The 57,671-nt window shown below is 49.8% G+C and carries 47 protein-coding genes, 1 pseudogene, 1 riboswitch and 1 other annotated feature (1 of these 50 running past the window's edge); of the genes and pseudogenes, 22 read left to right on the top strand and 26 right to left on the bottom strand.

The genetic code is table 11. The features are described 5' to 3' along the window. Positions 1-745: the 5' portion of an ABC transporter permease gene (locus EIZ48_RS00240; RefSeq protein WP_075766564.1), read on the bottom strand. Its footprint begins 155 nt before the window's first position; the window shows 745 of its 900 coding nt (coding positions 1-745); it begins with the start codon at positions 743-745; the stop codon falls past the left edge of the window. A gap of 59 nt (positions 746-804) precedes the next feature. After that, positions 805-1,803, bottom strand: coding sequence for an ABC transporter substrate-binding protein (locus tag EIZ48_RS00235; RefSeq protein WP_160648152.1), 999 nt, complete (start codon positions 1,801-1,803; stop codon positions 805-807). A 381-nt stretch (positions 1,804-2,184) separates the two neighbouring features. On the opposite strand from EIZ48_RS00235, the gene miaE reads away from it, so the two are divergent. Continuing rightward, positions 2,185-2,979 (top strand): tRNA isopentenyl-2-thiomethyl-A-37 hydroxylase MiaE, encoded by a 795-nt coding sequence (gene miaE / locus EIZ48_RS00230; RefSeq protein WP_160648151.1) that lies wholly within the window; start codon positions 2,185-2,187, stop codon positions 2,977-2,979. Positions 2,980-3,100: 121 nt separating this feature from the next. Here the strand turns inward: miaE and topA are convergent, their stop codons facing one another. Then, positions 3,101-5,746: a type I DNA topoisomerase gene (topA, locus tag EIZ48_RS00225; protein WP_160648150.1), complete on the bottom strand. Its 2,646-nt coding sequence runs from the start codon at positions 5,744-5,746 to the stop codon at positions 3,101-3,103. Between the two features lie 601 nt (positions 5,747-6,347). On the opposite strand from topA, the gene EIZ48_RS00220 reads away from it, so the two are divergent. Further along, positions 6,348-6,596, top strand: a complete 249-nt coding sequence (locus EIZ48_RS00220) for a YciN family protein (RefSeq protein WP_075766568.1) — start codon at positions 6,348-6,350, stop codon at positions 6,594-6,596. 66 nt (positions 6,597-6,662) lie between these two features. Here EIZ48_RS00220 and EIZ48_RS00215 read toward each other — a convergent pair whose 3' ends face one another. Continuing rightward, positions 6,663-7,076 carry a DUF805 domain-containing protein gene (locus EIZ48_RS00215; RefSeq protein WP_160648149.1) on the bottom strand — a complete coding sequence of 138 codons (414 nt, stop codon included), beginning with the start codon at positions 7,074-7,076 and terminating at the stop codon, positions 6,663-6,665. 9 nt (positions 7,077-7,085) lie between these two features. Continuing rightward, positions 7,086-8,147, bottom strand: a complete 1,062-nt coding sequence (gene sohB, locus EIZ48_RS00210; RefSeq protein ID WP_160648148.1) for a protease SohB — start codon at positions 8,145-8,147, stop codon at positions 7,086-7,088. A gap of 105 nt (positions 8,148-8,252) precedes the next feature. On the opposite strand from sohB, the gene EIZ48_RS00205 reads away from it, so the two are divergent. Next, complete coding sequence (locus tag EIZ48_RS00205) at positions 8,253-9,011, top strand: YciK family oxidoreductase (RefSeq protein ID WP_160648147.1); 759 nt, start codon at positions 8,253-8,255, stop codon at positions 9,009-9,011. A 187-nt stretch (positions 9,012-9,198) separates the two neighbouring features. Here the strand turns inward: EIZ48_RS00205 and rluB are convergent, their stop codons facing one another. From rluB to rnm, 3 genes are all read right to left on the bottom strand, one after another. Next, complete coding sequence (gene rluB / locus EIZ48_RS00200) at positions 9,199-10,206, bottom strand: 23S rRNA pseudouridine(2605) synthase RluB (protein WP_160648146.1); 1,008 nt, start codon at positions 10,204-10,206, stop codon at positions 9,199-9,201. 263 nt (positions 10,207-10,469) lie between these two features. Continuing rightward, positions 10,470-11,090, bottom strand: coding sequence for an L-threonylcarbamoyladenylate synthase (locus EIZ48_RS00195; RefSeq protein WP_160648145.1), 621 nt, complete (start codon positions 11,088-11,090; stop codon positions 10,470-10,472). Positions 11,091-11,098: 8 nt separating this feature from the next. Then, a complete protein-coding gene (gene rnm, locus EIZ48_RS00190) occupies positions 11,099-11,980 on the bottom strand; it encodes an RNase RNM (RefSeq protein ID WP_160648144.1) in 882 nt (293 codons plus the stop codon). Positions 11,981-12,097: 117 nt separating this feature from the next. After that, positions 12,098-12,192, top strand: a sequence feature (Trp leader region). 87 nt (positions 12,193-12,279) lie between these two features. Between rnm and aroF the strand changes: the two genes are divergently transcribed. The 12 genes from aroF to EIZ48_RS00130 all read left to right on the top strand — a co-directional run bounded on the left by aroF (position 12,280) and on the right by EIZ48_RS00130 (position 23,556). Further along, the gene (aroF, locus tag EIZ48_RS00185; protein WP_160648143.1) at positions 12,280-13,293 is read left to right on the top strand and encodes a 3-deoxy-7-phosphoheptulonate synthase; all 1,014 of its coding nucleotides are present in this window, start codon (positions 12,280-12,282) and stop codon (positions 13,291-13,293) included. After that, positions 13,290-14,870 carry an anthranilate synthase component 1 gene (locus EIZ48_RS00180; protein ID WP_075768433.1) on the top strand — a complete coding sequence of 527 codons (1,581 nt, stop codon included), beginning with the start codon at positions 13,290-13,292 and terminating at the stop codon, positions 14,868-14,870. The genes aroF and EIZ48_RS00180 overlap by 4 nt, the downstream gene beginning before the upstream one ends. Before the next feature lie 11 nt (positions 14,871-14,881). Next, positions 14,882-15,499, top strand: coding sequence for an aminodeoxychorismate/anthranilate synthase component II (locus EIZ48_RS00175; RefSeq protein ID WP_160648142.1), 618 nt, complete (start codon positions 14,882-14,884; stop codon positions 15,497-15,499). A gap of 21 nt (positions 15,500-15,520) precedes the next feature. After that, on the top strand, positions 15,521-16,531 hold the full coding sequence (gene trpD / locus EIZ48_RS00170) for an anthranilate phosphoribosyltransferase (protein ID WP_160648141.1): 1,011 nt from the start codon (positions 15,521-15,523) through the stop codon (positions 16,529-16,531). 2 nt (positions 16,532-16,533) lie between these two features. After that, positions 16,534-17,904, top strand: coding sequence for a bifunctional indole-3-glycerol-phosphate synthase TrpC/phosphoribosylanthranilate isomerase TrpF (trpCF, locus tag EIZ48_RS00165; RefSeq protein WP_160648140.1), 1,371 nt, complete (start codon positions 16,534-16,536; stop codon positions 17,902-17,904). 14 nt (positions 17,905-17,918) lie between these two features. Next, positions 17,919-19,109 (top strand): tryptophan synthase subunit beta, encoded by a 1,191-nt coding sequence (trpB, locus tag EIZ48_RS00160; protein WP_160648139.1) that lies wholly within the window; start codon positions 17,919-17,921, stop codon positions 19,107-19,109. Then, a complete protein-coding gene (gene trpA / locus EIZ48_RS00155; RefSeq protein ID WP_160648138.1) occupies positions 19,109-19,915 on the top strand; it encodes a tryptophan synthase subunit alpha in 807 nt (268 codons plus the stop codon). The genes trpB and trpA overlap by 1 nt, the downstream gene beginning before the upstream one ends. Before the next feature lie 374 nt (positions 19,916-20,289). After that, positions 20,290-21,543 carry a cation:dicarboxylate symporter family transporter gene (locus EIZ48_RS00150; RefSeq protein ID WP_160648137.1) on the top strand — a complete coding sequence of 418 codons (1,254 nt, stop codon included), beginning with the start codon at positions 20,290-20,292 and terminating at the stop codon, positions 21,541-21,543. A gap of 187 nt (positions 21,544-21,730) precedes the next feature. Beyond that, the gene (locus EIZ48_RS00145; protein WP_160648136.1) at positions 21,731-22,270 is read left to right on the top strand and encodes a septation protein A; all 540 of its coding nucleotides are present in this window, start codon (positions 21,731-21,733) and stop codon (positions 22,268-22,270) included. A gap of 15 nt (positions 22,271-22,285) precedes the next feature. Then, positions 22,286-22,684, top strand: a complete 399-nt coding sequence (yciA, locus tag EIZ48_RS00140; RefSeq protein WP_075768425.1) for an acyl-CoA thioester hydrolase YciA — start codon at positions 22,286-22,288, stop codon at positions 22,682-22,684. A gap of 139 nt (positions 22,685-22,823) precedes the next feature. Further along, positions 22,824-23,123, top strand: a complete 300-nt coding sequence (locus tag EIZ48_RS00135; protein ID WP_075768424.1) for a YciI family protein — start codon at positions 22,824-22,826, stop codon at positions 23,121-23,123. Between the two features lie 46 nt (positions 23,124-23,169). Continuing rightward, positions 23,170-23,556 (top strand): GspS/AspS pilotin family protein, encoded by a 387-nt coding sequence (locus tag EIZ48_RS00130; protein ID WP_160648135.1) that lies wholly within the window; start codon positions 23,170-23,172, stop codon positions 23,554-23,556. 83 nt (positions 23,557-23,639) lie between these two features. On the opposite strand, the gene EIZ48_RS00125 is transcribed toward EIZ48_RS00130, so the two are convergent. The 4 genes from EIZ48_RS00125 to EIZ48_RS00110 all read right to left on the bottom strand — a co-directional run bounded on the left by EIZ48_RS00125 (position 23,640) and on the right by EIZ48_RS00110 (position 27,269). Further along, positions 23,640-24,578, bottom strand: coding sequence for a class I SAM-dependent methyltransferase (locus EIZ48_RS00125; RefSeq protein ID WP_160648134.1), 939 nt, complete (start codon positions 24,576-24,578; stop codon positions 23,640-23,642). 126 nt (positions 24,579-24,704) lie between these two features. Beyond that, positions 24,705-24,911, bottom strand: coding sequence for a hypothetical protein (locus tag EIZ48_RS00120; RefSeq protein WP_160648133.1), 207 nt, complete (start codon positions 24,909-24,911; stop codon positions 24,705-24,707). Between the two features lie 194 nt (positions 24,912-25,105). Next, a complete protein-coding gene (locus EIZ48_RS00115) occupies positions 25,106-25,792 on the bottom strand; it encodes a TIGR01621 family pseudouridine synthase (RefSeq protein ID WP_160648132.1) in 687 nt (228 codons plus the stop codon). Positions 25,793-25,934: 142 nt separating this feature from the next. Next, complete coding sequence (locus tag EIZ48_RS00110; protein ID WP_160648131.1) at positions 25,935-27,269, bottom strand: sodium-dependent transporter; 1,335 nt, start codon at positions 27,267-27,269, stop codon at positions 25,935-25,937. Between the two features lie 352 nt (positions 27,270-27,621). Between EIZ48_RS00110 and cls the strand changes: the two genes are divergently transcribed. From cls to EIZ48_RS00085, 5 genes are all read left to right on the top strand, one after another. Beyond that, entirely contained in the window at positions 27,622-29,079 is a 1,458-nt protein-coding gene (gene cls / locus EIZ48_RS00105; protein WP_160648130.1) for a cardiolipin synthase, read from the top strand. A 119-nt stretch (positions 29,080-29,198) separates the two neighbouring features. After that, positions 29,199-30,047: a PhnD/SsuA/transferrin family substrate-binding protein gene (locus EIZ48_RS00100; RefSeq protein ID WP_160648129.1), complete on the top strand. Its 849-nt coding sequence runs from the start codon at positions 29,199-29,201 to the stop codon at positions 30,045-30,047. Next, complete coding sequence (locus tag EIZ48_RS00095) at positions 30,047-31,909, top strand: response regulator (protein WP_160648128.1); 1,863 nt, start codon at positions 30,047-30,049, stop codon at positions 31,907-31,909. Before EIZ48_RS00100 ends, EIZ48_RS00095 begins: the two co-directional genes overlap by 1 nt. Positions 31,910-32,231: 322 nt before the next feature. Beyond that, positions 32,232-32,729 (top strand): putative pterin-binding protein, encoded by a 498-nt coding sequence (locus EIZ48_RS00090; protein ID WP_160648127.1) that lies wholly within the window; start codon positions 32,232-32,234, stop codon positions 32,727-32,729. Between the two features lie 48 nt (positions 32,730-32,777). Beyond that, on the top strand, positions 32,778-33,875 hold the full coding sequence (locus EIZ48_RS00085; protein ID WP_240152820.1) for a GGDEF domain-containing protein: 1,098 nt from the start codon (positions 32,778-32,780) through the stop codon (positions 33,873-33,875). Between the two features lie 76 nt (positions 33,876-33,951). Here EIZ48_RS00085 and yiaY read toward each other — a convergent pair whose 3' ends face one another. The 7 genes from yiaY to cobA form a co-directional block, all read right to left on the bottom strand. Then, the gene (gene yiaY, locus EIZ48_RS00080; RefSeq protein WP_160648125.1) at positions 33,952-35,100 is read right to left on the bottom strand and encodes an L-threonine dehydrogenase; all 1,149 of its coding nucleotides are present in this window, start codon (positions 35,098-35,100) and stop codon (positions 33,952-33,954) included. Between the two features lie 372 nt (positions 35,101-35,472). Further along, positions 35,473-36,981, bottom strand: a complete 1,509-nt coding sequence (locus tag EIZ48_RS00075; protein WP_160648124.1) for a lytic polysaccharide monooxygenase — start codon at positions 36,979-36,981, stop codon at positions 35,473-35,475. A gap of 82 nt (positions 36,982-37,063) precedes the next feature. Next, positions 37,064-37,169: riboswitch (cyclic di-GMP riboswitch) on the bottom strand. A gap of 206 nt (positions 37,170-37,375) precedes the next feature. Continuing rightward, complete coding sequence (locus EIZ48_RS00070) at positions 37,376-39,136, bottom strand: bifunctional protein-serine/threonine kinase/phosphatase (protein WP_240152819.1); 1,761 nt, start codon at positions 39,134-39,136, stop codon at positions 37,376-37,378. 84 nt (positions 39,137-39,220) lie between these two features. Further along, a complete protein-coding gene (locus tag EIZ48_RS00065; protein WP_160648123.1) occupies positions 39,221-40,696 on the bottom strand; it encodes a NarK family nitrate/nitrite MFS transporter in 1,476 nt (491 codons plus the stop codon). Between the two features lie 296 nt (positions 40,697-40,992). Next, positions 40,993-41,364: a nitrite reductase small subunit NirD gene (nirD, locus tag EIZ48_RS00060; protein WP_240152818.1), complete on the bottom strand. Its 372-nt coding sequence runs from the start codon at positions 41,362-41,364 to the stop codon at positions 40,993-40,995. 12 nt (positions 41,365-41,376) lie between these two features. Next, positions 41,377-43,926 carry a nitrite reductase large subunit NirB gene (gene nirB / locus EIZ48_RS00055; RefSeq protein WP_160648122.1) on the bottom strand — a complete coding sequence of 850 codons (2,550 nt, stop codon included), beginning with the start codon at positions 43,924-43,926 and terminating at the stop codon, positions 41,377-41,379. Between the two features lie 44 nt (positions 43,927-43,970). Then, positions 43,971-44,819 carry a uroporphyrinogen-III C-methyltransferase gene (cobA, locus tag EIZ48_RS00050; RefSeq protein WP_192928409.1) on the bottom strand — a complete coding sequence of 283 codons (849 nt, stop codon included), beginning with the start codon at positions 44,817-44,819 and terminating at the stop codon, positions 43,971-43,973. 440 nt (positions 44,820-45,259) lie between these two features. On the opposite strand from cobA, the gene EIZ48_RS00045 reads away from it, so the two are divergent. After that, positions 45,260-47,974 carry a molybdopterin-dependent oxidoreductase gene (locus EIZ48_RS00045; RefSeq protein WP_192928408.1) on the top strand — a complete coding sequence of 905 codons (2,715 nt, stop codon included), beginning with the start codon at positions 45,260-45,262 and terminating at the stop codon, positions 47,972-47,974. Positions 47,975-48,023: 49 nt separating this feature from the next. Here the strand turns inward: EIZ48_RS00045 and EIZ48_RS00040 are convergent, their stop codons facing one another. From EIZ48_RS00040 to EIZ48_RS00020, 5 genes are all read right to left on the bottom strand, one after another. Continuing rightward, entirely contained in the window at positions 48,024-49,310 is a 1,287-nt protein-coding gene (locus EIZ48_RS00040; RefSeq protein ID WP_160648121.1) for a hypothetical protein, read from the bottom strand. Next, complete coding sequence (locus EIZ48_RS00035) at positions 49,310-49,570, bottom strand: DUF2249 domain-containing protein (RefSeq protein WP_160648120.1); 261 nt, start codon at positions 49,568-49,570, stop codon at positions 49,310-49,312. Before EIZ48_RS00035 ends, EIZ48_RS00040 begins: the two co-directional genes overlap by 1 nt. Positions 49,571-49,587: 17 nt before the next feature. Continuing rightward, the gene (locus tag EIZ48_RS00030) at positions 49,588-50,037 is read right to left on the bottom strand and encodes a hemerythrin domain-containing protein (RefSeq protein ID WP_160648119.1); all 450 of its coding nucleotides are present in this window, start codon (positions 50,035-50,037) and stop codon (positions 49,588-49,590) included. A gap of 176 nt (positions 50,038-50,213) precedes the next feature. Next, positions 50,214-52,628, bottom strand: coding sequence for an ATP-binding protein (locus EIZ48_RS00025; protein WP_160648118.1), 2,415 nt, complete (start codon positions 52,626-52,628; stop codon positions 50,214-50,216). Then, on the bottom strand, positions 52,625-53,638 hold the full coding sequence (locus EIZ48_RS00020) for a cytochrome-c peroxidase (RefSeq protein ID WP_160648117.1): 1,014 nt from the start codon (positions 53,636-53,638) through the stop codon (positions 52,625-52,627). The genes EIZ48_RS00025 and EIZ48_RS00020 overlap by 4 nt, the downstream gene beginning before the upstream one ends. A 268-nt stretch (positions 53,639-53,906) precedes the next feature. Here EIZ48_RS00020 and EIZ48_RS00015 point away from each other — a divergent pair, with 268 nt between their 5' ends. Beyond that, the gene (locus EIZ48_RS00015; RefSeq protein ID WP_160648116.1) at positions 53,907-55,277 is read left to right on the top strand and encodes an FAD-binding oxidoreductase; all 1,371 of its coding nucleotides are present in this window, start codon (positions 53,907-53,909) and stop codon (positions 55,275-55,277) included. Positions 55,278-55,439: 162 nt separating this feature from the next. Here EIZ48_RS00015 and EIZ48_RS00010 read toward each other — a convergent pair whose 3' ends face one another. Both EIZ48_RS00010 and EIZ48_RS29880 read right to left on the bottom strand, forming a co-directional pair. Then, on the bottom strand, positions 55,440-57,074 hold the full coding sequence (locus EIZ48_RS00010) for a methyl-accepting chemotaxis protein (RefSeq protein ID WP_160648115.1): 1,635 nt from the start codon (positions 57,072-57,074) through the stop codon (positions 55,440-55,442). Positions 57,075-57,559: 485 nt separating this feature from the next. Further along, a pseudogene (locus tag EIZ48_RS29880) lies at positions 57,560-57,671 on the bottom strand (group II intron maturase-specific domain-containing protein); the annotation flags it as partial.

Raw genomic sequence — 57,671 nt, 5'->3', positions numbered from 1 at the left:
CCAAGCCTTTAACACCAATCATAGAAGCAATTACCACCATCGCCAGTGCCATCATAATGGTCTGGTTGATACCGGCCATAATATTGGGCAGTGCCAGTGGTAGCTGAACACCCAGCAACCTCTGGGTCGGACTGGCACCAAACGCCGTGGCCGCTTCCAGCACCTCTTTATCCACCAGCCTGATACCAAGATTCGTCAATCGAATCACCGGCGGAATGGCATAGATCACCACCGCGATAACACCGGGTATCTTGCCTATCCCGAGCAGCATCACCACCGGGATCAAGTAAACAAATGCCGGCATCGTCTGCATGACATCAAGCATCGGCGTCACGACCGACTGCACCCGGTTGGAGCGTGCCATCGCGATACCTATCGGCACCCCGAGACCAATCGCCACCAGGGTCGAGACCAGAATAATACTCATGGTCCGCATGGTGTTCTCCCACATCCCGAAAACACCAATCAGTACAAAAGCGACGATAACCCCAACCGTTAGCTTCCAGGAGCGACTGGCAACATAAGCCAACGCGGCAAGCACCCCGATGACCAACCACCAGGGCGTAGCCAGCAATAATTTTTCAAAGCCAATAAGAAAAGACAGCAGCGGGTCGAAAAACGCCTCGATACTGTCACCATATTCGCGGGAAAATGCTCGATAGGCACCATCCAGCGTTTTGCGGATCTCCAGCAGCTGATGGCGGTCAAGCTGCGGAAATTCGGTAAACCAAGATTGATCAGACATAACCACTTAGATCCGATAGATTACAACAAGCCCGGCAAATATAGCCGGGCATACACCCACTACAGCTCCGACAAGGCCTGTTTCACTTTCTTCGCGACCTCAGGGCTCACCCACTGGGTCCACGTTGACTCATACTCAGTCAAGAAGTGCTCCATCGTGATCTCACCGTCAGCCTGATAGTCTTCCATCCAGGCCAGCAAGGTGTTCATCTGCTGGTTGCCAAATGAACGCGACGACAGGTAGGCCAATGCCTCAGGTGCCCGCTCGGCAAAACTCTCGGTCACTACCGTATCAACCGGTGACGGCGGATACATGGTCGGCTTAGGATCTAAGCATTCTTCCTTGGTAATACAAGCCCGGTAATGGTCTTCATCAATGCCGCTGCCGAAATCAACCTTCACCATCTTGTATTTACCCAATACGGCCGTCGGTGCCCAATAGTAGCCAAACCACGGTTCCTTGCGCTCGTAAGCTTTGGCAATAGCACCCGACAATCCGGCACCCGAACCCGGATCGATTAGCTCAAACCCGGCTTTATCCAACTCCATAGCGTGGAACAGATTACCAGCCGTGATCTGGCAGTTCCAACCCGCAGGGCATCCCATAAAGGCTGATTTTTCAGGGTCTTCCGGATGTTCAAACAGCTCTCGGTTTGCCTTGATCCCAGCAATAGTCGCCAGGCTCGGATCTTTTTCAACCAAATAAGCCGGCACCCAGAAGCCTTCTTCTCCCCCATCCGACAGGGTTGCACCGGCATAACGCAAGCGTCCTTCCGTGACCCCGCGATCCAGTGCCGCCTTCATGGAATTACTCCACAACTCAGGCGCGATATCCGGTTCCCCTTTCTCAATCATCGAGGTACCTGTCGGCATTGTGTCGCCCGGAACCAACTCGGCATCACAATCGAAACCATGCTGAAGGATAAACTTATCCACGTTGGCAATCAGCGTGGCTGAATTCCAGTTCATATCGGCAATAGTGACTGTTCCACACTCTTCTGCCGAGGCATTAAATGAGGCCGTAGCAATTAAAACTGATGTTGCGAGAAGCTTTCGCATAACAATGTCCTTATTTCGAATTTCGGTCCTTCAGTTATCTGAAAGCATGGTGTTACAACATTTCAGTAACACACATGTTGTTAGTATACTAAGTAATTATGTGGTTATATGTAAAGCAACAACACTAAACAGCAGCAAGTTAGGTTAGTTAATTTCAAACAAAAATAGTTAGTACTGTAATCATTCAAATACATCAAATGCCCCAAATCACTGTGGATCATTTAACATCTAGCCTAAAAGACTGCCTTTAGCTAGCCTCATAGTGCTCTATTCCAACACTATAGGGCTCTATGCCAAGGCTTTGATTTGTTATACTCCCTGTCATAAAGGGGCTGATTTCAGTTCCAACGACAATAAACCAGAGACTCAACAAGAATTCCCATGAACGACACTCAGCGCATGATTGACGAGCTATTATCGCCAATCAGACTATTTCTCCAGTGCGACACGCCCGAGAGCTGGATTGAAGAAGCCAGAAAACCAGAGAACTTGACGGCCCTCCTTGTCGACCATTGCAACTGTGAACTGAAAGCCAGCCAGACTGCCATGTGGCTAATACGCAAATACGCAGTCGATGAAGAGAGCGGAAAGGAGCTACTGGCGTGGGCTAAGCCTTACGAGGACTTTGTCTATGGCAAAGCGCGCTGCACAGGTGCTTTCCACGGCAAGAAAAACGGCCTGTCAGCCCCGCTGGTCCCAAGGCCTGACTTCATTCACGGCCAGGAGCTTATCGACAAGATGGTTCGGCTCATCAAGGAGGAGTTTCATCACTTCGAGCAAGTGCTAGAGATCATGGAGCAACGTGATATTCCCTACAGCAACTTGCGTGCCGGTCGCTATGCCAAGGGGCTAATGAAAGTTGTGCGGACCCACGAGCCTGCAACCCTGATCGATAAACTGATCATCGGCGCCTATATCGAAGCCCGCTCCTGCGAGCGTTTTGCCAAGCTGGCCCCTTATTTAGATGGGGAGCTGAAGAAGTTCTATATCTCGCTGCTCCGCTCTGAAGCGCGCCACTATCAGGACTACCTGACACTGGCCGAGCAGATTGCAGGCGAAGACATTTCTGTCCGAGTGAAAGCTATTGGTGCCAGAGAAGCCGAGCTGATTAGCACTCCGGATAGCAGTTTCCGCTTCCACAGCGGTGTTCCGGCCTTTGCTGAAGCAGGAGCCTGATGCCACTCTCCTTAACAAGGAAGACAGAGGAACCCCATAAACGCACCGCCTCTTTTCAAGAGGAGACTGGAAGGGGTGCAACATACAGATATAAAAAAACCGCCTTTCGGCGGTTTTTTTATTATTTTTCGGCTTTTTCTTTCTTCGGTTTCTTACGCTTGTCGGTAATTTCCCACTTGCCGTCAATAAAGAGACCAGTCCAGCCCGATGGCTTGCCATCAATTTCCGAACGGATGTAGTTCTCTTTCGTCTTGCGGCTAAAGCGCACCACTGTCGGACGACCATCCGGATCCTCGGTCGGTGCCTCGGCCAGATAAGTGAACTTCGGTGACAGACGATCCTTGAATCGGGCAAGCTCTTCCACCAGCGGAGCACGTGTCTCGCGTGATTTAGGGAAAGTGCTGGCTGCCATAAACAGGCCAGACGCACCGTCACGCAATACAAAGTAAGCATCCGGATCCTGGCTGCACGGCAGCTCAGGCAAGTGAACCGGATCTTCCTTCGGCGGCGCTATTTCACCGTTCTTCAGAATCTTACGCGTGTTCTTACACGTTTCGCTGGTACAACCCATGTACTTACCGAAGCGACCGTTTTTCAGCTCCATATCCGAGCCGCACTTGTCACACTCGATAACCGGGCCGTCATAGCCTTTCAGCTTGAACTCGCCTTTCTCGACAATGTAACCGTCACAGCTCGGGTTGTTACCACAGACATGCAGCTTGCGATCCTGGTCAATCAGGTAGGCATCCATCGCCGTATCACACTTCGGACAACGCTTCTTGGCACGCAGGGCAGCGGTTTCGACGTCTTCTTCAAGAACGTTGACGATGCCTTCCTCGTCACCAAGGTTGATTGTCGTCTTGCAGCGCTCTTTCGGCGGCAGAGCATAACCGGAACAACCCAGGAATACCCCGGTCGATGCCGTGCGGATCCCCATTGGACGCTCACACGTCGGACACTTGATATCTGTCAGCACGATATTGTTCGGCTTCATACCGCCTTCATCTTCGTCACGCTCGGCTTTCTCAAGCTCGGAGGTGAAGTCGCTGAAGAAGTGATCCAATACGCCTTTCCAGTTCGCCTCGCCTTCCGCAATCTTATCCAGATTGCCTTCCATGCGAGCCGTGAAGTCATAGTCCATCAGATCAGAGAAACTTTCGTCCAGACGATCTGACACGATCTCACCCATTTTCTCGGCATAGAAACGGCGCTGATCAACGCGGACATAACCACGGTCCTGAATCGTCGAGATGATTGACGCATAGGTAGAAGGACGACCAATGCCACGCTTCTCAAGCTCTTTAACCAATGCAGCTTCTGTAAAGCGCGCTGGCGGCTTGGTGAAGTGTTGCTTCGGTTCTAGCTCTTCCAGTGTCAACATGTCGCCTACGTGGACCATAGGCAGCGTTGTGTCTTCCGTTTTGCCAGACGGACGCTGGACATGGGTCCAACCCGCAAAGCGCATCGTGCGTCCCTTGGCCTTCAACGTGAAATCGCCAGCCTGAACGGTGATTGTGCTCGAGTCATACTTCGCAGGTACCATCTGACAGGCAACAAACTGGCGCCAGATCAGATCGTAAAGCTTAATCGCATCCTGCTCCATGCCTTCAAGGTTTTCTGCTTTTACATCAACACTCGATGGACGGATCGCTTCGTGCGCTTCCTGGGCATTACCCTTGCTGCCATAGACATTCGGCTTGGCCGGCAAATAGTTATCACCGTACTCGCTACTGATAAAGTCACGAGCAGATTCAACGGCTTCCTTCGACAGGTTCGTCGAGTCGGTACGCATATAGGTAATGTAACCCGCCTCATAGAGACGCTGTGCCAAACCCATAGTACGTTTTACGCCATAGCCCAAACGGGTACTTGCAGCCTGCTGCAAGGTCGAAGTGATGTAAGGTGCCGACGGCTTACTGCTAGTCGGGCGGTCTTCGCGATCGACAACTTTGTAGGCGGCCTTTTCCAATAGCGACTTCGCCGCCATGGTATCGGCTTCGTTTTCCGGACGGAATGCCTTGCCTGCCTGTTGGGCAACCATCAGACGCAGTGCATCTTTGCCTACCGTCTGGGTATTAGCATGAATATCCCAAAACTCTTCTGGCGTGAACGCTTTAATTTCGCGTTCGCGCTCAACAATCAGTTTTACCGCAACGGACTGGACACGGCCTGCGGAAAGGCCACGAGCGACCTTCTTCCACAACAGTGGCGACACCATGAAACCGACAACACGGTCAAGGAAACGTCGTGCCTGCTGGGCATTCACACCGTCGATGTTCAGCTCACCCGGCTGTTCAAACGCCTGCTGAATAGCATTTTTAGTGATCTCATTAAAAACCACTCGCTTATAACGTTCATCATCGCCACCGATGATCTCACGAAGGTGCCACGCAATAGCTTCTCCCTCGCGGTCCAAATCGGTTGCCAGATAAACATAGTCAGCGTCTGCAGCCAGTTTCTGTAATTCGTTAACGACTTTTTCTTTGCCCGGTAGCACTTCGTATTGCGCTTCCCAATCGTTGTAAGGGTTAACCCCCATCTTGCCGATCAGCGCCTTACGCTCTTTTTCTTTCTTGATACGGGCCTTCTCTTCAGCGCTCAACCCCTTGGTCGAGGTGGCTGCCGCTTTTTTACCCGTACTACGTGCACCCGTTGGCAAATCACGGACGTGACCCACGCTTGACTTTACAATGAAGTCCTTACCCAAGTACTTATTTATAGTTTTCGCCTTGGCAGGGGACTCCACGATAACGAGAGATTTACCCATAATGACTCTATTACGTCCTCGTGCTCGCAAAACTTTCAATATAAAACAAATAGTTGCACGCTAATATTCACACAGTGGCACGGCAACGCTAATAAACCAAACTGATTAAGTAACTAATCACTAGAGGCATTCTCAATCGCTGGAGAGAGGCACTCAGGATGAGTAGTTACTTAATCTAATTGGTATTTACATATTGGGCTACAATCCTAGAAGGTCAACTGCTTTTTGATCAAAACGGTCTGTTTGCTCGTCCCTTCCCCAGTTGTTAACACCAGGTTAAAGCCGATTTCGGCCCTCAAAACTGACTGTAAACCACGCCTCTTTCTCTTTATTTATAACCATAAAGTGGCTGAGGGCGCTAATCATTACCACCTCCTCCCGTCTTTGACTATTAAAACCCATAAATTTTTGCCGTCGCTCACATAAATTGGTCGAATTTCCGCCCCGACCACACACTCTTTAACCAATTTGGGTGCAATTCCCGGTACCGGGTAAGGGTTTGTTTTATCGCGTTAACTTCAATACACTGTGGGCCATCTATAGCGCCCTGAAATCATCGGCTGCTATAACATGATCACGCTACGATTCAAGAGATAACCGCATGAGCAATAAAAAAACCATTTCTTCCGAAGAGTTACTGATGATTGCTAACCAGCTAATTCAGGACCATGAATCCTACCAGGATGGTATGCGAGCCACTTCCGTTGAAGAGAAAGACGATGTGCTGGTGTTCAAAGGCGAATACTTCTTGGACGACAACGGATTACCGACTGAAAAAACCACAGCGGTTTTCAATATGTTCAAATTCCTAGCCCATAAGCTGTCACCGGAGTTCACGCTAAAAGGCTAGTTACCGCACACTCCAAAACAAACAGCCCCGCACTCGCGGGGCTGTGACGTTAGCTAACAACACCGATCAGATATCAATTGTCATGGTATCTTTGTTGCCATCGCTGTCACCATTAACAGGCGGCTCACCACGGCCTTTCGGGTCAGCACCGAATTGATTCGGTCCTTTGGTTCCGTCTAGGATCCCTAACTCGACAATAACGAATATTGGTCCGATATACGGCAAAAATGTCACGATAACCCACCAGGCGCTTTTGTTTCTGTCATGAAGTCGCTTGACGTTCAGAGCCGCAGAAGCCCAGAATACAAAGCCTATAATGACCAGCGACAAGACCTCCAGCACGGGATTACTCCCGGCACTTCCAGAGGCGCTGTAGAAGAGTACCGGCAGCGATACCAACAATACAGGCAGGCTGTATAGCCAGTAATCCCGACGTCGCATCCGCCCCTGAAACGAAAACAATGCCCATTTCTGATTCATCGACCGACCTTATACGATTGGACGCTGACCGCGGCTGATCCATTTCAGCAGCAGGTTATCAGCAGCCTCGCCCGTCGCACCAGCCAGCTTTTCGGCCAGCTTCTTACGCTGAACATAGCGAACCTGAAGTACTTCACGATCTTTGCAGGCATGGGTAATAAAGTCATCACTGGTGCCAATTTCATCAACCAGACCGAGTTCGTGGGCTTGCTTGCCAAACCAGTGCTCGCCGGTTGCCACCTTCTCAAGATCAAGTTCCGGACGGTGATCTTCAATGAAGTTCTTGAACAGATCGTGAGTTTCTTCGATTTCTGCCTGGAACTTCTCACGCGCTTTATCGGTATTCTCACCGAACATCGTCAAGGTACGCTTGAACTCGCCGGCTGTGATCTGTTCAAACTCAATATCATTTTTCTTCAGCAGCTTGTTGAAGTTCGGCAACTGGGCAATCACCCCGATTGAGCCGACTACCGCAAACGGTGCCGAGATGATCTTATCGGCAACACAGGCCATCATATAGCCGCCGCTGGCCGCAACCTTATCCACCGAGATAGTCAGCTTGATACCCGCCGTTTTCAGGCGATCAAGTTGCGAAGAGGCCAGACCGTAGCCGTGAACCATACCGCCGCCGGTCTCAAGACGCAGCAACACTTCATCACCTTCCATTGCAACAGCCAATACTGCCGTCACTTCTTCACGCAAAGCCGCTACTTCACGGGCATCGATGCTGCCATGAAAATCGAGAACAAATAAACGAGGCTCGCGAACGTGGGAAAGATCACCGGCTTTGGCCGCTTTTTTGATCTCACTCTGACGCTCTTTGTTTTTTTCTTTTTCCGCCTTCTTTTCTGCCTTTTCACGGGCTTTTAGCAACGGCTTGTCAAATAAATGCGACTCTAACTGATGTACGGTATTTTTGTACTGCTCGGTCAGATCGGTCACTTCCAGCTCGCCTTTCTGCGTCCCGTGACGTCCGCTCAACCCTTTCGCTAATACAAGAATACTGACAATCGCAATCACCACCGTGGCGATTTTGGCTAGGAACAGCCCATAATCAAACAAAAAATCCAATGTTGAGTCCTCATTTTTGGCATTTTTACCATTGTAACCAAGTTGTCACCCATACCGCTATCGCAATACAATAGGAAAACTAAAAAACAAATAAGGAAGTTACACGTGGAATATCAAATCGCTGCAGATTCTCTTAAAGATCGTGTCATTCTGGTGACAGGGGCTGGTGAGGGTATCGGCCGTCAGGCTGCCATCAGCTATGCAGCTCACGGTGCAACTGTTATTTTGCTTGGCCGTACCGTTGCCAAGCTCGAAGCCGTTTACGATGAAATTGAAGCGCTTGGCTATGCTCAGCCTGCGATTATTCCTCTGGACCTGCAAGGGGCAACCAAGCAGAACTACGACGACATGGCCGAAACCATCGAAGGCCAGTTCGGCCGCCTTGATGGTGTGCTGCACAATGCCAGTCTGCTCGGTGTGATGAGCCCATTCGATCAACTCGGCGAAGATACCTTCGACGATGTCATGCAGGTCAATGTCAAAGCCCAGTTCCTGATGACCCAATCACTGATGCCACTGGTCAAGAAAGCCGAGGACGGCCGTATCGTCTTCACGTCATCAACGGTAGGCCACCAGGGCCGTGCCTTCTGGGGCGCCTACTCGATCTCCAAGTTTGCCACCGAAGGCATGATGCAGATCCTGGCTGACGAGATGAGCAATACCAATGTCCGCGTCAATGCCATCAACCCGGGGGCGACCCGTACGGCAATGCGCGCCAAGGCCTACCCGGCGGAAGACAGCTCAGAGCTGAAAACACCTGCCGACATTATGCCGTTGTACCTGTACCTGATGGGTCCGGAAAGCAAGAATGTTAACGGCCAGTGCATTGATGCCCAGCCAAAGCGTAAGCCAGGCGCGGCTTAACCCCGGCGCTTAACTCAAAATGGACAATGGATTCAAGGTGGATCCCCAATAGTCCTCACAACAACCCTCCCCAGCCCTCCCTTGGAGGCAGCATTAACGAAAACAATCGCTTAACCGCTCAAGGGAGGGGGTTTTACAAACATAAAAAAAGCAGCCAACTGGCTGCTTTTTTAAATCTAATCACGCCTTATTTGCGCGTGCGCGGCTTGGCCGGCTTGTTCTTCAGCGGGTTACGGCGGTTTGCCGCATTGCCGGAAGGCTTGCGTCGGCCTTGCGAAGTTGCTTCGGCATCTTTGTTGCGCGAGGAAGCACGGCGCTTGTCCTGACGGCCACGACGACCACGTGGCGAATCATCATTGATACGCTCTTCGTGACGACGAACTGCACGGCGGATCTGACGAACCCCTTTCTTGCGCTTCTGGCCTTCTACCGTCAGCATGGTGTTCTCTTCCGGCTTCAGCTCGACCATTTCACGCAGGTAGTTCACTTCCTTCAGTTCAAGCTCCATCCAGCCACCACGGGGAATGTCCTTGGTCAGGAAGATATCACCGTAGCGAACACGCTTCAGACGGCTTACCGTCACACCCTGGGAGTCCCACAGACGACGAACCTCACGGTTACGACCTTCGGTCAGCATAACGTAGAAGGTGTGGTTCATTCCTTCGCCGCCGGCGTACACCACGTCCTCAAAACGTGCCATACCGTCTTCGAGTTCAACACCGTTAACCAGGTTCTTGATCATCTGCTCATTGACGTCACCGAATACACGTACCATGTACTCACGCTCAACGCGGTGGCTCGGGTGCATCAGTCGGTTTGCCAGTTCACCGTCGGTAGTGAAAAGCAACAAACCTGACGTGTTCGCATCCAGACGGCCGACTGACACCCAACGACCCGACTCCAGGCGCGGAAGGCGATCGAAGACAGTACGGCGACCATCAGGATCATGGCGCGTACATAACTCACCTTCAGGTTTGTTATAGGCAAGGACACGACACACTTCTTCAGAAGGTGCAACTAGATTGATCTTATGTCCGTCAATGCGAACAATTGAATCATGACCGTCTTCAAGACGATCGCCTAGCTTTGCGGTCTTGCCATCAATGCTTACCCGGCCATTTTGAATCATTAATTCAAGCTCGCGACGGGAACCTTGGCCTGAACGAGCCAGCACCTTCTGTAATTTTTCACTCATTTGGATAAACCTTTGTCGCCTTCACAGGCGTCGAAATATCATCAAATATACCGGCAGCACGCTTATCAAGCCTCTTCGGCTGTATCCGCACACTGCTTGGTATCACGCCCTAAGCCCTCTTAAAGCGACCGTGGATTATGCCAAAAGCTTGATGCAGATACCACCGAAAAGACGGATTAGATGGCCATCATCAACGACTTCTTTTCTGTCCGGAGATCCGTCCGAAGCAACCAATAAGAAATGTGATGCCTATTGCTCAGCGATTATTCGAACGGAGCGGGATCCCCGGCACCGACACGCGCCACTTCCATCTCGTCATTACTGAAGTCAATTACCGTTGTCGGCTGCTCGCCCAGGTAACCGCCATTGATAATCAAATCGACCGCATGCTCCAGCTTATCGCGGATTTCATCCGGATCAGACTCGGCGACATCGCTATCAGGCAAGATCAGCGAGGTCGACATCATCGGCTCGCCCAGCGCATCCAACAAAGCCAGGGCAATAGCGTTGTCAGGCACCCTGATACCGATGGTTTTACGCTTAGGGTTCATCAGGCGACGCGGTACTTCCTTGGTCCCCTTGAAAATAAACGTATAGGCGCCCGGCGTATTATTGCGCAGCAGGCGAAACGCCGTGTTATCGACACGGGCATACAGCGACAGCTCGGACAGATCACGACACAGCAGCGTGAAGTTGTGCTTGTCATTAAGACGACGGATCTGGCAGATACGCTCCAGCGCCTGCTTGTTTTCCAACTGGCAGCCCAGGGCATAGCCCGAGTCTGTCGGGTAAACAATCACCCCGCCATTGCGAATAATTGCCACGGCCTGGTTAATCAGGCGGTTTTGCGGTGTTTCGGGGTGAACGTAAAAAAATTGGCTCATTGTTCCTCCTAGGATAGTTCCGTTCTCTGCGGAACCTCGTCATCAACCCGCTTCTTTTCAACCTTCCACTCTTGCCAGACCTCAGTCACTCCTTTTGGCAACCAGAGGTTGCGCCCAAGTTCGGTCCATGGAGAGGCATAATGAAAGTCAGAACCTTGCGAAGCGAGCAAGTTATATTCTATCGAGTAGTCAGCAAGCGTCCTGCGCTCCTGCTGAGACTGCTGGGGCTGTGCAACCTCCATCGCATCCCCGTTGGCTTCAACGAACGCCGTCAGCAGACGTTTCAACCACTTTGCCGTCATCTTATAGCGGCCCGGGTGTGCCAATATCGCCTGGCCTCCGGCAGCATGAATGGCCTCGACGGCCTCGGCAATCGAGCACCAGCTGGGCGGCACATAGCCCGGGTTGTTCCGGGTCAGGAATTTTTTGAACACCGCCTGCATATTTTTGGCATAACCTTGTTCTACCAGCCACTGGGCAAAATGCGCCCGCGTCAGCGTCGCACCGCCAGCCAGCGCCTTGGCTCCGGCCAGCGCACCCGGCATACGGTTTTTCTCGAGTCGCTCGGCTATCAGCGCAGCCCGAGTCTCACGCCGCGCCGCCTGTTCGGCGATCAAGGCAGTGATCGCCGGGTGTTCATGGTCTATGTTCAAGCCGACAATGTGAATATCAAAATTTCGCCAAAGTGTCGATATTTCAATACCTTTGATGAGAGTTAGAGGCAGATTTTCTGCATCGATTGCCTGCTGTGCCAATTCAAGGCCCGCCACGGTATCGTGATCTGTGATCGCAAGCACATCAACGCGTCGTTCAACCGCTCTTCTTACCAGCTCTTCAGGCGCTAAACGGCCATCCGATGCTGTGGTATGGCTATGTAAATCAAACAACATAAATTAAATTTCTTGACATTAATTTCATGAACTAGTTTACTAGTACGCAGTTACCCAGTAATAGAATTACAGGATATTTACATGTTACAGCAAATTCATCATCAGCTCTGCGCTTTCTTTTCTTGGTGGTGGCACTTCCCTCAGCGGGTGGTGTGATTTGCTGTGCCTAAAGGCCAAACAGACACAAGCCCGCATACTGCGGGCTTTTTTATATCCCGAACTGATGAATACGACTTTCAGCACGATGTAGCCTCTTCCAACAGCCTGCAGGTGCACGACACAGATTAAGAGATAAACAAATGATTATTGTACTAAAGCCCAACGCGACCGAAGAGCAAGCCAAAGAAATCCTCAGCCGTATCGAGTCTGCTGGCCTAAAGCCACTCTACATGCCGGGTGTCGAGCGTATTGTACTGGGTGCACTAGGCGACGAGCGCGTGTTGCAGCAGCTTCACCTGGATGCTTACCCGTGTGTCGAAAACGTCAAACCGATTCTGACCAAGTACAAAATGGTAAGCCGTGAAGTTCAGGCCCATGACACAGTAGTTCGCTTCGGCAGTGCCGCTGTCGGTGGCGACAAGTTTGCCGTTATCGCCGGTCCGTGTTCTGTCGAGTCCGAAGCGCAACTAATGGCGGTTGCCGAGGTAGTGAAAAAACACGGTGCCGTGGCTCTTCGCGGCGGTGCCTACAAGCCTCGCACCAGCCCGTATGATTTCCAGGGCATGGGAGCAGAAGGACTAAAACTGCTGCATAAAGCCAACCAGCAACTTGGGCTGCCGACGGTGTCTGAGGTCATGGAAGTCGGTCAGGTCGATACAATGTGTGAATATGTCGACTGCCTACAGATTGGTGCCCGCAATATGCAGAACTACGCTTTGTTAAAAGCTGTGGGTGAAAGTAAAAAACCGGTCTTGCTCAAACGCGGACTTTCCGCCACTATCGAAGAGCTGTTACTGGCCGCGGAATACATCTATGACGCAGGAAATCCTAACATTATCCTGTGCGAGCGTGGTATCCGTACCTACGAGACAGCAACAAGGAATACATTGGACCTCAATGCCGTTGCCTATCTCAAGCAGCGTACCCACCTACCTGTCGTGGTTGATCCAAGCCACGGCACCGGTGTACGCGAGTTGGTTATCCCGCTATCACGGGCAGCAGCGGCAGTTGGCGCTGATGGCATCATTGTCGAATCACACCTTAATCCGTGTGAGGCCTTGTCCGACGGCCACCAGGCGCTGACTGGCCCAATGTTTGAACAGTTAATGCAAGAGTTGAAACCGTTTGTAGAAGCGGCAGGGAGAACGCTGTGAATACGACCCCTTTAGGTACCGGCGAGCTGGAACTACTTAGCCTCGACGTACCCTATGTGGCCGACCCGACGGAGTTGTATTACTCCGTCTGTGGCAACCGTCCGCATAACTTACTGCTGGAGTCGGCCGAAATTGACTCCAAGCAGGATTTGAAAAGCCTGATGCTGATTGATGCTGCGGTCCGTATTGTATGCCGCGGCAAGCAGGTCCGGCTGGAAGCATTAACCGACAACGGACTCAATGTCCTGCAGACACTTGAGCAGGCACTGGCTGCCGATATTCAGGGACGACGTGAAAACGACTGCCTGATCCTCGATTTTCCCAGTGCCGAACGCGCGCTCGATGAAGACAGCCGCCTGCGTCAAACCTCTTCGTTTGACGCGCTGCGCATGATCCAGCACGCCTTTGATACCTCTGGCCACCCGCGGGAAGCCTTATTTCTCGGCGGCCTGTTTGCCTATGACGTCGTCGCCGGTTTCGAGCCGCTGCCGGACGTCGCCGAGGACAACAAATGCCCGGACTACCTGTTCTATATTGCCGAGACCCTGTTGGTTATCGACCACCAGCGCCGCCGGGGCAAGCTGCAGGCAACGCTGTTTGGCGGCGATCAATACACTTCCAGCTATTTTGAGCTAAGTCGTCGGTTGCAGCATATCAAAGAGGCCTGTCTGGAGCCGAAACCGCTGCCAGAAGCTGAGTTCCAGGACCAGTGCGAGCCGGTTGCCAGCGTCAGTGACGAGGCATTCTGCCAGACCGTGGTCGATCTCAAACAGCACGTCATTAATGGCGATGTGTTCCAGGTCGTACCGTCCCGGCAGTTCACGCTGCCGTGCCCGTCGCCACTGGTGGCCTACAAAGAGCTGAAAATCGGTAACCCTAGCCCTTATATGTTCTACCTGCAGGACGCTGATTTCACCCTGTTCGGCGCCTCGCCGGAAAGTGCACTGAAATATTGTACCGAGAGCAACCAGGTGGAAATCTATCCGATTGCCGGTACTCGCCACCGCGGTAAGAATCCGGACGGCTCCATTAACCTGGATCTCGACGGCCGCATTGAGCTTGAACTGCGCAGTGACATGAAAGAAAACGCCGAGCACATGATGCTGGTTGATCTGGCCCGTAACGATGTGGCCCGGATCAGCGAACCCGGCAGCCGCTATGTAGCCGACTTGCTCAAAGTCGACCGCTACAGCCATGTGATGCACCTAGTCTCCCGTGTTGTCGGTCAATTGCGTGGCGATCTCGATGCGCTGCATGCCTATCAGGCCTGCATGAACATGGGCACGCTGACCGGCGCACCGAAAATCCGCGCAATGCAGCTAATCCGTGATGTTGAGCAACGTCGCCGCGGCAGCTACGGTGGTGCTGTCGGCTACCTGACCGGGCACGGCGATATGGACACCTGTATTGTGATCCGCTCAGCCTATGTCGAAGATGGCGTAGCCAGTGTCCAGGCCGGTGCCGGTGTCGTCTATGACTCTGTCCCGCAGGCCGAAGCCGATGAAACCCGTGGCAAGGCGCAGGCTGTGATCGCCGCTATCCGCAAGGCACACAGTGCCCCAACCCAGTCAGTATAAGGATCAAAGTCATGACAGCTGCTGAAATTGTACTACTCGATAACTTTGATTCCTTTACCTACAACCTGGTCGATCAGTTTCGCTCGCTGGGTTACCCGGTCACCATCTACCGTAACAGCCTGAGCGCAGACCAGATGGAACAGGCGCTGGCTGAAAAAGCCAACCCGGTGCTGGTGCTTTCTCCCGGCCCTGGTGCGCCAGCCGATGCCGGTTGCATGCCCGAGCTTATCAAGCGGGTTCGCGGCAAGGTGCCAATGATTGGTATCTGCCTTGGCCACCAGGCTATCGTCGAAGCATACGGCGGCAAGGTGGAAGGCGCCGGCGATATCGTCCACGGCAAAGCAGCCATGATGCATCACAGTGGCCATACTGTATTTGGTGACTTGCCAAGTCCGCTCTCCATTGCCCGCTACCATTCTCTGGTTGCCACGGAGGTACCGGACAGCCTGACAACCGTTGCCGATGTCGACGGGCTGGTGATGGCAGTAACCAATGATCAGGATCGTGTGTGTGGCTACCAGTTCCACCCTGAGTCGATTCTAACTACACAAGGGGCTCAGTTGCTTACCAATACGCTGAACTGGGTAATGTCAAAGCCGGACAGCCATCGCGTGGCAACGAATAAATAAAGCTTTAGGGAGAATAAGATTATGGATGCAAGCATTTACACCATTGCCAACAAATTATATGACCAGCAGGCGCTGAGCCAGGAAGAAAGCCATACCCTGTTCGATGCCATCATCAAAGGCGAAGTCGAGCCGATCCTGCTGTCAGCCATACTGACTGCCCTGAAGATCAAAGGTGAAACCCCGGCAGAGATCGCCGGTGCCGCCAGTGCCCTACTGGCCAATGCCAACCCGTTCCCTAGCCCGGACTATGATTTTGCCGATATCGTCGGCACCGGTGGTGACGGCGCCAACACCATCAATATCTCGACCACCGCCGCCTTTGTCGCAGCCGCCTGTGGCGTTAAGGTTGCCAAACACGGCAACCGCGGGGTATCGAGCAAGTCGGGTTCATCCGATCTGCTCGACAAATTCGGCATTAATTTGGCGATGACACCTAACAATGCCCGTGGGGCACTTGACGAGCTCGGTGTCTGCTTTCTGTTCGCACCGGAATATCACGGCGGTGTCCGCCATGCGATGCCAGTTCGCCAGACATTAAAAACCAGGACTATCTTCAATGTGCTTGGTCCGCTCATTAACCCGGCCCGGCCAACTATCGAGCTGATGGGGGTCTATGATCAGGCTCTGGTACGCCCGATAGCCGAAACCATGGCAGCAATGGGCATGAAACGGGCAGCCGTTGTTCACGGCAGCGGGCTAGATGAAGTCGCCATCCACGGCGAAACAACCGTTGCTGAAATCATCAATGGCGAAATCAAGGAATATACCCTGACTCCGGCAGATTTTGGTCTCGATACCTACCCGCTTGAAGCCATCAAGGGCGGTGAGCCGGAAGAGAACCGGGCCATTATCACCAACATTCTGACCGGTAAAGGAACCGCATCCCAGCAAGGTGCCGTTGCCGTCAATGTGGCTATGCTGCTACGCCTGTTCGGCAACGAAGATTTAACAGCCAACACCCAACAAGCCATTGACGTTATGCAGTCTGGCAAAGCATTTGAGCTGGTTGAGAAACTGGCAGCACGAGGTTAACCATGGAAACCGTACTAGCGAAAATTGTGGCCGACAAACGCCTGTGGGTGGAAGCGCGCAAGCAGGAACAGCCACTTGACGACTTTATTGACGGCTTAACCCCGAGTGACCGTAACTTTTACGACGCCCTGTCCGGCGAACAGACGGCCTTTATTCTTGAGTGCAAGAAAGCCTCACCGTCAAAAGGCTTGATCCGTCATGACTTCAACCTGGATCACATTGCCAAGGTCTACAACGGCCATGCCAGTGCCATATCGGTCCTGACGGACGAGAAATACTTCCAGGGAAATTTTGATTTTCTTCCTCTGGTTCGTAACCAGGTCAAGCAGCCGGTTCTGTGCAAAGACTTCATGATCGATACCTATCAGGTGTATCTGGCACGTCACTACAGTGCCGATGCCATTTTGCTGATGCTATCGGTGCTCAATGATGACGAATACCGCGAGCTTGCCGCCGTGGCTGAATCGCTGAACCTGGGTATTCTGACCGAGGTCAGCAATGAGCAAGAGCTGGAGCGGGCTATTGCATTGAACGCTAAGGTCGTCGGGATCAACAACCGTAACCTGCGAGACTTGAGCATTGACCTTAATCGCACCAAGGAGCTGGCACCGCGCCTGCCGCAGGACACCATTGTCATTTCGGAATCAGGGATCTACAACCACCAGCAGGTTCGTGATCTTGCCGCCTATGCCAATGGCTTTCTGATCGGCAGCTCCCTGATGGCCGAGGACAACCTTGAGCTGGCGGTGCGCCGGGTACTCCTGGGTGAAAACAAAGTCTGCGGCCTGACCCGAGCCGATGATGCCAGCGCGGCCTATCAAAGTGGTGCTGTCTACGGCGGTCTGATTTTCGTCTCCACCTCGCCACGTCAGGTCGATATCGAACAGGCCCGCATGATAATGAGCGGTGCACCGCTCAAGTATGTCGGCGTGTTCCGCAATGCTGATCCCGACGCTGTCGCCAAGGCTGCCAATGCCCTGTCTTTGTCAGCCGTCCAGCTCCACGGTGAAGAATCACCGGAATATGTCCAGGGACTGAAAGCCCAGCTCCCGGATGACTGCGAGATCTGGAAGGCTCATGGCATTGCTACGGCAGTCCCGGACTTCGAACGATGGCCGGCCGACAAACACCTGCTAGACAGCAAGGTCGGCCAGCAATCTGGCGGGACAGGCATCGCCTTTGACTGGAACCTGCTAAGCGATACCGACAGGCAAAACATCATGCTGGCAGGTGGCCTGACACCGGAAAATGCCTGTGAGGCAGCCAAGCTGGGCTGCAAGGGATTGGATTTAAACTCTGGTGTTGAAAGCGCCCCGGGTAAAAAAGATCAGACAAAATTGAATGCGGCCTTCGCGGCAATCAGAAAGTATTAAGGATAAATAAGATTATGAGCAAACTAGACGCCTACTTCGGTGAATTTGGTGGACAATATGTTCCCCAGATTTTGGTCCCGGCACTTGACCAGCTGGAGGCAGCTTTCATCGAGGCCCAGCAAGACCCAAGCTTTCAGAAAGAGTTTCTTGACCTGCTGAAAGAATATGCCGGTCGCCCGACCGCCCTGACCCTGTGTCAAAACCTGACCAAAGGCACCAAGACCAAGCTCTACCTAAAGCGTGAAGACTTGCTGCACGGTGGCGCACACAAAACCAACCAGGTACTGGGTCAGGCACTGCTTGCCAAACGAATGGGCAAAGAAGAAATCATCGCCGAGACAGGTGCCGGTCAGCACGGTGTAGCAACAGCATTGGCCTGCGCCTTGCTGGGACTGAAATGCCGTGTGTACATGGGTGCCAAAGACGTTGAGCGCCAGAGCCCGAACGTTTTCCGAATGAAGCTGATGGGCGCAGAAGTGATCCCGGTACACTCCGGCTCAGCCACCCTGAAAGATGCCTGTAACGAAGCAATGCGCGACTGGTCAGCAACCTATGACAAAGCTCACTACCTGTTAGGTACGGCGGCAGGTCCGCACCCATTCCCAACCATTGTCCGCGAGTTCCAGCATATTATCGGCGAGGAAACCAAAGCTCAGATCCTGGCAAAAGAAGGTCGCCTGCCTGATGCCGTTATCGCCTGTGTCGGCGGTGGCTCCAATGCTATCGGGATGTTCGCTGATTTTATCGATGATGAAGAAGTCGGCCTGATTGGTGTCGAGCCAGCGGGCAAAGGTCTTGATACCGACATGCACGGTGCACCACTGAAACACGGCAAGCTGGGTATTTTCTTTGGCATGAAGGCTCCGCTGATGCAGGACGAACATGGTCAGGTTGAAGAGTCCTACTCGGTCTCTGCCGGTTTGGATTTCCCGTCTGTCGGCCCTCAGCATGCCCACCTGAACGCAACTGGCCGCGCTGTCTATGGTTCAGTGACTGACGACGAGGCACTGGAAGCCTTCCAGTCACTGGCCCGCAACGAAGGCATTATCCCGGCACTGGAATCTGCCCATGCACTGGCTTATGCCCTGCAGATGATTGAGAAAGAACCAGAAAAAGAACAGATACTGGTCGTCAACCTGTCCGGACGCGGCGACAAAGACATTTTCACAGTCCACGATATTCTAGAAGAGAAGGGAGCGCTGTAATGGATCGTTATCAAGCACTATTTGACCGCCTGGCGGCAAAACATGAAGGCGCATTTGTTCCTTTTGTAACCATCGGCGATCCCAATCCCGAGCAATCCCTGAAAATCATCGACACGCTGGTCGAGTCCGGCGCCGATGCATTAGAGCTGGGTATTCCGTTCTCTGATCCGCTGGCCGACGGCCCGACTATCCAGGGCGCGACAATCAGGGCACTGGAGTCAGGAACGACGCCGGCACTGTGTTTTGAGCTTCTGGCCAAGATCCGCGCCAAATACCCGGAGCTGCCCATTGGCCTGCTGATGTACGCCAATCTTGTCTTCGGTGCAGGTATCGAGAACTTCTACCGAAAGTGTGCCGATGCCGGGGTTGATTCGGTGCTAATTGCTGATGTACCGGTCAAGGAGTCTGCCGAGTTCCGGGCAGCAGCCGAGAAATACGGCATTCACCCGATCTTCATTGCACCACCGAATGCCGACGAACAAACGCTGAAAACAGTTTCCGAGTATGGTGGTGGCTATACCTACCTATTGTCTCGTGCTGGTGTTACCGGTGCCGAAACCAAGGCGGGCATGCCTATTGGACACCTGCTGGAAAGCCTGAAGGTTCACAAGGCGCCACCGGCACTGCTTGGCTTTGGTATTTCAGAGCCCGCACAGGTAAAAGAAGCCATCGAGGCCGGCGCTGCTGGTGCCATCTCTGGCTCAGCCGTCGTGAAAGTTATCGAGCAGAACCTGGGACACGATGATGAAATGTTAACCCAGATGGGCCAGTTCATCAGCAATATGAAAACCGCTACACGTCTGTAGCCATACGCCTATAAATAGGCACATCAACAAGATGATCACCTTACAAAGCCGCATTCGTTGCGGCTTTTTCACCCCAAGCGCACCATTTACGTGCAAGATTCCACCATTTTTTCCCCGATTAACAAAGCTAAACCCGTATTAGATCAAAGATCTTCCCCCATCCCCGACTTACAGTAGCCGAGTTGTTAAGGGTAGCGATTTTGTCACCAGACATTGTCACACCCGATAACAGCAAAGCAAAATATCGAAAACAATGATTGATAAATACAATAATTGTGTGTAAAAACACAACCGCAAAATATTGGGTTAACATTCACAACAAATACAACACTTAACCCTAAGCACAATTAACAAACACAACTGAGGTATAAAAAGTGTTAAAAGAAAAAGGACTATTAGGCAATATCGGCGTCCAAGTCGTCATTGCCATGTGTGTAGGTACGCTTGTTGGCGCGATGATGGGGCAATCAGCCAGCCTGTTCGCGCCGCTTGGTAGTATTTTTATCCACTTGATCAAAATGCTTGTTATCCCACTGGTTGCCGTTGCAATTATCTCCGGTGCCGCCGGACTTGGCAGCAGCCACTCAGCAGGAAAAGTGGGCTTTGCAACATTGGGCTTCTTCGGCTTCACGTCTGCCGTCGCCGTCGCACTCGCCCTGTTCATGGGTGAAATGTTTGAGCCGGGAATGGGCGTTGACCTGACAGGTGTCGAAGGCTTGTTCTCCAATGTCTATGCCGACAAAGGCGACCTGCCATCTTTCTGGGCAACCGTACTTGGCATGATCCCGACCAACGTTTTCCAGTCACTGAACGAAGCGAATATTCTACAAATTCTCGTATTCTGCCTTTTCTTTGGTATCGCTTTATCGAAACTGGAAAAAGAACGCCGCGACCCGCTGATCAATGGTGTCAATGCCATTGTTGATGCCATGGTTTGGATGATCAATGTCGTGATGAAAATTGCGCCGTTGGGTGTATTCGGCCTGATGGCGGATGCCGTTGGTACCTTTGGCTTTAGCGCCCTGATGGTCGTCTTCAAGCTGTTTGTGGTCTACGTCGGTGCCATCCTGGTCTACGGTTTCGTGTTCTACCCGCTAATGATCAAAGCATTCAGCAAAACATCACCAATGAAGTTCCTGTCGGCAATGAAAAAGCCACAGGCAGTTGCGCTATCAACAGCTTCTTCTATGGCAACCCTGCCTGTCACCATGGAAACCTGTGAAGATGAGCTGGGTGTTAAGAACTCAACGGCTGCATTCGTACTGCCGCTGGGCGCGACCATCAACATGAGCGGTAACGCCATTTACTACGGTCTGGTTGCTATCTTCTTCGCCCAGATGTTCAACATTGATCTGGGTATGAGCGCATACATTGCCATCATTGTAACCTCAACACTAGGTGCTGTTGGCCAGGCCGGTGTTCCGGGTCCGTCATTCCTGGTAGTTGCAGTACTGCTTGCTGCCGGTATTCCAATCGAAGGTCTACCACTACTATTCGCCCTTGACCGTATCTTTGATATGATCCGTACTGCGCTTAACATCACCGGCGATGCCGCGTGTGCCGTCATTATCGATGACATGGTAAGCAAAGAAGCTGACAAGGTTTCTGAAGAAGTTCAGAACGCTTAATCTCTAAGCCTGTATAGCAAAGGCCGCTGATAACTATCAGCGGCCTTTTTCGTTGTTCATACGGGAGAATTCACTCGGCAGATATTTATCCCTGAGGCTATTAGGTATACTAGTAGCTAGCAATACTTGGATATAGATTCATTCCGCCAGGTCATTTATGACTTGGCAATAATAAGGCTGCTATTGAATGAAACAACTGATCGACTTTATTCCGCTGATCGTCTTCTTTATCTTGTATAAAACCCATGACATCTATGTTGCGACAGGCGCCTTGATTGCGGCAACGGCGTTTCAGGTGGCACTCACATGGTTCTTGTACAAAAAAGTAGAGAAAATGCAGCTGATCACCTTCGCGATGGTTGCTGTATTTGGCGGACTGACCCTGTTTCTCCATGATGACAATTTCATCAAATGGAAGGTCACAATTGTCTATGTGTTGTTTGCTATCGGCCTCGCCGTCAGCCAATACCTGGGCAAGCCACTAATCAAAGGAATGCTGAGTAACGAAATTAATCTGCCGGAGCTGATATGGAAACGGATCAATATGGCCTGGATCCTGTTTTTCGTCACTTGTGCCATCGCCAATGTCTATATCGCTTTCCAGCTTCCGCTTGATGTATGGGTAAACTTTAAAGTCTTTGGCCTATTAGCCCTAACTTTGATTTTTACCCTTGCCACCGGCGGTTATATTTACCACCATATGCCCAAAGAAACTGATTCTGAATAGTTGTAAGATAGAACCATGACCACAGAAAATAATATTCCTCGCGGACAACTGCTGCTCCGCACTCTAGCTATGCCTGCAGACACCAATGCCAACGGCGATATTTTTGGTGGCTGGATTATGTCTCAATTGGATTTGGCCGGTGCCATTCTGGCCAAAGAGATTTCAGGCGGACGCGTTGTTACTGTCTCTGTCGAAAGTATTGCCTTTAAAGCTCCTGTCAGCGTCGGCGATGTTGTTTGCTGTTACGGCGAATGCAGCCGCATCGGCAACACATCGATGAGCGTGGCATTGGAAGTATGGGTAAAACCGGTTGCCATTGATGGTGTCGGCGAGCGCTACCGTGTCTGCGAAGCCACCTTCAACTACGTCGCGATCAACAGCGAAGGACGCCCGCGCCCGATACGAAAAGCGTAAAGCTGTCCTCACAATTGGCCCTAACCTCTGGTTGGGGCTTTTTTTTTGCTTTAAGATAACCCTCCAGTATCAATCCAAGCCCTTCATTATTCAAACAGAAGCGGCATGGTCTAATTTAGCTACAGGGAGAATTCAGCGAATGTGGTATGTAATCTTTTCTCAGGATGTTGAAAACAGCTTAGAGCGTCGCCTGAGTGTTCGCGAAAAACACCTTGCCCGCCTGAAAGAGCTTCAAGAACAAGGTCGCCTGTTGGTTGCGGGTCCAATGCCGGCTATCGACAGCGACAATCCGGGCGAAGCCGGTTTCACTGGCTCAACCGTCATTGCTGAGTTCAACTCTTTGGCTGATGCCAAAGCATGGGCTGACGCCGATCCTTACATTGAGGCCGGTGTGTATGACAACGTTATTGTTAAGCCATTTAAGAAAGTCCTACCTTAACCGGCTACGGCATTACACACCCGCATAGATCGAGATTAATTATCTGATGTTAAAGAAAACACTTATATGCATCGCATTACTTTCACTGGCTGGCTGCGCATCAAGCCCAGATGATGCAGCGAAAGCGCTGGCCAAAAGTCGTGCGTCACTGATCAACAACAAAGCCCCCTATGACAAGGTGGGTGAATACCAGATCATGAAAGCCCAGGCGCGTGAGAAGACTGTCGAAATCACCATTTTATATGGTGGTGGCGGCAAGATCCCACCTTCGCAGGCAGTCAAAAATGCGGCCGTGAATTACTGCAACAGTGAAGAGCTCATCCCTCTGTTTAACGAAGGCGTGAACTATAAGATAATGATCATGGATATGCGTGGACGCACCATGGCAGAACAGCCAGTCTATGACCAATACTGCCAAGGCCTGACGAAATAACAAGTAGAGTAAGACTTCGTTCTTCGGAGCTATAAATCATCGATACCGCCAGTGTTAAACCTCTGGCGGTATTTTTATTGCAATTACTGTCTGTCGAATACCAGTACTTTTAGCCCGCCTTCAGGATCAATGTCCTTAAACTCCGGCGGGTTGGCCAAGCGTTCGGTATACGCCAGCTCCGGCGCTTCGGTCGCCATACCGTCAATCAAGAACTGAGACGACACAGAAGGATCGTTCACACAGGCGACAACCTGGCCTTTTCCTGTCAGCAGTTCCGGCAGACGCCGAAGGATTTTCTGGTAATCCTTGGTCAGGGCGAAGCTGCCCTTCTGAAATGAAGGCGGATCAATGATGATCAAGTCGTAAGGCCCCAGCTTGCGGACTTTGCCCCATGACTTGAACAGCTCGTGCCCTAAGAAGCTCACTTTCTTCAGATCATGCTTATTGAGATGATGGTTATCACGGCCTCGGCTCAATGCTGCCTTGGCCATATCGAGGTTAACCACATGTTCGGCACCGCCCTCGATGGCTGCCACCGAAAACCCGCAGGTATAGGCGAACAAATTCAGCACCCGTTTACCTGCGGCATGCTCCATCACCCAGCGGCGACCATAGCGCATGTCAAGAAACAGGCCGTTATTTTGCTTGCGCCCCAGATCCAGCTTAAACGTCAGCCCATTTTCTACCACGTCCTGGTATTCACCGCTTTCGCCCCATAGAAGCTCCATCGGTGATCCCTGCCGGTCGCGATGCTGCAGTAGCAACGATGTCGCCCCGCTTTGCAGCCAGGCTTCGGAGGAAACCAAAGCCGTCAGAGTATTATGCAATGCTGCAAGAAACGGCTCAGATGGCTCTTTAAATAAGGAAACTAAGACCTGCCCACTCAGCCAGTCAACAGTAAGCTGTTCCAGCCCCTGCCAACAGCGTCCCCGACCGTGAAATAAGCGGCGAACTTCAGTCGGTGGTGACAACAGTTCAGTTAGCAGGTGTTGTTCTAAGGTCGGCAGCGCGGTGGTTTCCATAACTCTACAATCTTGATCAAAATTAGGGCGCTATTCTAATACCATTGGCTCATACCATTCCACACAATTATCGGCAGCACAATCTGCCTATACAAAGGAGCAGCGACAAAAGGTGGATAAAACAGATCAGGCTACGAGTTTGATATTTTCATCAGGGTGGCGATGGCTGGCGAGGGTAACATATTCAGCAGTGACACGGACTTGTCTCTGACGTTTGACGCGGGATTTGAACTTTTGACGATTACGACGAAATGATGCCAGCCCCCAAAATAGAGATTTGTTCTTTTTCTTCTTCAGTCGCATACGAAGCGACATAGAGCGGGTCAGGCGCATTGTAATCCTCTGTCTAGGCGTTTCCTAGGCCGCTATTATATGTGATCTCTATCAATAATTTAATTGCGTTTGCTCAAGTTACAGCCGGTTAGACGACTTTAATTTATATTTTTACCGATTATGTGTAAAAAAAGGCCATTAAGGCCTCTTTTACACACTCTTATTTAACAATTGTGGTTATTTGATAACCACAGCTACTTTTTGACCGCGAGTTTCGGCCAGCTCAGCTCCCACGGAGACTGCCATTCATTCAGGGCCTGCTGGACTTCTGCGGTTTGCCACAGCTCGCCCCGGTCCGGCACACAGATAAACTGGCACCACTCGCCCTGATAGGGAAAACGCAACGCATAGGCATGAAGATAGCCGCGATCGGCCTCCTCGCAACCATAAATCATGTCCCCGGCAATCCCCGATCCCACACTGCGCAATGCTACGCGAATTTGGTGGGTCTTTCCGGTATGGGGCTTACACAGAAACAGGCGACGCCCGTTGCCACCCGCCGTCGAGAAGAACTGCGTCACGGCGGGATTGTCTTTACTGCTTTCAAGCTTCCAGCTGCTACGGCGGGAGCGGGTCATGTCGCCTATCACAACGCCCTGCTTTTTCTTTGGCTTTTTCGTACCGATAGCCAAATAAAACTTCTCGACATCACGACGGGCAAAATTACCCGACAGCACCGAGGCTGCCTGTTTATTTCTTCCCAGCAACAGCAACCCGGAGGTCATCTTATCAAGGCGGTGAATAAGGTATAGCTTCTCGTCCCCGGTTTGCTCAGCCACGGCTGCCAGCAAGGGCTGCTCATTATCATCTTTATGTACGCTCACATCCGGATGTTTGTTGATAACCAAAAAATCAGGATGCTGATAAACCAGAGTGAACATAACCAAATACCATAGAACAAGCCAAATAATCGAGAGGCGGAGTATATACCGTTTGCCGTTAATACCAAATGCCTGACACACAAAAGCCGCTCAATCGAGCGGCTTTGTTAGGTCACTGTATCGAGGGGGCTTCAGCCCTAAATCAGGCGAAGAATACCCACAGCATCATCAGCGGACAGACGACGCGAACATACCAAGGCCAGATTTTCCAGAACAGCCCCTGTTCAAGCTCAGGGTAGCCTTCCTTGATCTCCTGCAGTACTTTGTCACGCTTCCATACCCAGCCGACTAGCAGGGCAAACAGCATACCTAGGATAGGCTGGGCGTATTCTGTCGTGATAGAGATAACCAGGCCAAACATATCACCGAAATTGAATACGATAATGCCAGAGAACAAGGTGATCAGGCCGCCAATCCACCACACGGCAATTTTACGATCCTGATTAAGCTCTTCAGTTGCACAGGCAACCGGTACTTCCAGCATCGAGATTGATGAAGTCAGGGCCGCAATCACCATCAATACGAAGAACAGCACGCCAATGAACAGTCCGGCCGAGCCCATGGTATCGAACATTGCAGGCAATACGCTAAATACCAGGGTATCTGATGACAACAGTGCACCGGTGTCACTGTAGATTTCGACGCCATTGTGCTGGGCAACAAACATTGCAGGCAAAATGAGCAAACCGGCAATAAAGGCTACAGAAGTATCCAGCAAGGCAACCTGAGCTGCGGTTTTCGGCAGGTTCACATCTTTTTTGATATATGAGCCGTACACCATCATTGAGCAGACGCCCAGCGATAGCGAGAAGAATGCCTGTCCCATGGCACTCACCACCAGGCTCGGACTGAAATGAGAGAAATCCGGCACCAAATACATTTTCAGACCATCGATAGCACCATCCTGAGTCAGGATGTAGATTACCATCACCACGAACAGCAGCAACAGCACAGGCATCAATCGGGTCGACCAGCGCTCAATACCGTTTGCAACCCCGTTGCGTACTACCAGAATAGTCAGCACCATGAAGAAGATCATCAGGGCCAGGTTACGTGAAGCACTGAAAGACTCCAGCCAGTTAGCCGCAGAGGTCAGGCCAATTGCCTCGAAGATTGGGCCGACAAGGAAACCAAACAGCCAACCGGCAACGATGGCGTAGAAGCTCAGGATCATTGATACCGCAATCATCCCTGCCACACCAAGCAACGTGGCAATGCCGCGCTGCTGGGGCCATACCGAACGCAGTGACTTAATCGGGTTGGCACTGCCGTAACGACCGATAGTCAGTTCCGCTACCAGCAATGGATACGCCAGTGCGAACACCATCAGCAGGTAAACCATCAGAAAGACAGCACCGCCGTTGCTTGCTGCCTGGGTCGGGAAGCCCCAAATATTCCCCAAACCGACAGCAGAACCAGCTGCTGCCAAAATAAAACCTATCCTTGAGCTAAATTGCGCTCTTGATCCACTTGCCATACGAGCTCTCTACACTAGTTGATAATTATTGTGCTGCTATTTGTTATGTCTTATTTCGGGTGTAAAGTTTTGTGTACATTTAAAAGAGTATCAATCACACCGTCAACATTGGCAAGTAAAACAGTTTAGGAATAGAATGTGAAGCCCGCGATTCTATTTTTTGATCTATCACTAGCATTTCTCCGTCAAACGCGTTTTTCTGCACATTTATTGGTCGATTTACACTGTTTTGTTTCAGCCTTGTTAAAAGTATTGGCAGATATTTCTGTCGGAAAGATAACGTTGGTATTCCTTCTATTTCAATGCAAAATAGAGAGCATATAACTCTTTATTAATCAGATAAGCCATTCACATGGAACAGTTTTATCAAGTACTCGCTTGGGTCGGCGTTTTCTTTTACTGGCTGATCATCGCTGGTGTGACAATGCGGGTTGTGTTTAAGCGCCGCGTCGTGGGCGTATCACTGGCGTGGTTGATGATCATCTATATCATTCCTATCGGCGGCGTCTTTGCTTATCTGCTTGTGGGCGAGCTCAATCTGGGTAAAAAACGGGCTGAGCGGGCATTGGAAATGTTCCAGCCCTTTGCCGACTGGTTTCAGCGTCTGAATGACTGCCCCGGCCACCAGCCGCAGCAAATGAGCCTTCATGCCCGCCCAATCAGCGATTTATGTGAAAACCGGCTGGGTATCCCGGCACTGTGCGGCAATAGCCTCTCCCTTCAGGACTCCCCGCATAAAATCTTGCACTCGCTGATAGAAGATATTCAACAGGCGAAGGAAGCGATTCATCTCGAATTTTACATTTGGCACCCGGGCGGTCTGGCTGACGAAGTGGCCAGTGCACTGATCGTAGCTGCCAAACGCGGTGTCAAAGTGAAAGTGTTGCTCGATGCGGCTGGCAGTATGCGTTTTTTCCGCTCGTACTGGCCGAAATTGATGCGTGATGCCGGTATCGAAATCACCGCGGCACTGGCGGTGTCACCGCTACGGATGTTCCTCCGTCGACTTGATCTCCGCCAGCACCGGAAGATTGCCGTTATCGACAACAATATTGCCTATACCGGTTCGATGAACCTGGTCGATCCCGAGTACTTTAAGACCGATGCGGGTGTGGGCCAGTGGATTGATGTCATGGTGCGAGTCACAGGGCCAACCGTCTCTGTATTGAACTGTATCCAGGCCTGGGACTGGGAAGTCGAAACGGGCGAACGCTATCTACCACCACTGCCTGCCTGTCAGCTCCCCTCGCCGGCAGACAGCTCTGACATGATCCAGGTGATCCCTTCTGGCCCCGGGATGCCTGATGAAATTATCCATCAGGTACTGCTGCTGAGCATCTATCAGGCAAAAGAGAGCATTGTTATCACCACACCGTACTTCGTCCCGAGCGAGAACCTGCTCCATGCCCTGGAAAGTGCCGCCGAACGTGGCATAAGCGTTCACATTGTTATTCCCGACAAGAATGACTCGATCATGGTTGAGTGGGCCAGCCGCTCCTTCTTTACCGAACTCCTCGCAGCCGGCGTCAACATCCACCGCTTTCACGGCGGACTGCTGCATACCAAGTCCGTTGTGATCGATAACAATCATTGCCTCATCGGTACCGTAAATCTCGACATGCGCAGCCTATGGCTTAACTTTGAAGTCACCCTGGCTGTTGATAACCCTGAGTTCACCCAGCAACTGAGCTGGCTACAGCAGGAATACATCAAAGACTCCGCCCATATCGAGCTTAGCGAATGGGAAAAACGCCCGGTGATCAACAAGCTGATTGAACAGTTCTTCTATATGTTCAGCCCTTTGCTATAAGGGCTGTTTTACTTTTACATACATCACAGCCACGCATCCTCTACTTCAGCTTTTCACCTATAGCACAACATGGTCTGTTTATTGCTCTTATAACTGTCTGTCCAGAAGTGAGAGCCGCCATGAAAAAAGCCCATTCCCTGCTAATTGCCTTAGCTTTTATTAGCTTCCCTGCATTGTCTGATATTCAGCTGGCCTTTGGGGTATACACCTCTGACAAAGCAACGGCTATGGTTAAGCAGTTTCGTCCTGTGCTTAATGCTCTTGAAGCCAAAATGACAGCAAAACTCAAAGAGCCTGTGCAAATTAGGATGCAAATTTCAAAAGACTACCAGCAGGGACTCAGCAATCTTGTCGAGGGCCGGGTCGACTTCTCACGGTTTGGCCCGAGTTCCTACATTTTGGCCAAGCAAAACAACCCTGATATTAAAATCTTGGCAGTAGAGAGCAACAACGGCGGAAAAACCTTTAACGGCGTTATCTGCGTACACAACGATAGCCATATTCACTCTGCAACTGATTTGGCAGGAAAGTCATTTGCATTTGGCGACGAGAACTCAACGATCGGCCGTTATCTGTCGCAGAGTTATCTGGCCGACCACAACATTACTGCCAGCACCCTGGATTCCTACAGCTACCTGGGCCGTCATGACAAGGTCGGGGCGGCTGTTGGATCAGAGCAATACGATGCAGGGGCGCTTAAAGAAAGCACCTTCAACAAACTGGTCAATAAAGGAGCGCCGCTTCGCGCTATAGCCCGGTTTGAAAATGTCACCAAGCCATGGATTGCCAGCTCGACACTCGAACCGAAAATCGCTGTCAGCCTGAAAGAAAGCCTGCTTGAGCTAGCCGACCCCAAAGCGTTAAAAGCACTAAAGAAAAATGGCTTTCTTCCCGGTAACGACAGCGATTATGAAAGGATCCGTCTTGCCATGGCCGACAACCGTTTCTTTTCTGAGTCGGGGGACTGATGACTGCCTATATCAAATCACTGCCTTTGTGGCTCAAGTATGCCTTCCTGATCTCGCTGATCACGCTGTTGTTAAGCTTCAGTGCCGGAGAAATTGTCCGAGGTTACGAAAGAAACTACCTCGAAGACAAGGTAGACAGGCAGTTACAAAGCTACTTCCAGACCTTATCGTCGACAACCCTTGAGGATGTGCTGACCGAAGATGTCCCCCACCTGGAAACCATACTTGAGCAGGCAACCTCTCATAACCCTGATCTTACCTACGTCCTTATCTGTAATGAGGCTGGAGTACTATTGGCCCGTTCTGGGCAAGATCCTGACGACAATAACCCGCTAACGGCCCAGTATCATCGTACTATCATGTTTGAAGGTGAGATCTTTGGCTCGATGACCCTTGCGCTCAGCAAAGAAAGGCTGCTGGCTGACATCAGCCACCATGTCGATCAGATTCGCTTTATCTCGGCCGCCTCGTTATTGCTGCTAGGCTTTTTCTGTTATTTCCTGACCCATTACCTCCTGCTTTCCCCATTAAATAGAATCAACAGAAGGTTATTGTCCGTAGACGAGCTTGCTCTGCCCGTCAATCAGGAGCACTTATCAGAGCTAGCGCGTCTCGACAAATCCGTTAACGTACTTCAGAAGGTACTAACAGCACAGAAAGAGAAAGAACGCCAACTTCAGTTAGCAAAGAGACATGCCGAAGCAGCCAACAAGAGCAAAACTGAGTTTATTGCAACCATGAGCCATGAGATCCGAACCCCAATGAATGTCATTCTTGGCTCTCTTGATATTCTCAAGGATGAGTCGCTATCAACAACGGCCAAGCAGTTCACCACTACGGCACAGAATGCCGCCAGGCTATTGCTAAACCAACTCAACGACATACTTGATTATTCAAAGCTCGACGCCAACAAAGTCGCGGTCAATAATGCCGTATTTTCACCGGTAAATACGGCCGAAAATGTTATCGCACTTTTTTCTGAGCAGGCGGCAGAAAAAGGCATTGAGCTCGCTTTCCATTCAGATCAGGAAAGTCAGGCTCACTTCATTGGAGACGAAGGTAAAATCACGCAGGTGCTAACCAACTTGTTGGGAAATGCCGTTAAGTTCACCGAAAGAGGTACAATTTCACTCAGCATCACCAGCAAGAAATTACAGGACAGCACAACCCTTTCCTTCACGGTAGAAGATAGCGGAATCGGTATCGATAAAGGAAAGCTCACTGCTATTTTGGATCCGTTTGTCCAAAGCGATCCCTCCTTCTCGAGGCGCTATGGAGGAGCTGGCATGGGGCTTGCCATCAGCCACAAGCTACTCGCCATCATGGATGGACAACTCGACATCAACAGCAGCTTGGGGAGAGGCTCAAGCTTCTCCTTCAGGTTAACACTCCAGCCTGCCGACAACACCAAAGACAAGAGCAACTGCACACCCATTGTCCCGACTCTTCAGCAGCAGGCATTACCGATATTACTGGTTGAAGACAGCCCGTCCAATCAGTTGATTGCCAAAACTCTGTTGGCCAAGTATGGATTTCAAGTCAATACAGCCAACAACGGCCTTGAAGCCGTTCAGGCGATGAGAAGCAACCAGTACGCTCTGGTGTTAATGGACTTGCAGATGCCCGAAATGAACGGGCTTGATGCCTGCAGTGAAATACGCAAGCTAACCAGTGCCCAAAAGAAAGTTCCAATCGTTGCCATGACAGCCAATGTCAGTGACACAGACAAGCGGCAATGTTTGTCCGTTGGAATGGACGATTTTCTTACCAAGCCAATAGATAAAAACAAAATGCTTCAGGTGATCTGCTATTGGCTGGGCCGAAATCATCAGGGCACCGCCCTTTATTCGCAGGTTTCCTAGGCAAGCAACAAAAGGATAATGAAGGTGAATGATTCTGAAAATTCTAGCCCGAATTTTGCATCAGCTTCAATGCTAACGTTACTACAGACAGCCCCAAAAAGTACTTTTTGACACAAAAATCGATTACATCGGTAAAAACTCGGTTAAAATGTCAAAAAACTGACGTGCTTGATCACACTATGACATTCAGGCTGTTTATAGAATCCAGACTACAATATACAAAAACATGTACATAAAGTGCTGATTTAGTACCAAGCCTCGCTGTTTACCGTACTTCATAACTCAGCACTGTATTTATCGATAACCACCATGAGGTTTCAGGATGTCCATTAGGTTGTCACAAGCTGTAACTGGCTTATTTATCATTTTGCTATGCTGTGTAGCATCATCATCAGCTCTCGCCTATGAGACAACGCTAACAATCACGGGCCAGAATTCATCAGGGCAACAGGTTAATGTCACTCTTACCCGCTCAGAATTGGAAGAAATGCCACAAACAACTCTTACTACCCACCTTCCCTGGGTCAAAGGACAGGCTGAGTTTAAAGGGGTAAAGCTGACCACATTACTTAATGCCTATCAACTCAAACCCACTAAGATACTGATGAGTGCGCTGAACGACTATTCCGCCTCTACCGATTGGCAGCACATAACGAAATACGAACCGATTATCGCTATCGAAAAAAACAACCAATACCTGAAAATCCGTAACTACGGCCCCTACTGGCTCGTCTTTTCTATCGACAAATATCCAGAGCTCGGCAAGCGAAAATATCTGGCCAAAATGGTCTGGCAATTAGAAACGATTAAAGCGGAATAAATCATGGCACGAAGCAGTTCAACACGATCTAAAAGAAAATGGGTAAAGATGATTCTATACATCATTACTCCTTTATTGATTGCCAGCACGTTGGTTGCCGTCAATCACTTGAAGAATAGTTCCGAGATCGTATCTAAAAGCCAAAACGAAGCAATATGGTTCGTTCTCCAGCTAACAAAAGAGTACTCGGAGTTTGTCTATCAGCTGCAAAGCTACCAATTTGGCAACAGCAATCATGACGACATGATGATCCAGTATGAAATTCTCTGGAGCCGCTTCAACACTATTGTTAACAACAGCCAAATAATACACTTTGACCAATTCATAGGGGCAATAGATGAAATTAATAGCCATTTTGAACGAGTAAAAATGCTCGAGCTTCGCCTGCTATCCCTGTCTTCACCGCAGGAAACCCAACCTGTACTGCAGCTGTTCCGGGAAGACTACGAAAACCTGATGGTTTTCCTCAATTACAAATTCCGACTATCAAGCGGCGATCTCGGGGATCGGATCACAGCAATCTCAGAAGTTGAAACAGTCATTCGCTACCTACTGCTGACAACCCTGCTAATGGGAGCATTGATGACTTACCTCTTACTTCGAGAGTCCAATTCACACCATGCATTAGCAATGAAAGACTCCCTGACAGGTATCCACAACCGGCTCTGGCTCAACCAAAAGCTCCGTGAGCTTGAACAAACCAACACGTCTTTTCATTTTTACCTTATAGATTTGGATGGTTTTAAGCGGATCAATGACACGATGGGCCACCACGCCGGCGATGAATTGCTGGTCGAAGTTGCCCGGCGACTGTCAAAACTACGTTGTAAGCATTATTGTGCCGCACGCATGGGCGGTGACGAGTTCGCCGTTATTGAACTTTGCCAGCCGACTGGCGACAACAGCTCCTGTATCACTGAGCAGTTAGCGGAGATCTTCAGAAAGCCTGCCATGTTTGCCGGTTCATTTCATCCGATTTCGGCCAGTATCGGGGTCAGCCAATTTCCCAAAGAAGCCAAGTCTGTCTCTGAAGTCCTGAAACAGGCCGACTTTGCGATGTACGAGGTCAAACAACAAGGAAAAGATGGCCTATTGCATTACCGCACATTAACTTCGTTGCCTGATAACCCGCGAGTAATGAGCTGAAGTCTTGTTTGTCTACCAAACAAAAAAAGCGGTCATAAGACCGCTTTTGTATTGGTAATTCAGGTTTTCAATCAGCTTACATTGCTGCAGCGTAGATACCAGAAATCTCTTCGTGCGTCGCTTGTTTCGGGTTAGTGAAACCACACGCATCTTTCAGTGCATTGTCAGCCAGAACAGCGATGTCTTCTGCTTTAGCACCTAGCTCTGTAAGACCAGCCGGAATACCTACATCTTTAGACAGAACCTGAATCGCTTCCAGTGCCGCTTCTGCACCCTGCTCTGCTGTCATGCCTTCAACCTTCACACCCATTGCTTTTGCAACATCCAGCAGACGCTCAGGGCAAACCTGTGCATTGTAGCGCTGTACGTGCGGTAGCAGAACGGCATTACAAACACCGTGTGGAAGGTCGTAGAAACCGCCTAGCTGGTGCGCCATTGCGTGTACGTAACCTAGAGATGCGTTGTTGAATGCCATACCCGCCATGAACTGAGCGTATGCCATTTGCTCGCGAGCTTCCAGGTTCTGGCCATCTTTAACAGCTGTACGTAGGTGCGCCTGGATAAGCTCAATTGCTTTAATTGCTACCGCATCAGTAATTGGCGTTGCCGCAATAGACACATATGCTTCGATAGCGTGAGTCAGTGCATCCATACCTGTTGCCGCAGTCAGAGACGCAGGCTTGGCAAGCATTAGCTTAGGATCGTTAACAGACATTAGCGGTGTCGTGTTCTTGTCAACAATCGCCATCTTGATGTGACGCGCTTCATCAGTGATGATGCAGAATCGAGTCATTTCAGAAGCCGTACCTGCTGTAGTATTGATCGCAATTAGCGGAAGCTGAGGCTTCGCAGACTGGTCAACACCTTCGTAGTCAGCAATCTTGCCGCCGTTGGATGCTACAAGTGCAATACCCTTGGCACAGTCGTGTGGAGAACCACCACCTAGAGAGATAACGAAATCACATTCGTTCGCTTTTAGTAGCTCAAGACCCGCTTCAACATTACCAATTGTTGGGTTTGGTTGTGTACCGTCGAAAACAACAGATTCAACGTCACGCTCTGCCAGCAGATCCGCAACCTGCTTAACCATACCGATTTGGCTTAGGATTTTATCGGTAACGATTAGTGCTTTTTTAAAGCCTTGTGCTTTAATCGCATCAGCCGCTTCAACTAGGCAGTCTGCACCCATTAGGTTAACTGTAGGGATGAAAAATGCACTGCTCATATCTAATTCTCCATAATTATCAAATACTAATTACTTTAACCAACTAAACCGCCAGTCTCTTTGCGGATTAAAAAGCTACCTGTAATGAGTATCCCGTATACCCCATTCGGGCTAGGCATACATATCTAACACTTTCAAAATGTGCAACAATTTGATCTCGGACAATTTATGAAAAAAAGTGACTGGTCAGCGTTGTTTTTTTTGAATTCGATCACTTTTTCACTAAAAACGCACCCAGAATTGTTTATCCATGGAAACATTCTCTTTCGTATCGTCATAGATTCAGTCCATTAAATGAGAGGATCCGCACACAAAAAAGCGCCGAAACATGTCAGCGCTTTCTCATAGCTTTAATTAAAAGATCATCAATCGTTACTGGCGGATCCAGGCGTCTTCCCAGGCCGAGCCAAAACCAGGCTCATAATGGATAGCCGAGTCGATGTTACACCAGCCGCCTTCCGGGAATGGACGACATTGATAGGTGCTACCATCGCGCCCCAATACCAGTGTTTCACCCGGGACATACTGGCCGATGCCTTCAGGGTAGGCATAGTCATAATCTCCCCCTCCTGACGGGACCTTCACTGAGACAGACTTGGTTTCGATCAACTTGTGTTCGGCATCTTGCTCGGCGGCATACACCTCAATGGTGAAATCCCCCTGCTGGGAGGTGAACAGAGTCAGATCGATCTTGTCGTCATCAACGATGTCACTCGCCAGTGCTAACTGGTGACCTGTACTGTCTAGCAGCTTCATATTGATAAGATAGCGACCTTCAGATTCAACGGCAGCACTAATATATGCCAACCCTTCTTTATTCTGGGTATATTCATCCTGAAGGCCAGTCACCGTCACAGGTGCCGGTTCAATGGTATCGCCATCACGAACATCTACCGCATAGCTATAGTTCGGGTTGGTCACAAAGACTTGGTTGGCGTACAAGTCTTCCGGGCTATACACAATATCGCCAGAGGCCTGCTCTATACCTATCTGCGTAATAGGACTGTGCTCTTGGTTTACCCGCTGCGCCAGCTCATAGGACCAGGCATTAACATCGCGGTTTGCCGCACTGATCGGCAGCTTCTCAGATACCAGCTCCTGATTACCCTGCGAGGAAAAAATTCGGAACCACACCACATCGCCTTCCTCGGCAACAACACCCGGTTTGACAAACGAACCAATTGGCGACCACTCTGGCGGCGGTGCATCCCCCTCAAATTTAATACCACTACAGTTATAGAAACCTTCACCAGCGGGATCATTACGCTGCCAGCGCGTTACCAAGGTAGCACCCCCGCTTCGCCCGGCCGGCAAAGTCACATTCATGAAGTAATAGTTGGCACCATCGACATTAACCTTCTCGATATTGCCAAACTCCTGAATTAACTCAAGACCATCCCAGCCCAAACGACTGTGGGCTGCGTTATAGCCGGGCTTTGTCAGGTAGATCTGCCAATGACTCGGGTTATGCGGTGCAGTCGCACGGTATTTCAAAGTAAAGGTCTCACCCGCCTGCATCTCGGTCCGCTGCCAATACTGCGACGCGACGCTCATACCACTTTTTCGCTCGTCACCACCGGAACAAATCAAGCCATCCTTCACCGCGGCCTTTACCGCATCCATATTGGTGTAGTCCTTTACCAAAGTCGCAAACTCGTTGACCTGCACGACGGGATAAGTTCCGGACTCCTGGAAAGAGGCCCGACACGCTTCGTTCGGGATCTGTGAGCCGTCCGGCGCGCCCCAGTGGCCGCCATCTTCCTGGCAGATCACCTGACGTGCTTTAGGAAAGTCAGCCCATCCATGGGCACTTGCTTTTATAGGCACCAATGCAGCCAGTACTGAGCTTGCTGCAAAAGAGAGAGTCATTATTTTTTTCATTTTATTAGCTTCCTAATGAATGGTTGGGAAGCCAGCTAGCGGGAAACAAAATAGCCACAGCTTATTGTCTACTTCATTCCTATCAGGTAACTCCGCAGCCATAAAATAAAACCATAAAAATATAGCTGTTATTTATTTGGTCGGTAGTTTTGCGCCTGAATTTTTCAAATCAGTTGCCTTTAGCTGACAGGGGGATTTATAGGCAGAATTTTGCAGTTATCAAAAATCGTGATGATATTATGGAATCATCGTCCCAATACAATAATATCATTCGGAATAAACCATGATAATAATAATCACAACAATATATTTAAGCCAAATTAATCACCCTTGCAAATATAAACAGAATATATTTCTGTCGCAAAGTCCATTCTCACTTTAAATATAAAAATAACTAACCAAGGGCAATAATGTATGTTTCTATACAAACAACCACCATCAATACCAACACCGTTATCTTCCAAAACTGCAACGGGTTACGCTGGATCAACGGTGATTCTTTCAACTCCTTGAGTATTTTTTGGTTAGGCGTGGATAAATCCTGAATGAATTCAGAGATTACTTGATAGCGTATATCAGGAGAAGGATGGCAAACTTTCTTTAATACCAGGTTTAACCATGCCGGTAAATCAGTTCTGTATTTAGTCGCCGGGATATATTGGTAATAATTAGACTTAATTCCATCAAATACCTGTGAATGCCTAGAGCGGTATGGCAGTTTTCCTGTCAGCATTTCATAAACAATCACCCCGACAGAAAACAAATCCGAGTAGGCTGTCGCTTTTTCACCGGCCAAATATTCGGGAGCAATATAATCTGTTGCTCCAACAGGGACGTCCTCTGTGATGACAGTAGAAACTTCATCGAATCCTTCCGCCTGTGCCGTCCCAAAATCAATTAACACTGCCCTACCATTCTCAGTCAGAATAATATTCTCAGGCTTTAAATCGCGGTGAACGATACCCATTCGCTGGAAAAAACGAATCGGCTTTACTATTTCAGCCGCCACCTGGCGTACTTTCTCCAGGCTCGGTGCCGGATTATCAATCATCCACTGCCTGATGGTTTTGCCTTCCACATAGTCACAGACGTGGTACAAAAAAGGCGATGCATCGGCATAGGGATGGATCTTCATTACCGACGGATGATCTATTTGCCTACCAACCCAGCCTTCCCGGACAAACCCCTGCAGATAGACAAAATCATCTGCAAAGTTCGGCGACGGTGCCTTTAATACATAAGACTTTTTATCAAAATGACTCTTGGCCAGATAGACATGGCTCCGGGTACCACTATGCAACACCCTTAAAATTTCATAGTGATCGATCCGATTCCCTTCGGCCAATACCGGGGGAATCACCCTTTGCGTCAACTGCCTGCTTGCCTCTTGCAGATCTTCTTGCGGTAACGCGTCTATTTTTACCAGCAGGCAGGTAAGGTTGTCATCACTGCCATTTTTCAGGGCATATTGTACGATCAGGTGCGCCAACTCTTCGGTTGTCAGCTCCATTCTTGACAATAATGCTTCTAACTCTTGCTTGCTCAGCCAATCATGAAGGCCGTCTGTAGTTAGTATCAGTACATCGTCTACCTCGAGAGGTTCCTGCTGATAATCAACATCCAGCCGACTATCCATCCCCAGCGCCCGGGTCAGGAAATGACTCCGTCCGCCTTGCTTACGACTGTGATCCTGTGTGAGCTGAACAAGTTTCCCGGCCCGGTATCGGTAAATTCGGCTGTCACCAACATGGATCAAATGCGCGGTATTGGATTTGACAATCACGCTACTGAAAGTGCTCACCAGCCCGTTGTGCCGCAGATCACTTTGCTGCCCATGGTGATATAGCCAACTGTTCAGCCCCGTCAGCACCTTTGCCGCCGACTTTCTGACACCCCAGCTATTCGGTGTACTGTAGTAGTCATCAATGAACTGAGTCACACTGGTATGGCTAGCCTGTTGTCCGTTATCACTGCAACTGACACCGTCCGCAATGCATGCCACCACCCCCTTATACTTGACCACACTGTTGCGCACCGCATGTTTTGCAGCAAAGGCATCTTGGTTAGCTTCCCGGCTACCGGCACTGGAAAAGCCCCCTACCGAGACCTGCAGCTCCTCGGCCACTTCCTGTGAGATATCCATTGTCTCTGCCATCGTTATATCCTTGTACGACTGAGTGGCGGCCTCTCAACAAAGACCACCACTGCATTACCCATCATCTAGTTAGACTTTCGCCCTCTAGCTTTTGGCGACATCAATCATAGTAACACTGCCGTCTTCGTTGATTTCTGCAATCTGGCCGGAAGGCTCTTCCATCATCAGCAAGGTTACAAACCCGAGTACTGCCGTTGCCGCAATCACATAGAAGAAGGTGCTATAGTCCACCAGCGACAAAATCGTCAGATAACACACAGCACCTACGTTACCGTACGCACCTGTCATGCCAGCAATCTGGCCTGTCATACGACGTTTGATCAGAGGCACCGTGGCAAATACCGCTCCCTCACCCGACTGAACGAAGAACGAACAAGCCATAGCCGCTGCTACCGCCAGCCATACCGGCCAGCTTGCATCCACCTGGCCCATCAGGAAGTAGCCCGCTGCCAACCCTGCCGTCAAAATCAGCAATGTCGGCTTACGGCCAAACTTATCGGAAATCCAACCACCGCCAGGGCGAGACATCAGATTCATAAATGCATAGGCCGATGCCACCATCCCGGCCATCACCGGGGTCAGCTCAAAGGTATCTGAGAAAAACAGTGGCAGCATCGAAACAACAGCCAGTTCCGAGCCAAAAGTGGCAAAATAAAGCACATTCAAGACGGCGACCTGCTTGAATTTATACTGGTGGATTTCAGGAACCGGCTCTTTGAATACTGTCTTGTTGACCTTCCATGCCTGGTTCACTTCATAGCAATAAATTGCGGCAAGTAACGCGTATATACCACTAACCATCTCGCTACTAAGCATTGAGACACCGCTTGGTGACAGTTTCCAGGCCAATAATGCCAGGGCACCATACATAGGCAACTTCATCAGCAGCAACAGGAAAAAGTCCCCTTTAGAGGTCACTTCCATCGCCCCTAAGTTCTTGGGCTTGAAATACGTCGCTCCCTTTGGCGTATCAGTCACATTGATATAAAAGATATAGGAAAAGATCAGGCTCATGGCACCCGTGATCGCCATCGCGTAACGCCAACCATCCTCACCACCGAACATTACGGCTACAGTCGGCAGCGTAAAGGCGGCCGCGGCAGAACCAAAGTTCCCCCAGCCTCCATAAATGCCTTCGGCCGTACCCAGTTCATTGTGCGGGAACCATTCTGACACCAGTCGAATACCCACCACAAAGCCGGCTCCGATAAGCCCCAAAGCGAAACGTGCTATCGCCGCCTGAATAAAGTTATCTGCAAGGGCAAAAACAAAACAGGGAATGGAGCAGATTGCCAGCAGCGCCGAGTAGACGATTCGCGGGCCATATTTATCGGTTAACATCCCAATAATAACCCTAGCCGGTATCGTGAACGCGACATTCAAAATGAGCAGGGTCTTAATCTCGGCGGTGGTCAGGCCAAGCGATTCTTTCACCGCCTGGAGCAGGGGCGCAAAGTTAAACCACACCATAAATGTAATAAAAAAAGCGAACCAGCTGTAATGAAGGATCTTCATTTTACCGGTCATGGAGAATATGTTGAACTTACCTGTATCTGTCATTATTCAATTCCTTTATTGACTCTCTGGTAAGTTATTTGCAGTTATCATGCCAGATAAATTAAACCTTTAAAATCAATAAAATAAGAAACAACATTTAATAAAATATCACTTTAGACACATTCCCTTCCTGTTAATGGTGCATGCCTGCACCATCTCACGTTATAAAACCCATTTTTAAATATGGTTATTGCTTTCTTGCCTGGCTGCAACCCAATAAAAATAAAACCAGCAGGCCATATAATCGTAAAAATGGAGCCATCAGGCTCCATTTCCATTTATTTTACGTAAAACACCCATTAAATGCGTAGCTGAATATCACCTTGAGCAACTCGAACCGGATACGTCTTCAGGCTATAGTCCGGATCTTCAAGGCACTCGCCAGTCGTTAAGCTAAAATGCTGCTTGTATAGCGGTGAAGCCACAACCACCTCCCCTTCTACAGAGCCGATGATCCCTCTCGACATCACATTCGCCTCACCGATAGGATCGTAATTTGACAAGGCATAAACTGACTGGCTGCGGCCACAATAAAAAATGGCTACCTGCTCGTCATCCACCAAGGCACACACACCAGTATTTTTCACCAGATCACTGTGTTTACAGATAGTTTGCCACTTCTCTTCTAGTATCGGCTCTTGAGTTACCGGCTCTTTCATTACCTGTTCCATGATTACCTGCTCCTATTCGGTTACATCGACAATTTCAAGCTGCTCAAATTTGTTCCTCGGCCGGCGCTGCCCTCTCTCGGTGACGTAGCTGAGCTTGTTATCTGTTGCCTCGCTATTAACAAAATGCTGGAAGCGCTTCAGTTTCTCCGGAGAATCCAGTGTTGTCTTCCACTCACACTGGTACTGGCTGAGGTTATACGCCATTTCGCGCTCCAGCTCCGCAACAATGCCTAGCTTATCTTCAATCACAACCTGCTGCAGGTAGTCCAGACCTCCCTCGAGGTTTTCAAGCCATACCGAGGTACGCTGGAGGCGATCTGCCGTCCGGATATAGAACATCAAAATACGGTCAATATAGGTCACCAGCGTTTTGTCATCCAGATCAGCCGCAAACAAATCAGCATGGCGCGGACGCATACCGCCATTTCCGCACACATAGAGGTTCCAGCCATTCTCTGTCGCAATCACGCCGATGTCTTTAGACTGCGCCTCTGCGCACTCACGAGTACAACCCGATACCGCAAACTTGAATTTGTGGGGCGCACGCAATCCCTTGTAACGGTCCTCCAGATCTATCGCAAAGCCGACGCTGTCCTTCACACCGTATCGGCACCAGGTACTCCCGACACATGACTTGACCGTTCGCAGCGATTTACCGTAGGCATGGCCGGTTTCAAAACCGGCATCAATAAGCTTTTGCCAAATTAGCGGTAATTCATGTAATTGCGCCCCAAACAAATCCACTCGCTGACCACCGGTGATCTTGGTGTACAAGTCGAACTCTTTGGCCACCTCGCCGAGCACGATAAGTTTATCCGGGGTGATTTCCCCGCCAGCGACCCGAGGAACCACCGAATAGGTGCCGTCTTTTTGCATATTGCCGAGGAAAATATCATTGGTGTCCTGCAGGCCGATATGCTGCTCATCCAGCACATAGTCGTTCCAGAATGAGGCCAGAATAGAGCCCACTGTGGGTTTGCACACATCACAGCCCAGGCCCTGCCCATAGTCATCCAATAACTGATCAAAGGTTTTGATCTGCTTGACCCGGACAATATCGGCCAGTTCCTGACGCGAGTAGGCAAAGTGTTCACAAAGATGGTTATTGATCTCGAAGCCGAGGCTTGCCAGCTCGGCATCAAGCACCTGCTTGGCCAGGGCCGAACAACCGCCACACCCTGTCGATGCCTTAGTACTCCCTTTCAGGCTGGCCATATCAGTACATCCGGCAGCCACAGCCTGTTTGATATCGGCCTTGGTGACATCAAAGCAGGAGCAAATCTGGGCACTGTCTGGCAAGGCCTCCACGCCCATAGCAGTACTCTCTTCATCGCCTATCGCAGGCAATAGCAGTACGGCAGGATTTTCCGGCAACGGCATATCATTGAGCTTCATCTGCAGCAAGCTACTGTATGCCTCAACATCCCCGACCAATACAGCCCCAAGGATCTTCTTACCGTCCTGAGACACAATCAGCCGCTTATAGACCTGCTCAATCTCATCATTAAAGGTATACGACTGCGCGCCCGGCGTATTACCGTGGGCGTCGCCAATACTGGCTACATCCACGCCCAGCAATTTCAGCTTGGTGCTCATATCGGCACCGGTAAACGCATTCTGAACTTCACTCCCCGGTTTCTCACACAACTGCGAGGCGACAACCTTCGCCATCTGGTAGCCCGGTGCCACCAGACCAAAAATCTGTCCCTGCCACAGTGCACACTCACCGATGGCATAGATATCTGTCACGCTGGTCTGACAGCTGTCATCAATAACGATGCCACCTCGCTCACCGAGCGCCAGTCCACTCTGTCGTGCCAGTTCGTCCTGTGGCCGGATCCCAGCCGAAAACACAATCATGTCCGTTTCGAGAAAACTACCATCGGCAAAATTCATTCGGTAGCGGCAGGTTTCACCGGCAACGATTTCCGTAGTGGCTTTTTCGGTGTGTACCTCAACACCCAGCTCAGTGATTTTTCGCTCGAGCAGCTTACCACCACCAGCATCGAGCTGAACCGCCATCAACCTCGGCGCGAACTCAACCACATGGGTTTTCAATCCCATACACTGCAGGGCATTGGCGGCCTCTAACCCCAGCAGCCCGCCTCCGACAACTACGCCTACCTCACTCTGGCGGCCAGAGGTTTCAATCGCCTCCAAATCCTCGATGGTCCGGTAAACATGGCAGTACGGCTGGTCATTGCCCGGGATAGGCGGAACAAACGGATAGGATCCAGTCGCCAGTACCAGCTTGTCATAGCTCTCCACCCTGCCAGAGGCGGTGATCACCTGGCGTTGCTCGCTATCAATGGCTGTCACTTTTTCATTAAGAACATAATTGACCCCGCACTCCTGATAGTAATTTTCATCGGTCAGTGCCAACTCTTGCGCCGTTGTCCCGGAAAAGTACTTGCTGAGCTGAACCCGGTCATAGGCGAGCCTCGGCTCCTCGGAAAAAGTAATCACTTCAAACTGTTCGTTGTTGTCTCGCTGCACCAAATCATCGATAAACTTGTGGCCAACCATTCCGTTGCCAACCACCACAACACGCTGCTTACTCATATAACTTCCTCACTGTTTCTAATTCTGTAAACCGACAATATTTATTACGCGGACAATCTGCTCGCCTGCTGGCTGGCCATTTCGGCAAACCATTGCAACTGTTCAGCCAGGGCCACCACCTTGCCAACGACAATCAATGCGGGTGACTTCACTTGCTCCCGAGTAACCAAGTCGGCTAGCTGATGCAGCTCGCCACGGATCACCCGTTGCTGCGGACAACAACCATTTTCGATCAGCGCCACAGGGGTATGGGCGCACAATCCAGCCTGAGTCAGGCTGCTGGCTATCATGTCGGCTTTAGAGAGCCCCATATAAAACACTAAGGTGTGATCAAGCTGGGCCAGCGACTGCCAGCAGATTTGAAGATCTTTTTCGGCATGTGCCGTGACAAAGGTGCAGCCCTGCGAGAGTCCGCGATGGGTAAGCGGGATCCCGGCATAGCTTGTACAACCGGCTGCCGCAGTGATCCCGGGTACCAAGTCGACCTTGATTCCCTGCTCTCTAAGCTCCAGCATTTCTTCGCCACCGCGACCAAACACAAAAGCGTCGCCGCCTTTCAGGCGACAGATATTCAACCCTTGTTTGGCCTTGATGATCAGGAGATCATTTATATCCTGCTGAGGCACGCTGTGATGGTCTTTCGCCTTGCCGACATAAATCGTTGGGGTTGATGGAGGGAAAAGCTGGCAGATTTCTTTGCTCACCAAGCGATCATAGACAATCACGTCAGCCTGCTGGATCACCCGCAATGCCTTGACGGTCAGTAAATCAGGATCGCCGGGGCCGGCTCCCACCAAGCTCACACGGCCAGATTGCCTTGGCTCATTAACAGCGACAGACGTGAAGCTGACAACCTCTGTCGTCTTGTTTGCAATCTTTGGAATTAGTGACATTTCTCATCCTTACGTACCTTCCGTGTACGTCTTTATTTGCTCTGTACTCGTCAGAGCAAGGACGGTGCCACTACCGTGCAAACCATGTAACAAAAAACTGTATTTATATGATTTAGAAATAAAACTTTATTTATTTCCTCATCTATTGCTCCGACAGTACATAGCTTAGTTGCCAATGCTTCGCACATATTTAGTGCACTACACACCAGAATAATGCATCACTGATATTAAATTTCCGATATCAAACACCAGCCAAACTACCACTTTAGTGGTACGCATAGGGAAATATTCCATTGGGAGAGCCTATTTTAGTCAGTTCACACTTTGTATTCCCTCTTTTTCTTCTATAGCGACGAAGCTGGCTTGGTTATTGCTGTAACGATACATAGATGATGAAAGGATTGAGATAACGAAAGCTTATTGAGCTCAGGAGGGATGCTTTGGGCATAACAAATAGCAATGGATGGATAAAGAGCACCTGCGCATACTGTGGCGTAGGCTGTGGTATAGAAGCGAAACCGACATCTGACGGGCGACTGGAGATCCGCGGGGATGCCGAGCACCCGGCTAATTACGGTCGTCTTTGCTCAAAAGGGCTGGCACTGGGTGAGACTGTCACCCACCAGGGACGCTTGCTGAGCCCGTCAATTAACGGCGAGGACTGTGACTGGGATCAGGCTCTGGACTATGTTGCCGAACAATTTAACTCAATCATCGGCGAATATGGTCCCGATGCCGTGGCTTTCTATGCCTCCGGTCAGCTGCTGACCGAAGATTACTATGTTGCCAACAAACTTATGAAGGGCTTTATCGGCAGCAGCAACATCGACACTAATTCGCGCCTCTGCATGTCATCGAGTGTGGCGGGACACAAACGGGCTTTCGGTGCTGACTGCGTTCCCGGCTGTTATCAGGATCTGGAAATGGCAGATCTGATCATTCTGACCGGATCCAACCTCGCCTGGTGTCATCCGGTACTGTTTCAGCGGATCAAAGCAGCCAAGGCCGATCGGCCGGATCTGAAAGTCGTTGTTATTGATCCCCGCGCCACCAGCAGTTGCGAAATCGCCGATCTTCACCTTGCAATTCAGCCGGGCAGCGATGTCGCCCTATTCAACGGCCTACTCGCCTATCTCGCCGAGCAGGGACAACTTGCCCCTGACTATATCGCTGCACATACCGAAGACTTTGAGCTCGCTTTAGCCAGTGCCCGCCAAGATACGGAGGACAATAATAAGCTATCATGTGTTACCGGATTATCACCGCAGCAGCTCACCGATTTCTACCAGCTCTTTAGCAAGACTGAAAAGGTCGTCACTGTCTATTCTCAAGGGGTTAACCAGTCAACGCACGGCACTGATAAAGTCAATAGCCTGCTCAACTGTCACCTGGCAACAGGACGAATTGGTAAACCCGGCTGTGGCCCTTTTTCGGTCACCGGACAACCCAATGCCATGGGCGGACGAGAAGTCGGCGGGCTGGCCAACACGCTGGCTGCCCACATGGAGTTTGGCAACGAGGCCCAGCACCGGCTGATCAGTGAATTCTGGCAAACCGACACCTTGTCAAATTCACCGGGCATGAAAGCTATCGATATGTTTGATGCCATCGACAGCGGCAAAATCAAAGCTGTCTGGGTAATGGCCACCAACCCCGCCGTTAGCCTGCCCGATAGCAACAAAATCAACCGGGCACTGGAGAAATGTCAGCTGGTGGTGGTGTCGGACTGTATTGCCGATACTGATACTACCCGCCACGCCAATGTCCTGCTTCCCGCGCAGGGATGGAGTGAGAAATCCGGCACGGTTACCAACTCGGAGCGACGTATATCCCGCCAGCGCAGGCTCTTGCCAACGCCCGGAGAAGGCAAGGCCGACTGGTGGATCATCAGCGAGGTTGCCAGAAAAATGGGCTTTGGCCATGCCTTCAGCTATCAGCACGAGGCCGATATTTTTCAGGAATACAGCGAGATGACCGGGCTGGGAAATCATGGTTCCGCTCGGCGCCCCCTCAACCTCACCGGACTGTCTGACTTAACGCCAGCACAATACCACCAGCTCAGTCCGCAACAGTGGCCCGTCGCAGACAAGAGTGAACGTCATCATGATAGTCAAGAGCAGCCGCAACACCTTCCGCACAAGCGCCTCTTTACCGACGGCGTGTTTGCAACCCCTACAGGTAAAGCCCGGTTTGTTGCAGTCCGTTACCAACCACCCGCAAGCCATACCAGCAAGGGCTATCCGTTGGTATTGAATACCGGTCGTATTCGCGACCAATGGCATACCATGACCCGAACCGGCCTGTCGGCACGACTAGGCGAACATACCCCGGAGCCCTATGTCTCCATCCATCCCACGGATGCCAAGCGCTATCAGCTCAATGACAGCCAGATTACTGCAGTTAACAGTGAATATGGAAAAGCCGCCGTCCGCGTCAATATCACCAACGATGTAAAACCGGGAGAGTTGTTTATCCCGATCCACTGGAATGACAGCACCTCCAGTGCTGGTAAGGTCTGTAACCTGATCACTCCGGATAGCGATTCGCTGTCCGGCCAGCCCGAGTTTAAGTTCACTCCGGTCTCTGTTGCGCCGCAAGCTTTTCGCAGCGAGGCATTATTGCTGTTAACAACACCCCATGACATCAGCGAATTTGACTACTGGGTACGACAAAAAGTCAGCAACGGGTATTTATATCGCATTGCCAGTATTCTGACCCCAGAGCAACTAATGCCGCAGCTTGCCCGCTATTGCCAGTCTGAAAATGGCAAAGAGCTCAGCTATAACGGTGCCGGAAACGGGCCTTACCGCTACGCCAAAATCAAGCAGCAACGCCTGTTAAGCTGCTACCTGATCGCCACAGACTTACATCAACAAGATGTCGCCTGGCTCAACCACCTATTAGATGAACCCATTGATTCATCGGTAGAACGTAGTCTGATGTCAGGACAAGCTGAAGGGAAGTTGGCTGGCGGGAAAACAGTATGTGCCTGCAAGCAAGTTGGAAAAAACACCATCTGCCAGGCGATAAAGGAGCAGAGTTTAACAACCGTTGAGGCGATCAGTAGCGCTACGCAGGCAGGAACAGGGTGCGGTAGCTGCGTATCGGAAATCCAGCAACTGTTAGATGAACAGATACTGGTTTCTTCCGACTAACAGGTTACCTAAATATCCAACCTGATAAACCAGGCGGGCTAATTCAGTATTAGCTCGCCATCATCTCCTGGCGCACATTACGGTAGGTAATACTGGCAGAAGCGATATTGTAGCCAATCCACAACCAGTTAAGCAGCATCATCAGGCCGATAGTTGCCGTAACTGGCGGATAGAGCAGCGACACAAGCACACTTGCCATGCCAAGCTGGTATAAGCGGAACTGAACCTTCATTTGCTGACGGCTGATCAGGCTATAGTGATCGGGCAGCAGCATCATGGCACTAGGGTTAGCCATGGCAATAGGCTGAAGGTGCAGAGTGATCAGAAACGGAACAATTTTCAGCAGCATTCCCTGGATCACCCCAAGAACAAAGCCCATCCCGATAATAAGCGCAATAAAAACCTCGGCCCTTCCCTGCAGCTGAATTGGGACCAAGGGCATGGCAATCATCAGCAGACAGCCACAAATCAGACATGCATACGCCCATTGCCAATAGCTGACAACGGTATCCGGCAGTTTACGTTTGCGCTGTCGTAGTCGGTGCAACCCGACAGCGGCATACAAGATAGCGACACCGGCAATCAAGGCACTGCTGTAATACAGGCTAAGTTGCAACAGGGTCGACAGGGCAATAGAGGCCAAACCGATAACCAGCAACGCAGGCAGCGCAATACGCCAATGCCTTGGGAACTCAGGGGTAACATGGAACATCGGGATCACCTGAAAGCTGACCACCATTATCAACAACAAAACCCAGCCAAAAATGCCCGTGCTTGCATGAAAGTTGGTCAGGTTCTTACCGGCGAACGGGAAGTAGCCCCACAGATATCCTGCCAGCAGTAATAATCCGGCAAGCACAACAACGGCAAGAGCCAACCCGGCAAGCATTATAGGAACCCTGGTCTGCTGCCCGCCAGCTTTTCGGAGCAGCACTCCCAGTAGCGAGGTGATGAAATACCCCAGACTCAGAGCCAGTAAGACAAAACTGATAGCAAATGTTGGCCAGCCGAAGAAACCGGCGCTTAATGCCAGGGTACCGAAGATCAACCCAGCCTGCATCAAGAGCAGAGGTGTAGGTGGGATAGTAATCGGAGCGCCACACAATACCGGCATGATTTGAAACAACGACCCAATCATGATCATTGCCATCATGCCAATCGCAACAAGATGAGTAATTGCCAGAGAAGCGGGAAGCCAACGACCCAGCCAGATAGCGTCACCTTGCCAAATCAGCATCAGTGAGGCTATCACCGCAAAAAACGGTGCTGTCAGGTAAAAACGCAGTGGCACGTCCAGTTGCGGAATATCGCTGAAATTAAGCCCGGTCAATCTCATTACTGTTTCTCATCAAGCTTGTTATAGGCCTGTTCATCACCCTGATGCCAAATCCAGATATGGTGCCGTCCAGCCCCTTCCTCGGTATGCCGGTACTCAAATTGCTGCTCAGTCAGAATAGCAAACAGCGGTACGGGTTCGCGTCGGTGCCTGACGTGTAGCAACTGACCACGCTGCAAGGTGGTCAGAGCCTGACAGATCGTATGCATTGGCTGGGGCGGCTCAAGATCACTGACGTCCAGAGTGATAATAGAATCCATAAGCGCAGCGTCTCCGGTTAAGAGGCTGAGGCGTTAGGTTTGGCTTCCATTTGGGCCACAATTTCCTGGCCGTTGGCCAAATGGGCATCCGACATCGGATACAGGATTTGCTCTTCTTTCATATTATGCTGCTGGATAAGTAACATGGTACTTTCCACAATCCCCATAGCACGCTCAGTGGCCTGCTCGCTAATGGCTTGCTGCATCTGTTCGAATAAAGACCGGACTTGGGCATGTTCCTGTCGCATCACCATCGTCGGGCCAGACGTCATCCCCGTTTGCGCTTCAAACTCCGGAAACAAGATCTCTTCTTCCAGGTCAAAATGGTGCAAGGTTTCGGCTTCGAACTGGCTCCATGCATGGCTAAACTCAGCCCAGTTACCTTCCGCTAGCGGGCCTTCTGCCTCAACCAACAGGTGATCGCAGCTTCTGTGATGTTGAGTCATATAAGTATTGATGTTAGCCATATGCGCCTCGCGTACTAGTGTTATAGAACTACAAAAAGTAGTGTTTTATCGTATGAGTGATCCTACACCATAAAAGATGCATTAAAAAGACACCTTTTAAAATAGAAGCTATATCTTGATCGATATCAGTATTGGCCAAAGGTTGTATATCGAACGTTTTGACTCAAGTCCCGAGACTAATCACTACCAACAGCGGGGCACGGTGTCGCGTTACTGATCAACTGTTCTTGATACTGCTGCAGGGCATCAAAAAAGCTCTCTTTCTGCAGTGGCTTGGTCAGCACATAATTTGCGCCTGCACTTATAAAATTGTCACGAGCCTCTTTAAACACATCGGCAGTACAGCCAAAGATAACCGTATTCAGTTTCATCTCGTCACGGATCACTTTCGTCGCCGTAATCCCATCCATCTCAGGCATATGATTATCCATTATTATCAAGTCAAAGCGTTCGTTCTTTAGGATCTCAATGGCAACAAGCCCGTTTTCTGCCAGTGACACCTTGTGCCCCTGTTTCTGACAGAATGTTTTTGTCACCACGGCATTGATTGGGTTGTCTTCCACAATCAGTATGGAAAGAGCCTGACTGATAGCTTGACAGCTCAACGAGTGTTTCGCCTGTTGCGGATGCGCTCTCTGCGTCGTGACTTCCAGTTCAATATCAATGAAGAAGGTGGTACCGACTCCGGCCTCACTCTGAACAGAAACTCTGCCGTCCATAAGCAATACCAGCTGTTTGACTATCGCCAACCCCAGCCCAGTTCCGCCAAACTCTCTCGTTGTTGATGATTCAGCCTGAACAAAGGGATCAAAGATGTGTTCCAGTCTATCTTGTGAAATGCCCACGCCCGAGTCTTTAATCACGATTGAAATCGTTGACCGGCTCTGTTTAGATACATTCAATACCGTTTCAGGGGACGAGCTGCTGGCAATTTCATCGAAATTCAAAGAGATACTACCCTGTGGGGTAAACTTAACGGCGTTGCTCAGCAAATTAAAAATCACTTGGCGAATACGGGCCTTGTCACCCCGGAAACTCCGCTCTTTAGGAATACTATTTTCAATAACCAGTTCGATACCCTTATCCGCACACAAGGCTTTATACGTAGAAAGGACGGGAGAAATAATGTCGTCGAACTGAAAAGGAATGGCTTCAAGCTCCAGCTTATTCTGCTCTATCTTCGAGAAATCCAGAATATCGTTGAGCAAGGAAAGCAAGTGGTCACCAGACTCAAGCAAAATACACAGCTGCTCTCTCTGCGTTTCATCTTCCGTCGAGCTTTCAAGGATTTGCGCCATACCCATAATGCCATTTAACGGTGTTCGCAATTCATGGCTCATGGTGGCAAGAAAAGTCGACTTGGCTTTATTAGACGACTCAGCCTGTTCGACACTGAGAGCCAAATTCTGCTCCAGCTCTCTCCGCTTGGTAACATCTCGCTCGACCGCTATAAAATTAACCGTGTGCCCCTGCGCATCGACAATCGGCGTAATGATCATATCAATCCAATAAGGCGTGCCATCTTTATGGTAATTGAGCAACTCAGTCTGAATGCTACGGCTCTGTTGCAGGCACTCTGAAATACGCTGTTTCTCTTTTTGATCTGTGCCCTTTCCCTGCAAGAGATCACCCGGTTTTATCCCCAGGGCTTCATCGAACGAATAGCCCGTCAACGCTTCAAAACCTTTATTTACCCACGTCGTCAAACCCTCTTTATCGGTGATAATAATCGTGTCCTGGGCGTACTCCAGCGCAAGGCTCAACTTGGCTCGCTCATGTTCGATATCCAGCAGCTCATTTTGATAGAGCGTAGCCTGGCGATAGTTATTCCACTGTCGCCAGAAGAAGTAACTACCAAGGGCCAATAGCAGGCATAGCGCTGATATCGTCGCTTCTATTTTGCTTTTTGATGATTGTTCTATCCAATAATTATTAAGAGCATCGAGCTTAACTTGAATATGTGCTTCAGTAAGCTTCGACTGCTCTTCCTGAATAGCTGCACCAACCCGGTCTCGAAGAGAAATATAACTGAGTAAATTCTTGAACATCAGGTCCCGATTCAACATGTCAGGCACTTGAATGTTTGCCGCAGCCTGATAAATAGACGCCATGACAGCCAGCTGTTCTGCGGGAGCTGCATATTTATCTAGCAAGAGGTTTTGGGTATTCGTTATTGTTGTTAGCGCATATTCATACGACACTTTAGCAGTGAGGATTGCATTTATCGCCCGGGTATATTCTTGAAGCTCGGAGTTGATGTGCTTTGCCTTATTTACGGCTTCCGCATGAATCAGAGCATAGGACTGAAACGGAATTAGCTGAGCTTGACGTAAACTGTCATGAAGAAACTCGGCATCTAGCTCAATATCGACTAACGCACTTGAAAGCGTATCGTATGACTTCGTTTCTGTATATTCAAAATTGTAAATTTGCTCGGTTGCATGAGTGACCTGTTGCGAAATACCAATGTATCTTTTCTGGTAAAACGAGTTGGTATAGCTGCAATAAATACTGAAAATCAGATGGGCACCAATCAAGGTAATAAACCCGATAATACAGAGTTCCCGCTTTGGCGTATATTGAAGGTTCATTTTGTTAGTTCCTCCAATATAAGCGGGTTTGGAGCAGTTAACGATGAAAGAAACGCACTGATTTCAATGATAGAGGCAGCATCAAGCTCCTGCCCTAACTGAAGCTTCGCCATGATAACAATCGCCTCTTCCAACGTTTCAGCTCGCCCATCATGAAAATAAGGGGAAGTTCTTGCCACATTTCGCAAGCTCGATACACGAAACACCAGCTTGTCACTCTCATTGCCGGTAACGTTATAACGGCCGAGATCTTGTTCTTCTAAAATAAGCCTATCATCCTGAACATTCCCCAGCTTTTGAAATAGATTACCACCAAGATTCTGCCCCTGATGGCAGATAACACAGCCCAGTTTTTGAAATTTCTCCCAACCTAACTGAGCTGTCTGGCTGATGGCATCATGATCACCTTTCAGGTATTGGTCGAACGGAGCATCTGGCGTTAATAGTGCCTCCATAAAGGTTACCAGAGCATTTTTTATATTCTGCTCTGAAACCACACCGTTGTATGAGGCATAAAATGCTTCAGCATAAGTCGGAGAGTTTTTCACATAACTCACCACGTCATTCCAGTTCGAATTCATTTCCAAGGGACTATGAATAGGACCGTCAATCTGGTGCTCTAAACTGGCAGCTCTTCCGTCCCAAAAAAAACGTGAATTCAAGCTAACATTAAAGACCGTTTGTGAGTTTCTACTTCCCGCCCCCGCAACCCCAACAGAAACCCGGGTATCCTCAGCACCATTACCATTTAGATGATGGCATGACTCACAACTGACTTTCCCGTTCGATGACAAATTTGCATCGATAAACAATTCAAAGCCCAGCTTTATCTTTTCCGACTCAATAAGAATAGGTTTCTCTACAGGCGAGACATAATCATGACTAATATGATGAGACAACTCAGTGTGTTCTGGTCGTTCATTATCTGGCGCTATTGATAAATGGAAATACGCACCGAGTGATGCAAGCAAAACAATAGAACATCCCCACCCAACAAGCGCTATATGCATACAAAATCCATTTTGTACCTAACCATAAATTAAGTATGGGTTATGTGTTGCATATTGCAAATTATGCAACACCTCTTGCAAGACCAACTATGAACATCAACACCTATCATAATAAGACTCCCTGCCGCACAGCCAATTATCCTTCAAAGATAATTCTTCAACCACTTACACAGTTGATTATTCGACTTGCGAGCAAGTTTCCCGAGCGGTGCTACAGTTTTGACTAATGTGGCTCAACAGTGGCAGACACCAGAAGGGGGAAGCCAGAATGAATAACCTCAACGAACAACTTAGCAGCCAAGTCCAAGGCCAGGTCATCGTACCCGGCGATCCTGACTACGAAGAAACCCGGCAGATCTGGAACGCCATGATTGATCGCCGCCCCTCAGTGATCGTTCAGTGTGCCAGCGCATCGGATGTCCCGGTGGCTCTTGCCTATGCCAAGGCAAACAACCTAGAGATATCAATTCGTGGTGCTGGTCATAATATTGCCGGTAATGCCATCTGTGATGATGGCCTGATGATTGATTTATCTAAGATGAACCAGGTGAGGGTCGATGTCGATAAACGCCGGGCCTATGTCCAGCCCGGAACCACACTCGGCGACTTCGATGCCGCAGTACAGAAACATGGCCTGGCAACACCTGTCGGTATTAACTCTACTACCGGAATATCAGGGCTCACTCTCGGTGGCGGATTTGGCTGGCTTACACGCAAATATGGCATGACCATCGATAATCTGATCTCGGCTCAGGTACTTACCGCCGATGCGAAACAATTAACAGCCTCCGAGAGCGAAAACCCCGATCTGTTCTGGGCTATCCGAGGTGGCGGCGGCAATTTTGGCGTGATCACCGAATTTGAATTTCAGCTCCATCCGGTTGGTCCGGAAATTCTAGCTGGCCTCATGGTCTTCCCGTTCGAGCAGGCCAAACAGGTTCTGACCCAGTACCGCCAATTTACTCAAACCGCTCCCGAAGACTTAAATGTCTGGGTGGTTATGCGCCAGGCCCCGCCTTTGCATTTCCTACCTGAAGCCGTCCACGGTAAAGAAGTCATTGTCCTGGCAATTTTCTACGTTGGAGATATCGAAGAAGGAGAAAGGCTGATCGCTCCCCTGCGTGATTTCGGCAATACCCACGGTGAGCATATCGGTGCCCAACCTTATACAGACTGGCAGCAGGCATTCGATCCCCTGTTAACTCCGGGTCAGAGAAACTACTGGAAATCTCATAATTTCAAGGAATTAAGTAATGACGCACTAGACCAGCTGATTCACTTTGCCGGTAAACTTCCTACCTCACAATGTGAGATCTTCATTGGTCAGCTTGCAGGAGCATCGAACCGGGTTCCGGCCAATGCCATGGCCTACAGCAGCCGTGATGCCAAATTTGTCCTCAATGTTCATGCCCGCTGGGAACAGCAGTCAGAGGACGAGAAAGCCATCAACTGGGCTCGGGATTTCTTCAAGGCCACGACGCCATTCGCCTCATCCGGAGCTTATGTCAACTTCATGACTGCCGAGGAAGGCGATCGCGTATCAGCCGCTTACGATGTCAACTATCAGCGTCTGATTGAAATCAAACGCCAATATGATCCAGACAACCTGTTTCACCTGAACCAGAACATAAAGCCATAAAAGACATAACGAAAAAGCCCCAGCATTTCTGCTGGGGCCTTAGAAAGTGGCGGAGCGCTTTGAGTATAGGAGGAATTTACTGTTCGCAAGCTCAAACGTTCACACATTAAACACATTGTCACAACAGGCAGCAAGGTTGTTAACAAGTAAACGGTAAGCTAACTAAGACACGCGGAATCGGTTCATCATCGACTGCAGGTTCGCGGCCAGTTGACTCAACTCAACACTTGCCTTCGCAGTTTGATTTGCACCAACAGCTACCTCGGTTGATGACTGGTGAATACTTTCAATATTACGACCTAGCTCCTCCGTTACTGAATCCTGCTCACTGCATGCACTGGCAATCTGATGGCTCATGTCAGCAATTTGTGCGACCTTCTGTTCTATAGTTTGAATCGTCTCACCAGTAGTGTAGCTTTGAGTCACGCATTCTTGGATCATGCTGCAACTTCCACTCGTGGCTTCTTTGGCTTCAATTGCACTCTGTTGCAATTTATCAATAATGGCAACTATTTCGCTCGTCGAATCTTGGGTTCGCCCAGCCAAAGTACGAACCTCGTCGGCCACAACAGCAAAACCTCGCCCTTGTTCTCCTGCACGTGCCGCCTCTATGGCCGCATTCAGTGCGAGCAGATTTGTCTGTTCAGCGATACCACGGATAACATCAACGACCATGCTGATATTAGTTGACTCTTTTTCAAGTTGCTCAACCAACACACCTGCATTCTCGATCTCCTTCGAGACTTGCAAAATCGATTTAATATTATGCTGCACATCCTTACTGCCTAACTTAGCTTCATCGTTCGCCGATGTTGCAGAGACAGATGCCGCTTCTGTATTACTAGCAACATCAGCAACAGTCGCTTTCATCTGATCCATCGCAGTCGCTACCATAGTGATTTCATTTTGCTGTTGCTTCATACCGTGTGAAGACTGCTCTGAAACAGCACTCACTTCCTCAACAGCTGTGCTCAGTTGGGTAACTGCAGCAACAATTTCTTCAACAAGCCCTCGTAAGTTATCCTGCATCTTGACACAAGAATCTGCTAGCATCCCTAGCTCATCATTGCCAATTTCATCACGCTTCAAGTAATGCGTTAAATTACCCGATGCAATTTCGCCAGAAAGCGTCATCACCAGATTAAGAGGCAAACAAATCTGACGGGTAAGGAACACGTTCATAATTACCATCAAAATCAATAAACAGATAATACAAGAGAAAGACAGAGTAATAACACGAGCTATACTTGCAAGCATGTCGATGCGATTATTTGCCACAAAGTCAAGATTAAGATCTCGTAGACCGTCCAGAGCAATCATCAGTTCATTAAACTGGCTATATGTATTAATTAACACCTGCTCGGCTTTAATAATGTCATTCTTTTCGGCGGCTGATTCAAACACATTAATAGCCTCAGCATAACGCCCCCAGGCATTACTAACCCGCATATAAATTTGACGCTCATGGTCAGAAGCCACAGTGGCCCCATAACTGTCCAGCATTTTTTCAATACGCTGACTATCCCTCTGAGTCCGTTGAAGTGTGCTTTTCATTTCTGCGACGTCGTTACGATGTGTCAATGTGAAAAACTGAGTGGTTCGATTACTCGCTACTTCATACTTCAACGCTTCAACCGACAATACACTTGGTAGTGTAGAATCCGTAAAGTTAACGGTTCCCGCACGAACCAATTTAAGCTCACTCATCAAAAACACACCGAATGCCATAATAATTGCAGCAATAGCGGCAAAAATAACTGCAATTTTCTTTCCTACCGATAAGTGTTTATATTTCATTCTTAAAATTTAACCTTTTTATTTATAGTTGTGAGTTTATTTATATAGGAATGTGGATACTTCAGTACTAGAACAGATAAAACCTACTGTAAAGTAGAAACGATAGAGCGTATATACAATAATAAAATTGTATATATGCCCACGCTACAAATTATAGGTATAACAAACCATTGACAACGGACAGGAAATAAAAGCTATTAAATAATTAGCTCATATTTATGATATAACAACAATTATATTATGATTAATGTATAAAGTGCTCTTTTTAAAAATTCGCATTAATAATAATATCTATTATAACAATCAACATTAACAAGATGTGTCACTGTTCATAATTATTATTTATATATAAATAATAAAACTACATTTCGTAATTTCAGCAGAAACATATACTGTCGTACAGGCTATTACCAAGGCAGCCTCACACTCAAATTTCATAAACGATAAAAAATCGAGTAGGAGGAGGCCTCACGGCCTCCGTCCTCTCACACCACCGTACAAGCGTGGGTCGCATACGGCGGTTCCGAATATACTTTTAGTGACTCATACCCATTTCGCAACGAGTACAGACCCAACTCCTCGAACCATTTTGTTGGC

This window comes from Photobacterium alginatilyticum (assembly GCF_009910675.1).
GTDB lineage: Bacteria > Pseudomonadota > Gammaproteobacteria > Enterobacterales > Vibrionaceae > Photobacterium > Photobacterium alginatilyticum.
The sequence above is the reverse complement of the archived record's forward strand: the minus strand, read 5'-3'. Positions and strand labels throughout refer to the sequence as shown.

Excerpts from the sequence above, each read along its gene's own strand:
- EIZ48_RS00235 (WP_160648152.1), bottom strand. The coding sequence starts at position 1,803 with ATGCGAAAGCTTCTCGCAACATCAGTTTTAATTGCTACGGCCTCATTT.
- miaE (WP_160648151.1), top strand. The coding sequence starts at position 2,185 with ATGAACGACACTCAGCGCATGATTGACGAGCTATTATCGCCAATCAGA.
- topA (WP_160648150.1), bottom strand. The coding sequence starts at position 5,746 with ATGGGTAAATCTCTCGTTATCGTGGAGTCCCCTGCCAAGGCGAAAACT.
- EIZ48_RS00220 (WP_075766568.1), top strand. The coding sequence starts at position 6,348 with ATGAGCAATAAAAAAACCATTTCTTCCGAAGAGTTACTGATGATTGCT.
- EIZ48_RS00215 (WP_160648149.1), bottom strand. The coding sequence starts at position 7,076 with ATGAATCAGAAATGGGCATTGTTTTCGTTTCAGGGGCGGATGCGACGT.
- rluB (WP_160648146.1), bottom strand. The coding sequence starts at position 10,206 with ATGAGTGAAAAATTACAGAAGGTGCTGGCTCGTTCAGGCCAAGGTTCC.
- EIZ48_RS00195 (WP_160648145.1), bottom strand. The coding sequence starts at position 11,090 with ATGAGCCAATTTTTTTACGTTCACCCCGAAACACCGCAAAACCGCCTG.
- rnm (WP_160648144.1), bottom strand. The coding sequence starts at position 11,980 with ATGTTGTTTGATTTACATAGCCATACCACAGCATCGGATGGCCGTTTA.
- aroF (WP_160648143.1), top strand. The coding sequence starts at position 12,280 with ATGATTATTGTACTAAAGCCCAACGCGACCGAAGAGCAAGCCAAAGAA.
- EIZ48_RS00175 (WP_160648142.1), top strand. The coding sequence starts at position 14,882 with ATGACAGCTGCTGAAATTGTACTACTCGATAACTTTGATTCCTTTACC.
- trpD (WP_160648141.1), top strand. The coding sequence starts at position 15,521 with ATGGATGCAAGCATTTACACCATTGCCAACAAATTATATGACCAGCAG.
- trpCF (WP_160648140.1), top strand. The coding sequence starts at position 16,534 with ATGGAAACCGTACTAGCGAAAATTGTGGCCGACAAACGCCTGTGGGTG.
- trpB (WP_160648139.1), top strand. The coding sequence starts at position 17,919 with ATGAGCAAACTAGACGCCTACTTCGGTGAATTTGGTGGACAATATGTT.
- trpA (WP_160648138.1), top strand. The coding sequence starts at position 19,109 with ATGGATCGTTATCAAGCACTATTTGACCGCCTGGCGGCAAAACATGAA.
- EIZ48_RS00145 (WP_160648136.1), top strand. The coding sequence starts at position 21,731 with ATGAAACAACTGATCGACTTTATTCCGCTGATCGTCTTCTTTATCTTG.
- yciA (WP_075768425.1), top strand. The coding sequence starts at position 22,286 with ATGACCACAGAAAATAATATTCCTCGCGGACAACTGCTGCTCCGCACT.
- EIZ48_RS00135 (WP_075768424.1), top strand. The coding sequence starts at position 22,824 with ATGTGGTATGTAATCTTTTCTCAGGATGTTGAAAACAGCTTAGAGCGT.
- EIZ48_RS00130 (WP_160648135.1), top strand. The coding sequence starts at position 23,170 with ATGTTAAAGAAAACACTTATATGCATCGCATTACTTTCACTGGCTGGC.
- EIZ48_RS00125 (WP_160648134.1), bottom strand. The coding sequence starts at position 24,578 with ATGGAAACCACCGCGCTGCCGACCTTAGAACAACACCTGCTAACTGAA.
- EIZ48_RS00120 (WP_160648133.1), bottom strand. The coding sequence starts at position 24,911 with ATGCGCCTGACCCGCTCTATGTCGCTTCGTATGCGACTGAAGAAGAAA.
- EIZ48_RS00115 (WP_160648132.1), bottom strand. The coding sequence starts at position 25,792 with ATGTTCACTCTGGTTTATCAGCATCCTGATTTTTTGGTTATCAACAAA.
- EIZ48_RS00110 (WP_160648131.1), bottom strand. The coding sequence starts at position 27,269 with ATGGCAAGTGGATCAAGAGCGCAATTTAGCTCAAGGATAGGTTTTATT.
- cls (WP_160648130.1), top strand. The coding sequence starts at position 27,622 with ATGGAACAGTTTTATCAAGTACTCGCTTGGGTCGGCGTTTTCTTTTAC.
- EIZ48_RS00100 (WP_160648129.1), top strand. The coding sequence starts at position 29,199 with ATGAAAAAAGCCCATTCCCTGCTAATTGCCTTAGCTTTTATTAGCTTC.
- EIZ48_RS00095 (WP_160648128.1), top strand. The coding sequence starts at position 30,047 with ATGACTGCCTATATCAAATCACTGCCTTTGTGGCTCAAGTATGCCTTC.
- EIZ48_RS00090 (WP_160648127.1), top strand. The coding sequence starts at position 32,232 with ATGTCCATTAGGTTGTCACAAGCTGTAACTGGCTTATTTATCATTTTG.
- EIZ48_RS00085 (WP_240152820.1), top strand. The coding sequence starts at position 32,778 with ATGATTCTATACATCATTACTCCTTTATTGATTGCCAGCACGTTGGTT.
- yiaY (WP_160648125.1), bottom strand. The coding sequence starts at position 35,100 with ATGAGCAGTGCATTTTTCATCCCTACAGTTAACCTAATGGGTGCAGAC.
- EIZ48_RS00075 (WP_160648124.1), bottom strand. The coding sequence starts at position 36,981 with ATGAAAAAAATAATGACTCTCTCTTTTGCAGCAAGCTCAGTACTGGCT.
- EIZ48_RS00070 (WP_240152819.1), bottom strand. The coding sequence starts at position 39,136 with ATGGCAGAGACAATGGATATCTCACAGGAAGTGGCCGAGGAGCTGCAG.
- EIZ48_RS00065 (WP_160648123.1), bottom strand. The coding sequence starts at position 40,696 with ATGACAGATACAGGTAAGTTCAACATATTCTCCATGACCGGTAAAATG.
- nirD (WP_240152818.1), bottom strand. The coding sequence starts at position 41,364 with ATGGAACAGGTAATGAAAGAGCCGGTAACTCAAGAGCCGATACTAGAA.
- nirB (WP_160648122.1), bottom strand. The coding sequence starts at position 43,926 with ATGAGTAAGCAGCGTGTTGTGGTGGTTGGCAACGGAATGGTTGGCCAC.
- cobA (WP_192928409.1), bottom strand. The coding sequence starts at position 44,819 with ATGTCACTAATTCCAAAGATTGCAAACAAGACGACAGAGGTTGTCAGC.
- EIZ48_RS00040 (WP_160648121.1), bottom strand. The coding sequence starts at position 49,310 with ATGAGATTGACCGGGCTTAATTTCAGCGATATTCCGCAACTGGACGTG.
- EIZ48_RS00035 (WP_160648120.1), bottom strand. The coding sequence starts at position 49,570 with ATGGATTCTATTATCACTCTGGACGTCAGTGATCTTGAGCCGCCCCAG.
- EIZ48_RS00030 (WP_160648119.1), bottom strand. The coding sequence starts at position 50,037 with ATGGCTAACATCAATACTTATATGACTCAACATCACAGAAGCTGCGAT.
- EIZ48_RS00025 (WP_160648118.1), bottom strand. The coding sequence starts at position 52,628 with ATGAACCTTCAATATACGCCAAAGCGGGAACTCTGTATTATCGGGTTT.
- EIZ48_RS00020 (WP_160648117.1), bottom strand. The coding sequence starts at position 53,638 with ATGCATATAGCGCTTGTTGGGTGGGGATGTTCTATTGTTTTGCTTGCA.
- EIZ48_RS00015 (WP_160648116.1), top strand. The coding sequence starts at position 53,907 with ATGAATAACCTCAACGAACAACTTAGCAGCCAAGTCCAAGGCCAGGTC.
- EIZ48_RS00010 (WP_160648115.1), bottom strand. The coding sequence starts at position 57,074 with ATGAAATATAAACACTTATCGGTAGGAAAGAAAATTGCAGTTATTTTT.